Here is a 57105-nt window from a genome sequence, read left to right on the forward strand (position 1 = left end):
TCGACCAGCGGCCGATCACCTCTACCAGCCCGTACAGCCGGGTCTGCTGCCGGATCCGCCAGGTCGAGCGGAAATGCACGGACAGCAGCAGGAAGGTGAGGATCACCATCTTCAGCAGCGGCACGATGATGCTGGCGATCAGCACCAGCCCGGCGAGCATGTGCGAGCCGGACAGCCACAGGTAGATCACGCCGGACAGGATGGTGTCCTGCTGCGTGCCGAGGATGGACTGAGTCACCATCACCGGCAGCACATTGGCCGGAATATAGAGGATAAAGGCGGCGAGCAGGAAGGCCCAGGTACGCGCCAGGCTGTCGGGCTTGCGATGGTGCAGGGTGGCGCCGCAGCGCGGGCAGGGCTCGCCCTCCAGTGTGCGCGGGCTGACCAGGTCACAGGCGTGGCACGACAGCAGGCCCAGCCGGCTGGCGGTCGGGACCTGCGGCAGCGGGTTGCGCTCGTCGTCGTCGGTGAGTTCGGCCACCACCTCGCGCGCCAGCTGGCGCGGGCGGGCCAGGCGGCCGCCCGGCTGGCGGGGACGCTGCGTCGGCCGTTGCGTCTGGTCTGTCATCGGCCTTCCTCGCCCGCGGCCGTGGCATTGTCATCGGGTGTTTCCAGATGGCGCCACAGGTCGCGCGGATCGAACGACAGCATCGCCGCCAGCACGATCACCAGCGCAGCGAACGACCACAGCGCGACGCCGGGCAGCACGCGCGCCATGCTGGACAGCTTCACCAGTGTCACCAGCACGCCGATCATGAAGACTTCGATCATGCCCCAGGGCCGGGTCTGGCGGATGCCGCGCACGATGCGGTCGAAGCCTGCGGGCATGCGGTGCTGCGCCATCGGCACCAGCAGGTAGGCCATCATCAGCATTTCAGCCAGCGGGAACAGGATGGTGGTGGCGAACACCAGTGCCGCCACCAGCCCCATCTTGTCGGTGTACAGGGCCTGCACGGCGCCCAGCAGCGTGGTCTGGGTGCGGACCCCCTGCAGGTCCATCTCGACGATCGGGTAGGCGTTGGAGACCAGGAACAGGATCAGCGCGGTGATCACCAGCGGCAGCAGCCGTTGATACTGGCGGCGGCTTTCGCGGTAGAGCTCGCCGCCGCAGCGCAGGCACAGCGCGCGCTCGCCGGGCGAGATCGGCGTGCGTTCGTAGACCGCGTCACAGTATTCGCACGCCACCAGCCGGTGCAGCATGGCCGGCGACAGGTCGGGGGTGGCGGGCGCGCCGGGCGCGTCGTGTCCTGCCATCAGCCGGGGTGCTTGCCGGTCGTGGCCGGCGGGACGTCGGGGTTGTCGACCACGGCCGGCGCCGGCGGCGGGGCCGCCACTGCCTCGCCCTGCTTCAGGTCCTGCTTTAGCTCTGCCTGCGAGCCGATGGTCCAGTCGCGCAGCAGCGCATAGGCGACGGCCAGCAGCGTCGGGCCGATGAACACGCCCAGGAAGCCGAACGCCAGCGCGCCGCCGAGTACCCCCAGCATGATCCAGATCAGCGGCATGCCGGTGCCCTTGCTGATCAGCAGCGGCTTGACGATGTTGTCAGCCATGCTGACCACGCCCACGCCCCATATCACCAGGAAGACGGCCCAGCCGGTGGCGCCGGTGTGGTACAGCCACAGCGCGGCCGGCAGCCACACCAGCGGCGGGCCGACCGGGATCACCGACAGGAAGAAGGTCACGAAGCCCAGGATGGCCGCGCCCGGCACGCCCGCAATCCACAGGCCGACGCCGGCCAGCACCGCCTGGATGAAGGCCGTGCCCAGCACGCCGTAGACCACGCCCTTGACGGTGCTGCCGGCCAGCTCCAGCAGGTGGTCGGCGCGCTCGCCGGCGATGCGGTGCATGCCCGCGCGCAGCCAGGCAATGGCGAACTCGCCGCCGGTGTAGAAGAAGAACGCCAGGATGATGGACAGCGCCAGCTGGCCCAGCCCGGCGCCGATCGACAGCCCGGCGCCCAGCACCACGTGGCCAACCGGGGCGATCAGCTTGCGCAGGTTGGCGACCATCTCGGAATCGGCATTGATGACGCTGTTCCAGGAATTCTGCAGGTAGGAGCCGACATAGGGCAGGCTGCTCAGCCAGGCGGGTAACTGCGGGATGCCGTGTTCCATATAGCGGTCGACCAGCGCGGACAGCTCGTCCAGGTGCGCCGAGAAGCTGGCGCCGGCGTAGACGAACGGACCCAGCACCACCACGGTGGCGAGCAGCACGCAGATCAGCGCCGCCAGGCTGCGCCGGTTGCCCAGCCAGCGCGACAGTACCGTGTAGGGGTACCACGAGCTGAAGGCCAGGATCGCGCCCCACAGCAGCGCGGTGGTGAACGGCGCCAGCACCAGCAGTGAGCCGCCGATCAGCACGATCAGCGCGAAGACGGCTGCGATTTTCTCAATTAACTGGCCTGAACTCATGGATGGCTCTCCCTTGGACCCGCCGGTGTGACGGGAACGGCGTAAATATAGCTTACGTTGGGTGGGGCGATGCGGAAGGGGGAAGGTGGGTTAGTCGTCACTATGGCGGTGGGCCGCTGGGTGCGGCGTGTTCCCCATGATGGGGGCACAGTGCCATAGGTTTGTGAAGGTGGATAGCGGGTGGGGTGTTTGGCTTTTCGACAGGGGGCGGTATGTGGCGCTTGGTGGGCGTGGGCTGGTTCGCCGGCGTAGCCGGGAGTCACTTCTTGTCCGAGCGACAAAAAGTAACCAAAAAACGCGTCGCCTATGCGGCTGGCAATCAATTCCACGGCGCTGGTGGTTCGAGCGTGGTGCTTGCCGTTTGGGCGTGAGTGCCCGTTCGACCCTGCTACGCCATGTGAGTGTGGGGCAGTGCCTGCGTTAACCCACTATTGAACGATCCCCATGCAGGGCATAGGCCGCCTGCTGCAAACGGCATCGCGGGAACGCCTACGGCTGCTGCGCAGGCTCAAAGTGCGCTGGCGGTCATTGGGTGCTTGCGCGGCAGCCGAAGGCGTTGATGCGATGTCCGTGGAATGCCATCAATCCGGCACCGCCATCACCCCACTCTTGAGCAGTGCAGCAACAAGATCAGACTGCGTCACCATCCCCACCACGCGCCGCTGATCATCGATCACCGGCGCGTGGTGCAACCCGCCGTCGGAAAAGGCCTGTGCCAGTTCCACCATCGGCTGGTCGGCACGGGCTGTCACTACCGCCCGTGTCATCAGGTTGCGCACGGTACCAGCCAGCCGGCGCGCACCGGTATCACGCTGCGCCGCGAAAAAGTCGCTCTGGGTAACGATCCCCACCAGCCGCCGGGTGGCGTCCACCACCGGCAGGGCCTTGATGCGGTGCCGCGCCAGCAGGTGCCCGGCCTCATGCGCAGGCTGGTCCGGGGTCACCATGATCACGTCGCGCGACATGATCTCGCCGCACAGCACGTTGCCGAAGTGGCGCCGGTAGGCGCGCAACTGCGCGGCCACCAGGATCTGTTCGAGGTCGTCTTCTTCGATATCCAGGAATTCGCCGCGCACCTTCAGCGCAGCATCGAGGTCGGCGCGGGTAACGCCCACGCGCTGGGATGGCGGCACGTCCTTGGTCCCATGCTGCATGGCAGGCTCGGGCGGGCGGTGCGGGTAGCGCCGCCGCGACAGGTTGTTGAAGGCAAGCGCCATCATCAGCAGCAGCATCGAATTAAACAGCACCGGCACCGCAACAAAGCCGAAGCCCAGCGCACTGACCGCCGGCCCGCCGAATACGGCGGTGATGGCCACGGCGCCGCTGGGCGGGTGCACGCAGTGGAACTGGAACATCAGGGCGATGGCGATTGCCACGGCGACCGCTGCGGCCAGGCCAGGGTCCGGGATCCAGCGCGCGCACGCCACGCCGATCACCGCGGCAATCAGGTTGCCGCCAATGATCGACCAGGGCTGTGCCAGCGGCGATGACGGCACGGCGAACAGCAGCACCGCGGAGGCACCCATCGGCGCGACAAACCAGGGATTGAAGCCGCCCAGGGTCTGGTGGCTGATCCATTCAGTGCAGATCAGGCCCAGCAGGGCGCCCAGGCAGCTTTTGAAGCGCTCCTTGCGGCTGGCGGGGACGGGCAGCGGAACGAATGTGCGCAGCCATGCACGGGCATTCTGCGCCAGGGCGGAGACGGCGGGGGCGGTTGGCATTCTTGTGACGGGGGCGCTTTGGAATGGTGCGCGTAATATATCACGGGGTGATATATTTGGCCGCCTTTGGTGCGGTGCATCCCAATCGTGGGGCATGGCGCACCGCACAAGAGCGCATAAGAGCAAGGAGCCCCCAATGTCGTCTGTTTTGCCGGTCGAGAAACGCGACTATGCCGTCAATCGTCGCCTGCTGATGCTGTCCGTGATCGCGCTGGGCATCGGTGCGCTCAGCACCGTGGCGGCGGATGTGCTGGTGAACCTGATCCGTTTCTTCACCAACCTGTTTTTCTACCAGACACTGTCGCTGGCCGAGCGCTCGCCTGCCAATCATGCATTGGGTGCGTGGGTGATCGCGATGCCGGTCATCGGGGGGCTGATCGTCGGATTGATGGCGCGCTACGGCAGCGACAAGATCCGTGGCCATGGCATTCCCGAGGCGATCGAGGCGGTGCTGTTCGGCAAGAGCAAGATGTCGCCGCGAGTGGCGGTGCTCAAGCCGCTGTCGTCGGGCATCGTGATCGGCAGCGGCGGGCCGTTTGGCGCCGAGGGGCCGATCATCATGACCGGCGGCTCGCTGGCGTCGCTGCTGGCGCAGTACCTGCACCTGACCGCGGGCGAGCGCAAGGCGCTGCTGGTGGCGGGCGCGTGCGCGGGCATGACCGCGATCTTCGGCACGCCGGTGGCGGCGGTGCTGCTGGCGGTCGAGCTGCTGCTGTTCGAGCTGCGCCCGCGCAGCCTGCTGCCGGTAGCGCTGGCCTGCGCGGTGGCGGGGTTCCTGCGGCCGCTGTTCTTCGAGGCCGGTCCGCTGTTTCCGCTGCAGACGGCCGCGGCGGGCACGCCGGCGCTGCTGTCCTGCGTGCTGGCCGGTCTGCTCTGCGGCGTGCTGGGGGCAGGGCTGACGCTGGCGCTGTACCGCACCGAAGACACGTTCTCGCGCCTGCCGCTGCACTGGATGTGGTGGCCGGCGCTGGGCGGGCTGGTGGTCGGCATCGGCGGCTACTTTGAGCCGCGCGCGCTGGGGGTGGGCTATGACGTGATCGGCGACCTGCTGAACAACCGCATCGCCATCGAGATTGCGCTGGCACTGCTGGCGGTCAAGGCCGTGATCTGGATTGCGGCGCTGGGTTCGGGCACCTCGGGCGGCGTGCTGGCGCCGCTGCTGATGCTGGGCGCGGGCCTGGGCGTGGTGCTGGCGCCGTGGCTGCCGGGCGGCTCGCCGCAGTTGTGGGCGCTGGTGTGCATGGCCGGCGTACTGGGCAGCGTGCTGGGTGCGCCGCTGACGGCGATCGTATTCGCCTTCGGGCTCACGCACGACACGCAGGCGCTGCTGCCGTTGCTGCTGACCACGGCGGTGGCCTACGGCTTTTCGGTGCTGACCATGAAGCGTTCGATCATGACCGAGAAGATCGCCCGGCGCGGCCTGCATATCTATCGCGAATACGGTGTGGATCCGCTCGAGCGCGCCCATGTGGACGAGCTGATGACACGCGAGGTGGTTGCCATCGACGCCGAGCTGCCGGTGGCCGAGGCGATGGTGCGCTACTTTGGCGAGCATGCGGCCCATCGCGCCTACCCGGTGGTAGCCGAAGGGCGCGTGCTGGGCATGCTGGAGCGCGCTGCGATCCGGGGCCTGACCGCTGGTGAGATCCCGCCCGGCATGCGTTGCCGCGACCTGTTGAATGCGCCGGCGCATGTGCTGTTGCCTGGCCAGACCGCACGCGCCGCCGCGGGCCGCATGGCCGCGCTGAGCGTGGCGCGCCTGCCGGTGGTGGAAAGCGCCGAGACCATGCGCCTGGCCGGCATCCTGTCGCTGCGCGACCTGCTGCGTCCCAGCGGCAGCGTGTTCCACGAGGAATCGCGGCGCGAGCGCCTGCGCGGCCGCGCCGCAGCCTGAACGGATTCCTATTTGTAGGTCGACAGCAGGATGCTGGTCTCGGTGGCGCTGATGCCGTCGATCAGCCGGATCCGGTCCAGCGTGCGGTCGAACGCTTCCAGCGTATCGGCGCGCAGCTCGGCAATGATGTCCCAGCGGCCATTGGTGGTGTGCAGCGCCTGCACATTGGGTTCGCCGCGCAGCGCCTGCAGCACGGCGCGGGCCTTGTTGCCTTCCACGGCAATCGTCATCCAGGCGCGGATGCGGTGCGCTTCGGCCTCGGGCCGCAGGCGCACCGTGTAGCCAACGATCACGCCTTCCTGTTCCAGCTTGTCGATGCGGTTCTGCACAGTCGCGCGCGACACGCGCAGCGCCTGCGCCAGCGCCGTGACCGGCATGCGCGCGTTGTCGCGCAGGAGGGAAATCAGCTGGTGATCGGTGGCATCCATGGGGTGGGCAAAAGGCCTTTGCAAAGCGCCAGCATAGGCTGGCATTTTGATAAATGGCTCGCGCAAATTGCGCAAGTTGCTGGCTATTAGTTAACACCAGCTTGCCCGAGAATTCAATCAACCGATTGCTTTCCCAACGCCTGCCATTAAAAAAGGAGCCCCCGTGACCCACACCCCCACGATCCTGCTGGTCGAGCCGACCTTCTACGACGTGTCGTACAGCATCAATCCGTGGATGGATCCGGCTGCCTGGGCGCGCGACCCGCGCGGCATGCACCGCAGCGCCATGCAGTCTTTCGACGCGCTGCGCGAGGCGCTGGGCCGGGCCGGCTTTGCGGTGGAGGTGGCCCCCGGCGCGCCGGGGCTGCCCGACATGGTGTTCCCGGCCAACGCCGCAGTGGTGCTCGATGGACGTGCGCTGCTGGCGCGCTTCCGCTACCCGCAACGCCGTGGTGAAGAGGCGCCGTTCGCCGACATCTTCGGCACGCTGCGCGAGCGCGGCCTGCTCGACGAAGTCGCGCTGCTGCCCGAGGGCTGCTTCCAGGAAGGCGCGGGCGACTGCATCTGGGATGCGGGCCGCGGCCACTTCTGGGCCGGATTTGGTCCGCGCTCGTCGCATGAGGCGGCCGTGGCGGTGTCGGACTACTTCGGCAAGGACGTGGTGGCACTGGAGTTGGCCACCGAGCAGAGCTACCACCTCGATGTCTGCTTCTGCCCGCTATCCGGCGGCGAGGTGCTGTATTACCCGCCCGCCTTTAGCGAAGCGGCGCTGCGCGAGCTGCGCGCGCGCGTGCCGGCGCGGCTGCGTATCGAGGCCAGCGCCGACGACCTGCGCCACTTCAGCGTCAATGCCGTCAACCTCGACGACCAGGTGGTGATGACCCGCACCACGCCGCACCTGCGCACGGAGCTGGGCCGGCGCGGCTACCAACTGCATGAGGTCGACCTGTCGCCCTTCATGCTGTCCGGCGGCGGCGCCTACTGCATGACGCTGCGCCTGGATCGCCGCAGCGGGCCGGGCATCGCCGCTGCGGCGGCCTGAGCGCAGGCACCGCACCGACACAAAGGAGACGGTCATGAAAAGCACCGCCCTATCCCTATCCCTGTTCCTGGACGCCAGTGACGTGGCCCGGCTGGTGGCCGCCATCGGCCCGCAGGTCGCTATCGTAGACTTGGCCGGGCAGGTCCGGCAGGCCTTCCTGCGCTGGCACGATTTCGACAAGTCCGCGCGGCTGGCCAGCCATTCCGCGCGTGGCGTGATCGAGCTGATGCCGGTCAGCGACGGCGTCCAGTATGCATTCAAGTATGTGAACGGCCATCCGCGCAATGCGCTGCACGGCATGCCGACGGTGATGGCCTGCGGCTTGCTGGCCGAAGTGGAAACCGGCTTCCCGCTGATGCTGGCCGACCTGACGCTGGCCACCGCGCTGCGCACCGCGGCCACCTCGGCGCTGGCGGCACGCGCCATGGCGCGGCCCGGTGCGGCGACCATGGCGCTGATCGGCAACGGCGCGCAGGCCGAGTTCCAGGTGCTGGCCTTTCAGGCGATGCTGGGCGTGCGCGAGATCGCCGCCTATGACATCGATCCGGCCGCCACCACCCGGCTGATGCGCAACCTTGCTGGCGTACCCGGTCTTTCGATCCGCCGCGCAGGATCGATCGAGGCCGCCCTGGCCGGGGCGGACATTGTCTCAACGGTCACCGCCGACAAGACTCGCGCCACCATCCTCACGCCGGAAATGGTGCGGCCTGGCATGCACCTTAATGCGGTAGGCGGCGACTGCCCCGGCAAGACTGAACTGCATCCAGATATCCTGCGCCGCGCGCGCATCGTGGTGGAGTACGAAGCCCAGACGCGCATCGAAGGCGAGATCCAGCAGTTGCCCGCCGACGCGCCGGTGACCGAGCTGTGGCAGGTGCTGGCCGGTCACGCGCCCGGCCGCGCGGCGGCGGACGAGGTGACCGTATTCGATTCGGTTGGGTTTGCACTGGAAGACTACGCCGCGCTGCGCTGGCTCTACGCCGCAGCGCAGGCGCACCGGGCGGGCAGGGCGGTTGAACTGGTGGCGATGCCGCCGGATCCGCGCAACCTGTACGGGTGGATGATGGCGCAGGCCGACGGCGACGAAGCCGGGCTGGCAACGCCCCGGCAGGCGGCAGTGGCCTGAGGCCGCAGGCGATACCGGGGCCGGCATGGCCCCGGTATGCAGCCGTGCTCAGGCGGTGCGGCCCATCATCAGCTGGGCGCGCAGGAAGCCCTTGACCTCTTCCAGCGACGGCGTCTTCAGGAACACCATGATGCCCCAGTGCTGCAGGGCATCGGCCACGCCTTCATAGGCCTGGCGGTTGGTGATCACGGCAAAGATCACGTGCTGGCTGGCAAAGAAATTCTGCAGCTTCTCGATGATGGCCGACTCGGCGTCGTTCAGTTCGTCGACGTAGTACAGCACCACGCGCGGATGCTCGCTGACCGAGGTGATGACGGTATCCAGCACATCGTCGACCACCACGCTCTTGAGCGGCAGCCCCCACTTGGCAAGCTGGGCGTGGATGCGCTGTGCTTCCTGGTGGTTGGGGTGGAACACCACCAGGTCCAGGCCGTGCGGCGACGCCGATTCCGGCCCGATGCGCGTCGCCAGCAGGCGGTGCACGGTTTCCTTGTGGATGCGCCGATGGCCGCCGTTGGTCTTCCAGGCGCCAAGTTCGCCGCGTTCGACCATCTTCTGGACGGTGCCCAGAGAGACGTTAAGCAGTTTTGCCGCTGTACGCGTGCTGTAATAAGGCTTTTCAGCCAGTGCCGGATCCAGTTTCATCCCATCACCCGTGGTCCTGAAGGCAGCCGCGCCGGGACGGCGCCCGCGGCGCCAGGCACAAGCGCCGCGCGGTAGTCACTGCCAATGGTTGACTGACCCTGTGTCCTGGCCCGCTCCCCCGCCGGCCGGACGGCTTTCGTTATAAATTTGTTATTTCTTTCATTTCCAGTCGATCAGCGACTTTCTGGACATATTGAATGTCTGGGACTCTGATCTGCTGGAAGCCAATAATATGCCGCAAACGCCAATCGATCTGTAAGAAAAAACATAATTCCATCGCGTATTGGTTGTTTAACGCACATTGGTGCTTGCAGGCAGACACGACAGTAACGCAGACATGGATTTGCAGGGGTGGTTCCCCATGGCTGGACACAGCGTCTGAAGCATCCGCTGAATACAGCGGCCGCTTCAGAGTCCTGTCGTGACGTGACAGATCGCGTGGCATGGCCCGCGCTGCTGCCCTCGGTTCACGGTCCGCGCTTCACCGCGGCACTTCACAGCCCGTGCTTGCGCACCTTGTCGAACAGCGTGGTCTTGGCCACGCCCAGGGCTTCGCTGGCGCGGCTCAGGTTGCCGTCGTGGCGGCGCATGGCATCGGCAATCAGTGCGCGCTCGAATTGCTCGACTGCCTGCGCCAGCGGCAGGGCTTCTGGCGCGGTGGTGCCGTGGCCGGGGATGCAGCCCAGCCCCAGCACGTGGCGCTCGGCCAGGTTGCGCAGCTCGCGCACATTGCCGGGCCATGGGTAGGCTACCAGCGCGGCCAGCTCGGCCGGGGTGGCGGGAACAGCCTCGCGGCTGAAGCGCAACGCGGCCTGCGCGACGAAATGTTCGAACAATGCCGGCACGTCTTCGCGCCGCTCGCGCAGCGGCGGCAGCTCCAGCGTGATCACGTTCAGGCGGTAGTACAGGTCAGCGCGGAACTGGCCGGCATCGGAGAGCGCGCGCAGGTCGGCCTTGGTGGCGGCCACCACGCGCGTGTTGACCGGCACCGGCAGGTTGGAGCCAAGCCGTTCCACCACGCGTTCCTGCAGCACCCGCAGCAGCTTGATCTGCAGCGGCATCGGCATGCTCTCGATCTCGTCGAGAAACAGCGTGCCGCCTTCGGCGTGCTCGATCTTGCCGATGCGGCGGCGCGCGGCACCGGTGAACGAGCCGGCTTCATGGCCGAAGATCTCGCTCTCGAACAACTGCTCTGGCAGGCCCCCGCAGTTGATGGCAACAAAGTTGCGCGCGTGGCGCTGGCTGGCCTCATGCAGGCAGCGCGCCACCAGCTCCTTGCCGGTGCCGGTCTCGCCGTGGATCAGCACATTGGCGTCGGTGCCGGCCAGGTCGGCGATCAGGCGGCGCAGCCGCTCGACCGTGGGCGAATGGCCGATCAGGTGGGCTTCCAGCTTCTGGCGTCCCGCCAGCCGTTCTCGCAGTTCTGACACTTCCAGCGCCAGCCGGCGCTGCTCCAGCGCGCGGCGCGTGGCGTCTACCAGTTGCTCGGGCGAGAACGGCTTTTCCAGGAAGTCGTAGGCGCCTTGCTTCATCGCCTGCACCGCCAGCCCCACGTCGCCGTGGCCGGTGATCATGATCACCGGCAGGGCCGGGTCGCGCTCGCGCAGTTGCGCGAGCAGCGCCATGCCGTCCTGGCCCGGCAGGCGAATGTCGCTGACGACCACGCCCGCATAGCCCGGTCCGGCCTCGCGCAGCGCGGCCTCAGCGCTGCCCACGCCGCGCGTGGCGATGCCCTCCAGGCGCAGCGCCTGCTCGCAGCCCAGGCGCACATCGGCATCGTCCTCGACGATCAGTACGGTCAGGTCAGCCGGCATGCTTTGCATCCTGTGGGTTGGCGTCGTGCCGTGCCAGCGGCAGCACCAGCGTGAAGCAGGCGCCGCCGTCCGGGTGGTTGGCGGCGGACAGGCTGCCGCCGTTTTCATTGAGGATGCCGGCCGACAGCGTGAGGCCGAGCCCCAGGCCTTGCCCGGCGGGCTTGGTGGTGAAGAATGGCTCGAACAGCCGTGCGAAGGCTTCCTCGGACAAGCCGGCGCCGTTGTCGCGCACGGTCAGGTGGACCATGGCGCCCGCCACGTGCGCGTGCAGCGCAATGCGCGGCGCGGACTGGCCGGCGACGGCATCGAGCGCGTTGCCGAGCAGGTTCACCAGCACCTGTTCCAGGCGGTTGGGATCGCACACCACCGCCAGCGTCGGATCGATATCGCGCTGGAGCGCGGGCTGGACCGCGTCCACGCGTGTCTGCAGCAGGAACAGCGCGTTGTCCACCGCTTCGGCCAGCCTGGCCTGGCGGCGGCCGTTGCCGGACTTGCGTGCAAACGACTTGAGCGCGCCGGTGATGCGGCCCATGCGCTCGACCAGCCCGATGATGGTGTCGAGGTTGGTGCGCACGGTGGCGTAGTCGCCGCGCTCGAGGAACTTGCCGGTGTTGCCGGAGATGGTGCGCAGCGCCGCCAGCGGCTGGTTCAGTTCATGCGCGATGCCGGTCGACATCTGGCCTACGGCGGCCAGCTTGCCTGCCTGCAGCAGCCCGTCCTGGGCCTGGCGCAGCACGGTCTCGGCACGGATGCGTTCGGCTACCTCGGCCTGCAGGCGCTGGTTGGAGGTGGACAGGTCGGCGGTGCGATCGGCCACCTTGCGCTCCAGCTCGCTGTTGGCCGCCTCCAGCGCGGCGCGCGCCGCCAGGCGCTCGTTGACGATGCGCCGGCGCACGTTCCACGCCGCCCCCAGCAGCAGCACGAAGGCGCTCAGCACGCCGGCCAGCGCCGCCGTGTTGAGCGCGGCCACGCGCGCCTGCGAGGTATTGGTCAGCAGCGTGAGCTGCCAGTCGGTGCCGGGCAGCGCGGCATGCTGCGCCAGCATCGGCGGGCCGCGGTGCAGGCGCACCAGTTCGTCGCTGCTGCCGCCGTTGCCGTTGTTCAGCTTGCGCACCAGGGTCAGCGGCAGTTGCGGCAGCGGGGCGCGGTTGTACTGCAGGCTGCGCGTGAGCCGCTCGCGCGCCTCGGGTGACAGGGGGCGCAGCGCGGCCAGCTTCCACGACGGGTCCGAGGCCAGGATCACCACGCCGTTCTCGTCGGTCAGCAGCATCTGGCTGTCGGCACCCTGCCAGCGGTTCTCCAGTGGCTCCAGGCCGATCTTGACCACCGCCACGCCGACCGGGTTGTCGCGCTCGCCCAGCGGGGCCGACAGGTAGTAGCCCGATTCGCTGCGGGTGGTGCCCACGCCGTAGAAGCGGCCCAGCTGGCCGTCCATGGCTGACTGGAAGTACGGGCGGAAACTCAGCGCTTCGCCCAGGTAGCTGTCCGGGCGCTGCCAGTTGCTGCTGGCCAGCACCTTGCCGTGCGCATCCAGCACATAGATCACGCGCGTGCCGGCGCGGGTATTGAGGGCGCTCAGGTAGTCATTGGCGCGTGCCGCGCGGGCGGCGTCGTCCGGGCGCAGCAGCAGCGCGGCGATGCGCTCGTCCAGCGACAGCAGGCCGGGCACGTAGTCGTAGTGGGCCAGCTCGCTTTCCAGTGCCTGCGTGTACAGCCGCAACTGCACCTGGCCGCGTTCGGCCTGGCGCGCCAGCGCGGTGTCGTAGCTGTAGCGGTAGCCGAGCGAGCCGGCCAGGCCCACCAGCACGGTCAGCGCCAGCAGTGCGAGCAGCGGCGCAAGGCCGCGCAGGCCGTGGGGCAGGCGCGAGCCGGCGGGTGCGGCGGACGCAGGTGCGGTGGCGCGGGTGGTATCGCCGGGAGGGTGTAGCGGACCGGTCATCAGGTGTTGGGTGAGGCAGGTGGCAAAGCCGCCGCGCGGGCAGGACGGGCGGGGGCCGGCGCGGGTGCCTACTTTTACCACACCAGGGGGGCAGTGCCGCGCCAGAATGCAAAAAGGCCCGGTTGCCGTATCGGCAACCGGGCCCTGGCACGCCTGGCGGACGGTATTACTTGCCCGCGAGGACCTGGGCAGGTGCCAGGCCGGTGGTGGTATCCGCGGCGGGTTCATCCTCCTCGGACGGTACCGGCGCGCCGATGGCGCCTTCGCTTTTGGCGACGACGGCGGTGGCAATCGCATTGCCGAGCACATTGGTCACGGTGCGACCCATGTCGAGTACGTGGTCGATGCCCAGCACCAGCAGGATGCCGGCCTCCGGCAGGCCGAACATCGGCAGCACGGCGGCGACCACCACCAGCGAGGCGCGCGGCACGCCCGCGATGCCCTTGCTGGTGACAAGCAGGACCAGCAGCATGGTGATCTGCTGGGTCAGCGACAGCTGGATGCCGTACACCTGCGCCACGAACAGCGCGGCAAACGAGGTGTACATGATCGAGCCATCCAGGTTGAACGAGTAGCCCAGCGGCAGCACGAAGTTGGTGATGCGCTCCTTGACGCCGAAGTGGGTCAGCTGGTCGATCACCTTCGGGTAGGCCGATTCGCTGCTGGCGGTGGCGAAGCCGATCATCAGCGGCGCGCGCATCATCTTGAGCAGGCGGAACACGTCGCGGCCCAGGAAGAAGTAGCCGCCGGCGATCAGCGCCACCCACAGCAGCGCCAGCGCCAGGTACAGGCTGCCCAGCAGCTTGGCGTACACCACCAGCACGCCCAGGCCCTGCGCGGTGATCACCGCGGCGATCGCGCCGAACACGCCCACCGGGGCAAATGCCATCACGTAGTTGGTGACCTTCAGCATCACCGTGGCGAGGCCTTCGATGCCTTGCAGCACGGGCTTACCCACGCCGTCCTTGACCGTGCCCAGCGCAAAGCCGAAGAACAGCGAGAACACCACGATCTGCAGGATCTCGTTGTTCGCCATGGCCTCGACAAAGCTCTTGGGGAACATGTGGGCGATGAAGTCGCGCAGGTTCAGCGCGCCGGTCTTCAGGTTCGAGGCGGCGTCAGCCGGCGGCAGCGGCAGGTTCATGCCGTGGCCGGGCTCCAGCAGGTTGGCCATCACCAGGCCCAGCAGCAGCGAGGTGATCGAGGCGCCAACGAACCACATCATCGCCTTCAGGCCGATGCGGCCCACGGCGCGGCCATCGCCCATGCTGGCGATGCCGGCCACCAGCGTGGCGAACACCAGCGGGCCGATGATCATCTTGATCATCCGCAGGAATACATCGGTCAGGATGGACAGGTGGTCCGCAATCGATTTGGCGGTGGCGGCGTCCGGCGCCATGTTGTGCGCGGCGGTGCCGACCAGCACGCCTAGCAGCATCGCAATGAAGATCAGGGTGGGCAGTCGATTCAGTTTCATCGTGGATCAGGCCTCTGCGTCCGTCTCCTGTGGCAGGGACGGGCGTCTGTGTATTGCGGGAAGGCTGGGCGGCGATGTCGGGGCGCCGGGCCGGCCTTGTCGTGGTTCAGCGCGGCAACAGGTGCCGGGGGCTCGCCGGGATGGCGAAGGGGGTGGGCAAGGCGGGGTCGGTCATGTGTGTCCTCCTTTGTTTTTGGCATCGGCCGGGACGCCGGGCGGCGTGCCGGCATACCCGTCTGGCGCTGTGGGCGGCGGCCTATATTGCACGCGCCGTGCCAGGCCGAAGGGGCTGCAGGCGTTGCACAACTTATTGAATACAAAGGGAAAAAGGATGTGATTCCGGCGCACGGTTCGGGAATCCGGACCGGAATGCGACAACGCCGTTCGGGAATCCGAACGGCGTTGTAGGTGTTAACCCCCGGTTTTAAGGGGCTGGCAGCAGGCTCCCCGCTCCCGCACGCGGGACAGGGAGAGCAAGGCCCAGACAAGCTTGGGTGGCGTTGGCGCACCCTGCGCGAGCGGTCTGCGCCGGCGCCAGGGAACTCATTTCAGCCGCCGTCCCAACGTTTCCGGCACCATCGCCAGGCCGATCAGCGACACCAGGCCGCAGCCGATCACGTACAGCGCGGGCGCATTGACATTACCGGTGACCTGGATCAGCCGGGTCGAAAAATACTGCGCAAAGCCGCCGAAGATCGCGATCGCCACGCAATAGGCGATCGACAGCCCGGTGGCGCGCAGCCGCTGCGGCAGCACTTCGCTGACCAGCACCATCGAGGCCGGCGCGGTCATCGACATCGGCACCGACAGGCAGCCCACCACCACCAGCAGGCGCGTGAGCGACGGCTCGGCGTTGATCAGCACGAAGGCCGGGTAGACCATTGCCAGCAACGTCACGCGCGACCACAGCACCACGGTCTTGCGGCCGATGCGGTCAGCCAGCCAGCCCGCGAACGGCGACAGCGCCACCTGCACCAGCGCTGCCACGCACGCGGCCCAGATACCCAGCGACAGCGGCATCTTCAGCACGCTGACCGCGTAGTTGCTGAGGTAGTACACGACGATATAGGTCGACGAAGCCAGGCCGATCATCAGCAGGATGCTGGCGATGACCTCGCGGCCATGGCGGCGCAGCAGCGGCCATTGCGCGGCGTGCTCGCCATGGCGCACGGGCGTGGCGGTTTCTTCCAGCCGGCGGCGAATCACCAGCCCGACCGGGATCACCAGGATGCCGATCATGAAGGCGAGGCGCCAGCCCCAGGCTTCCAGGTCTGACGGCGCCAGCACGTTGCTCAGCACCAGGCCGGTGATCGCGCCCAGCAGCGCCGCCAGGCCCTGGCTGAACGGCTGCCATGCGGTATAGAAGCCGCGCGTGCGGTCATCGGCGTATTCCAGCAGCAGCGCGGTCGATGCGCCCATCTCGCCGCCGATGGCAAAGCCCTGCACCAGCCGCGCCACCACCACCAGCACCGGCGCCAGGATGCCGATCTGGGCGTACGGCGGCGTCACCACGAAGATCAGCGAGCTCAGCCCCATCAGCCACAGCGTCAGCGCCACCGCCGGCTTGCGCCCGGCGCGGTCGGCGTACATGCCGATCAGCAGGCCGCCCAGCGGGCGCATCAGGAAGCCGACGCCAAAGGTGGCGAACGACATCAGCAGTTGCCCGGTAGGGTTGTCGACCGGGAAGTAGAGCCGGCCGATCAGCGTGGCAAAGAAGCTGTAGACGACGAAATCGTAGAACTCCAGGCCATTGCCGATGGTGATGGCGGCAATGGCGCGCGTGCGTGACAGCTGCGCCTGGGGCGCAGCGACCGCCACGCCGGCGGTGGTGTCGATGGACATGGGTGTCTCCGTAAAACGATAAGGCGCCGGCCGGGGCGCACGTGGCGGCCCCGGCGGCAGAACGGCTCTTGCTGGCCGCGGGGTTAGTCGCGCGATGCGTGGTTCAGCATCGGCAGGTCCAGGCCCTGCTCGCGCGCGCAGTCGACGGCGATCTGGTAGCCGGCGTCGGCATGGCGCATCACGCCGGTGGCGGGGTCGTTGTGCAGCACGCGGGCGATGCGGGCGGCGGCTTCATCGGTGCCGTCGCACACGATCACCACGCCGGAATGCTGCGAGAAGCCCATGCCCACGCCGCCGCCGTGGTGCAGCGAGACCCAGGTGGCGCCGCTGGCGGTGTTGAGCAGCGCGTTCAGCAGCGGCCAGTCCGACACCGCATCCGAGCCGTCCTGCATGGCTTCGGTCTCGCGGTTGGGGCTGGCGACCGAGCCCGAGTCCAGGTGGTCGCGGCCGATCACGACCGGCGCCGACAGCTCGCCGCTGCGCACCATCTCGTTGAAGGCCAGGCCAAGCTTGGCGCGCAGGCCCAGGCCCACCCAGCAGATCCGCGCCGGCAGGCCCTGGAAGCTGATGCGCTCGCGCGCCATGTCGAGCCAGCGGTGCAGGTGCTCGTCATCGGGGATCAGTTCCTTGACCTTGGCGTCGGTCTTGTAGATGTCCTGCGGGTCGCCCGACAGCGCGGCCCAGCGGAACGGCCCGATGCCGCGGCAGAACAGCGGACGGATATAGGCGGGCACGAAGCCGGGGAAGTCGAAGGCGTTGGCCACGCCTTCTTCCTTGGCCATCTGGCGGATATTGTTGCCGTAGTCGAAGGTCGGCACGCCCATCTGCTGGAACGCCAGCATGGCGCGCACATGCGCGGCCATCGAGGCCTTGGCGGCCTTGACCACCACCGCCGGCTCGCGCTGCGCGCGTTCGCGGTATTCGTCCCAGCTCCAGCCGGCCGGCAGGTAGCCGTTGAGCGGGTCATGCGCGCTGGTCTGGTCGGTGACCATGTCCGGGCGCACGCCGCGGCGCACCAGCTCGGGCAGCACCTCGGCGGCGTTGGCGCACAGCGCGATCGAGATGGCCTTGCCTTGCGAGGTATAGCGGTCGATGCGGGCCAGCGCGTCATCCAGGTCCGTGGCCTGCTCGTCGACATAGCGGGTCTTCAGGCGGAAGTCGATGCGGCTCTGCTGGCATTCGATGTTCAGCGAACAGGCGCCGGCCAGCGTCGCGGCCAGCGGCTGCGCGCCGCCCATGCCGCCGAGGCCAGCGGTCAGCACCCAGCGGCCCTTCAGGTCGCCGCCGAAGTGCTGGCGGCCGGCTTCGACGAAGGTCTCATAGGTGCCCTGCACGATGCCCTGGCTGCCGATATAGATCCAGCTGCCGGCGGTCATCTGGCCGTACATGGCCAGGCCCTTGGCGTCGAGTTCGTTGAAGTGTTCCCAGTTGGCCCAGTGCGGCACCAGGTTGGAGTTGGCGATCAGCACGCGCGGCGCGTCGCGATGGGTGCGGAACACGCCCACGGGTTTGCCCGACTGCACCAGCAGGGTCTGGTCGTCTTCCAGGCGAGTCAGGGCCTCGACGATGCGGTCATAGCATTCCCAGTTCCGGGCGGCGCGGCCGATGCCGCCATAGACCACCAGTTCCTTCGGGTTCTCCGCCACCTCGGGGTCGAGGTTGTTCATCAGCATGCGCAGCGGGGCTTCCGTGAGCCAGCTCTTGGCCGTCAGCGTGGTGCCGCGGGGGGCGCGGATTTCGGTGTCGCGGAAACGCGTGGTGGTGGTGGTCTTGGTCACGGGAACTCCTTCGGTCGTGCTGGTCTGGAACGCTCGCTTTTTCGAGCGACGCATAGGCATGTATATTCCTGTATATACAAGTACGTATAAATCGGGGTAATCCCGTAGAACGACCAGCGTCAGCGCGGCGCTTTAATCACAAATGATGTCGGAGTCCCTTGTGCCCTCGCGGGCGGCCAACTCCGGGCCTAGGACGTGAACCGGCCTTCCAGGCGATGCAGCGAGCCGGGATGCACCAGCCGCACCGACGTCACCACCCGGCCCGCGGACCAGGTGCGGCGCCGGATCAGCAGGCACGGCTCGCCGCGCTGGATGGCCAGCAGCCCGCACTCTTCCGGCAGCGCCAGCACGGCCTCGACCACATGCTCGCCTTCGGTCAGCGGCGCGATGCGGGACAGGTATTGGTAGGGCGTTTCGCTGGTGAAGTCCTGCGTCAGGTAGTCCGGCGCCACCGCGGCATTGACATAGCGGTCCTCAAGCTGGATCGCCACATCGTCCTCGTAATGCACGATCACGGAATGGAAGACCCGTTCCTCCAGCGCCACCTCCAGTGCTGCGGCCTGTGCCGGGCCGGCGCGTTCCGCCTCCAGGCTGATGACCTGCGCGTGATGCCGGTGTCCGCGTGAAGCGATGTCTTCGGCAATATTGTTGACCGCATACAGCGCGGTCCGCCGCTTGGGTTCGGCGACGAAGGTGCCGACGCCCTGCAGCCGCACCAGCATGCCTTCCGCGGTCAGCTCGCGCAGCGCGCGATGCACGGTCATGCGGCTCACGCCCAGAGACTCGACCAGTTCGGTCTCGGACGGCACGCGGTGATGCGGCGGCCAGCTGCCGTCAGCGATCCTGCTGCTGATGTGCTGCTTGACGCGCGCATAGAGCGGCGCCGGCATAGAGTCGGACACGAGCGACAACGGGTTCCCCTTGGGTTTGGCCATTCGGCCATGCGACAGGCGCCGAATTTATCATGGCCCGGCACCCTGGCTACGATGCCTGCGCGTCGCGCTGCTGGCATCCGGCCAGGAACACGTCCAGCGCCACCGGCCGCCCGATCACATACCCCTGTGCATAGTCCACCCCGATCGCGCGCAGCGCGTCGAGGGTGCGTTCATCCTCCACCCACTCCGCCACCGTGCGCACCCCCAGCCGGTGCCCGATGTCGTTGATCGAACTGACGATCTCGCGGTCGACCGCGTTGTCGGCTAGTTGCCGGATAAAGCTGCCGTCAATCTTCAGGAAGTCCACCGGGAACTGCTTCAGGTAGGCGAACGATGACAGGCCCGAGCCAAAGTCGTCCAGCGACACGGTGCAGCCGGCGCGCCGCATCTCCGCCACCAGCCGGTTGGCCGCGGCCATGTTGTTGATCAGCGCGGTTTCCGTGATCTCCAGCCGGATGCGACTGGCGGGCAGGGCGCTGGCCTCCAGCTCCGCATGCAGGAAGGGCAGCAGGAAGGGCTCGCCGAGCGAGTTGGCCGACAGGTTGATCGATACCGACAGCCCGGGCACGGCGCCCAGGCGTTCGCCGTAGCCGCGCAGCACGTTGCGGATGACCCAGCGGTCGACGTGGCCCATCAGGTCGTAGCGCTCGGCGGCGGGAATGAAGGCGCCGGGCATGATCAGCTCGCCGTGCTCATCGACCATGCGCACCAGGATCTCGATATGGCGGTGTTCGGCGCCGTCTTCGTTCTGCTCGGGCTGCAGTGCGCGGATCTCCTGCGCGAACAGGCGGAAGCGGTTGGCTTCAAGCGCCGAATGGATGCCGGCGGCGACTTCCAGTTCGCGGTGGTGGCGGCGGGCATCGCTCTCGTCGCGGCGGTAGACCGAGACGCGGCTGCGGCCGGCGGCCTTGGCGGCGTAGCAGGCCACGTCGGCACGGCTCATCAGTTCGCTGACCGGAGGCACGTCCAGGTCGATGGCGGCGATGCCGATGCTGGCGCCCACGTCGTACACGCGTCCTTCCCACGGGAAGCGGCGGCCGCGGATGGCATCGATCACGCCCTGGCAGACCTGCTCGGCTTGGTCGACGGTGCAGTCCTTGAGCAGCAGCGCGAACTCGTCGCCGCCGAGGCGTGCCAGCACGTCGTCGGGGCGCACGTGGTTGCGGATCATGTAGCCCAGTTCGCGCAGCAGGACGTCGCCGGCGCCGTGGCCGGCGGTGTCGTTGACGATCTTGAAGCGGTCCAGGTCGATAAAGCACAGCGCGGCGCGGTGGCCGTGCAGCCGCGCCGCGTCGCAGGCTTCGCGCAGGCGCTTCTCGAACCAGGTGCGGTTGGGCAGCCCGGTCAGCGCATCGTGCATGGCCGAACGCGCCAGCTCGCGCTGCAGCGCGCGCGCGGTGGTGATGTCCTGGAACACCAGCACCGCGCCCAGCACCTCGCCGCGCGCGGTCAGCACGGGCGCGGCCGAGTCCTGCACGTCGTGGCGCTCGCCGGTCAGGCTCTGCAGCACGGCGCCGACCTGCAGGTAGGCGGGCGCGAGCGTGCGCAGGCAGGCTTCGACCGGGCTGGGAATGGGGTCGCCGGTGGCTTCGTCGACGATGCGGAAGACCCGCGCCAGCGGCAGGCCGTTGGCGCTGGCCATGGTCCAGCCGGTCAGCTGTTCGGCAATCGGGTTCATGAAGGTCACGCGCATGGCCGCATCGGTGCAGATCACCGCATCGCCGATCGAACGCAGCGTGATGTGCAGGCGTTCCTTCTCTTCGAACAGCGCCTCGGTCAGGCGCCACTGCTCGGTGATGTCCCAGTTGGTGCCGACCAGGGCCTGCGCGGTACCATCGTCGGTGCGCGTGACCATGGCCATCGCGCGCACGTGGCGCACATTGCCGTCGGGACGCGCGATGCGGTATTCGGTATCGAACCGCGCCTCGCCGCGGATGGCCTGGCGCATCTCGCCGCTGACGCGGCTGACGTCGTCCGGATGCAGCATCGCGATCCATTGCTCCACCACTGGCGTGCCGCCCGCGGGGTCGGTGCCGTGCAGCGCGTGCATGCGCGCGTCCCAGGTGATGCCGGTGCTGGTGAAGTCCCACTCCCAGATGCCCACGCCGCCGGCTTCAGCCGCCAGCTGGATGCGGCGCGACAGCCGTTCCAGCTCTTGCTGCGCCAGCTTGCGCGCGTGGACGTCTTCCACCTGGGTGATGAAGTGCTGCGGCTCGCCGGTCTGTTCGTCGCGCACCAGCGATACCGCCAGCAGCACCCAGCGGTAATGGCCGTCCTTGTGGCGGTAGCGCTTTTCCAGGCGGTAGGACTCGATCTTGCCGGACAGCAGGTTGTCGACCTGGAGCAGGTCGCCGGTCAGGTCGTCGGGATGGGTCAGCTGCTGGTAGCTCAGCTCGCGCAGCTCGGCCGCGCCGTAGCCCAGCAGCTCGGTCATGGCACGGTTCACCGTCTGCCAGCGGCCGTCCATGCTGACCAGCGCCATGCCGATGGCCGAATGCTCCATGGCCTGGCGAAAGCGCTTGTCGCTGCTGCGCAGGCTGGCGCGGCCATGCCGGTTCTGCTCGGTCAGGTAGGCGATGCAGACCGGGAACACCATGATCACCGCCGCCGACAGCGGCACCGCTTCATGGCGGTGCGCAAGCAGCATCAGCGCCTGCAGGCAGAGCGTGGCAACCAGCGTCAGCAGCGCGGTGGCAAACGGATTGCCGGCCAGTGCCACCAGCACCAGCGGCAGCGACATCGCGGCAAACGGGTCATGGCCCTGCCACTGCGCGAAGGCGCCGATGGCCAGGCACAGCGCCAGCGCGCCCGCCTGCGGCGCCAGCAGCGGCCGCGCGATGGCAGCGCGCACGCGCACCGCCGTCATCGACAACATCATCGGCAGCAACAGCGCCATGCCGAGCGCGTCGGCCTGCCACCACGTCCACCAGACCGAGGCGAAGCTGGTGCCATGGGTCGTGGCGATGGCCATGGCGCCGGCAGTGGCCCCCAGTGCCGGCGCCAGGATGCCGCCCACCGCCAGCATCACCGCGAACGCGGCCAGCGGACCGTGGCGCCCCAGGGCGGCATGCCGGTCCAGCAGGCGCAGCAGTCCGAGCGCGAACAGCATCTCAGCTAGGTTGGCGCCGGTCAGCATCAGCGCGGTGGCGACGCTGTCGCCGGCCGCGTGGTTAGCCAGCACGCTGGCGCCCATCATGCCCGCCAGCAGCCACGGCCCCTCCGCGCGCGGCCGGTGCAGCAGCAGGCCCAGCCCGAAGGCGTTGGGCAGCCACACCGCCGCCACGGTACCGGGCAGCCGCGCCAGCCACAGCGCAGCCGCCGCCAGCACGAAATAGCCGGCGCCGGCCAGCAGCAAGGGCAGCCAGCGGCGCTGCGGGGCGGAAGGGCCTGGAGCGGCCTGGTGGCTCGGCGGGGCCGTGTCGGGCGTCATGGACGAGAACGATGCAAAAAAGGCGGTGCGTCTGGGTGGGAAGGAGGCGGCTTGCCCGGCGCGCCCGGGGCGGCACGGCCCCGGAAGCGCGGACGGACTGCCGCCCAGCGTAGAGGGCACTGTAGGGGGGATGGCGGGCCGGCCATCGGCAGGACAGCGGGCAGGTTCGGGGCCTTGTTGCCACTGGTGTTTGGGGCGATTTTTTGGTAGGAGGTGGAAGCGGAGCCTGGCAGCTGTACGACGCAAGAGGCAGTGCGGGCTACTCGATGAGGGAAGGACAAACGGCCATGCGTGCCAGCATTCAATCAACAGACAAGTCCGCAGAACCTCTTTGGGAACGCGCTTGCGCCAGGCTCGATCCTGGATCTTGCGATCTTCCAATACGAGGTTTCGTCAGCCATGACCTGGAGCAGCTCGCCCCGCTGGCTTATTCGGCCTTTGCAGGTACGGTAGATCGCGCGCCGTTGGAGATATGGGCCCGCAAACTCTCGTCTATCGCCAGCAATCGTTACGGGCCGTTCCTGCCAACGGCTTCCTTCGTTGCTGCATCCGAGCGCTGGCGCTTGAGGGTTTTTCCATTTGCCGGGCCAGGATTTCCCCAGGCAACGATGTCTCGCAGCAGCTATTCCGAAAGCTCGGCTTCGAGCTTTGCTGCAACTGAGCAAAACGCCTCCACCGCGTGCAAGCGATTAGGAGGCACCCTTCGCCTGCTTAGGGGCGGCAGTTCCAGCACAGCCCCGATAACCCCGCCGATAACCTCCCCGGTAATCGCGCCGCGGCCCCGCCGCGCCCATCATGCAGACATGGCCTGACCCCAGGCCCTTCTCGGATTCCCAACCAAGACCAGGAGTACGCCATGTCTGCCGCCATTCAAGCCCAAGTCACTGCCGATCCCGCCGCCCTTGCCGACCGCTACCTCGCCGCCTGGAACGAGACCGACGCCGCGCGCCGGCGCGAGCTGGTCGCGCTGGCGTGGACGGAATCGGCAAGCTATGTCGATCCGCTGATGCGCGGCGACGGCCATGCGGGCATTGACGCGATGATCGCCGCGGTACAGGGGAAATTCCCCGGGTTCCGCTTTACCCGCGTGAGCCCGGTCGATGCGCACGGCGAAAACCTGCGCTTTACCTGGGAACTGGGCCCGGCGGGAGAGCCGGCGCTGGTGGTCGGCACCGACTTCGCCACGATTTCCGCCGATGGCCGGCTCGCGCGCATGACCGGCTTCATCGACCGGGCCCCGGCCGGGCTGGCCTGACCGGGGCGCGCGCCGCCGCTATGTGGCCTGCCCCACCGACAGCCCCCCGCCCACTGGCCGCAAGCTGCTGCATCCAGTGCGGCGGACAGGGGAGAGCAAATGGCGCGATTTCTGCGGGTGGCGGCATGGGGGCTGGCCGGCACGGTTGTTGTCGTGGCCGTGGCGGCCTATGCCGCGGTATGGGTTGGCGAGCGCAAGGCGGCGCGCATTGTCGCGGTCAAGGTTTCACCCATCGCCATCCGTGAAGACGCTGCCGGCATTGCCCACGGCAAGTACCTGTTCGAATCGCGCGGCTGCATGGAGTGCCACGGCGCCGGCGCCGGCGGCAAGCAGGTGATCGACGATCCCGGCGGCCTGCGCGTGCGCGCGCCGGACCTGACGCAAGCCAATCCGGCCATTGCCGCCTACCAGCCGGTTGACTGGGTGCGGAGCATCCGCCATGGCGTGGCGCCCTCGCACCGGCCGCTGCTGATCATGCCCAGCGAGGATTACAACCGCCTGAGCGACGAGGACCTGGGCGCGCTGGTGGGCTACCTGCGCAGCCTGCCGCCGGCGATGGGGGCGCCCGCGGAGATCCGCATGCCATGGCTGGTGCGGGCGTTGTACGGTGTGGGCATCGTGCAGGACGCGGCCGCCAAGATCGACCACAGCTTGCCGGTGCAGCCTGCAATGGTGCCGGCGCCCACGGCCAGCTATGGCGGCTACGTCGCCAATGCCTGCCTGGGGTGTCACGGGCCGGACTTCCGCGGCGGCAAGATCCCGGGCGGGCCGCCCGACTGGCCGCCCGCGGCGGACCTGCGCCCCGTGCCGGGCGGCGCCATGTCGCGCTACGGCCAGGCTTCGGCCTTTATCGCGATGATGCGCAGCGGCAAGCGGCCCGATGGCAGCGCAGTGAGCCGCGTGATGCCGTTCGATTCGTTCGGACGCATGAACGATACCGACCTGACCGCGCTCTATCTGTTCCTGACCGGCATGCCGCAGCGCTGAGCGCGCGCGTCAGCGCCGCGCCAGCCGCCGGCCGGCGGCGATGCCGGGCAGCTCGACCCAGCGGTGCAGCAGCAGGGCCAGCGCCAGCGCCAGGCCGGCATCGATGGCAAAGCGCAGCAGCTGCAGCGCAGTCTGGTCGGGCGCCAGTTCAGGCATCAGGCGCTTGACGCCCTCGATCACGGTGGGGTGCGTCAGGTAGAGCGCATACGACAGCTCGCCCAGCCAGACCAGCGCGCGCGGCACGCGCAGCACGCCGGTGTGCTCGGCCGCCACGGCGCCGGCCAGCAGCAGCGCCGCGGGCAGCCCGCGCCCGGCCAGGCTGAAGTCGGGCCCGACCAGCGGCAGCGACAGCGCGAACGCGGCGCAACCGGTTGCCAGCATGCCCACCGCCATGGCCGGCGTCAGCAGGTGGCGCCAGCGCGCGTAGGCCCACGCCAGCCCGCAACCCAGCAGGAATTCCAGCACCAGTGGATTGCTGGCCATGGCCAGCCACGGCGTGGCGAACGGGTAGCCCTGCGCGGGATCGGCCGCCAGCGCGCCGAAGCGCCACCACGGCAGCACCAGCGTGGTCAACGCAAAGGCCGCCAGCACCACCAGCAGCGCGCGCCGCCCGGCCAGCAGCAGGCCCAGCGCGAAGGCGGCGTAGAACGCCAGCTCATAGTTGAGCGACCAGCCCACGTACAGCGCCGGATAGCCGTAGTACGGCGCGTGGCCGGTGGCAGTCGGCAGGAATGCCAGCGACGCCGCGAACACCGCTGGTGTGACCGGATTGAGCAGCAGTGCATGGATGGCCGACATGGTCCAGTACGGCGGTGCCAGCCGGCAGCAGCGCCGGATCATGAAGCTGAGCGGGCGTTCGGGCTGGGGCCGGGCCAGCACCGCGACCCAGGCGATGATGAAGCCGCTGATGACAAAGAACACGTCCACGCCGACATGGCCGCGCTTGATCACGTTGTCGGTCAGCCAACTGAGCGCCGGCGCATCGGCGCCGCCCAGCGCCAGGCCGGAGTGGTAGACCACCACGAACGCGGCGGCCAGCCCGCGCAGGGCCTGGATGCTGTCGAGCCGCGCGACTGACGGGGACTGGGCCGCCGGCACGCGCGTGGCAGCGGTGGCGTGCGGGACCGGTGCCGCGGAGGCGCCGGGATAAGTGTGATCTGGAATAGTCGATGGCACTGTTTCAGCGACAGGAATCGGAAAGCGAAGGGATTCATGAGGGACAGCCGCCGCATGCCCAAAGTTCGTGCAAAGTCGATCCGGGGGCAGGCTAGTGCGCATGGTGTTCGGCAAGGTGACCGAAATTGCACTATCCTCACTTGTCCCTTGCGCCAGGCTGCGGCGCATGGGCAGTGCCCGCGCGCCGCACGATTGCGCCCGGCGGGGGGGCACTGGAAAGAACCAGCGGGCAACGTACCCAAGGAGTGTCCCCCCATGACCACCCTCAATATCAACGTCAACGGCAAGACCCGTGAAGTCGACGTGGACCCGTCCACGCCGCTGCTGTGGGCGCTGCGTGACAACCTTGAAATGACCGGCACCAAGTTCGGCTGCGGCATGGCCGCATGCGGTGCCTGCACCGTGCACGTCAACGGCCAGGCCACGCGCAGCTGCGTGACGCCGGTATCCGCCGCTGCCGGCGCGCGCATCACCACCATCGAAGGCATCGGCACTGACAAGGTCGGGCGCGCGGTGATGGACGCCTGGCTCAAGCACGACGTGGCGCAATGCGGCTACTGCCAGAACGGCCAGGTGATGAGCGCCATCGGCCTGCTGCGCACCAAGCCGCGGCCTACTGACGCCGACATCGACCAGGCCATGGCCGGCAACCTGTGCCGCTGCGGCACCTACCAGCGCATCCGCGCGGCGATCAAAGACGCCGCCCGCGCGCTGGCCTGAGCGGGAGGAAACCAATATGCGTATCCGAGGCATCGAAGCCCTGGCAGGCGGCCAGGCCGGCAATAGCGGTGAAGCGCGCCCGAACACCGGCGTGGCCACGCTGGACCGCCGCAGTTTCCTGAAGCTGACCGGCCTGGCCGGCGGCGGCCTGGCGCTGGGCGTGGCCCCGCTGGCGCAGGCACAGGAGGGCGCCAAGCCCAAGGCGCCGCCGCCGGCGCCGCAAGCATTCCTGATCATCGCGCCGGACAACACCGTAACCGTGGCCGTGAACCGGCTCGAGTTCGGCCAGGGCGTGCACACCGCGCTGCCGATGGCGCTGGCCGAAGAGCTGGACGCCGACTGGCGCAACGTGCGCGCCACGCTGGCGCCGGCTGGCGACCCGTACAAGGACCCCGCCTTCGGCATGCAGATGACCGGCGGCTCCACGGCGCTGAACCACTCATTCGAGCAATACCGTGAACTGGGCGCGCGCGCCCGCGCGATGCTGGTGGCGGCGGCCGCGCAGCAGTGGAAGGTCGATCCGGCCAGCTGCAAGGTGGAGCAGGGCGTGATCACGTCCGGCAGCCATCGTGCCACCTTCGGCGAACTGGCGCCCGCGGCGATGGAGCTGCCCGTGCCGCAGCGGGTCACGCTGAAAGACCCGTCGCAGTTCCGCATCGTCGGCAAGCCCACGCCGCGGCTGGATGCGCGCGGCAAGATGGAAGCGACCACGCCGTTCGGCATCGACACGCACCTGAAGGGCATGGTGGTGGCCGTGGTGGCGCGCCCGCCGCGCTTTGGCGGCAAGGTCAAGAGCTTCAGCGCCGACAAGGCGCGCGCGGTGCAGGGCGTGCGCGGCGTGCTGCAGGTGCCGGTCGACCGCGGCGGCAGCGGCGTGGCGGTGATTGCCAGCGGCTACTGGCCGGCCAAGATGGGCCGCGATGCGCTCGACATCCAGTGGGAAGATGCGGGCTCGAAGGTGTCGTCGCAGGCGTTGTTCGATGAGTACGCAAAGCTGGCCGGCCAGCCCGGCACGGTGGCGCGCGCGGGGAGCGGGGATATCGGCTCGGCCATCAACGGTGCCGCGCGCAAGATCGAGGCCGACTTCCGCTTCCCGTACCTGGCGCACGCGCCGATGGAGCCGCTGAACTGCACGCTGCAGCCGGAAGTGGCCGGCGGCAAGGTGCAGTCGGTCAAGGTCTGGGTGGGCTCGCAGTTCCAGACCGTGGACCAGGCCGCGGTGGCGCGCACGCTGGGGCTGGCGCCGGACAAGGTGGTGCTCAACACCATGATGGCCGGCGGCGGCTTCGGCCGGCGCGCGGTGCCGACCTCGGACTACATCGTGGAGGCGGCCAACGTGCTCAAGGCCTGGGTGGCCGCCGGCCACACCGAGCCGCTCAAGGTGGTCTGGAGCCGCGAGGACGATATCCGCGGCGGCTACTACCGCCCGCTGCACCTGCACCGCGCCCGCATCGGGCTGGATGCGCAGGACAAGGTGGTGGGCTGGCAGCACACCATCGTCGGCCAGTCGATCCTGAAGGGCACGCCATTCGAGCCCTTCATGGTCAAGAACGGCGTGGACGCTACCATGACCGAGGGCATCGTCGAGAACGACTATGACCTGCCGCTGCAGATGTCTGTGCACCATCCGCAGGTGGACGTGCCGGTGCTGTGGTGGCGCTCGGTGGGCAATACGCATACCGCCTTCGTCAAGGAAACCCTGGCCGATGAAATCGCCGCGGCCGCGAAGCAGGACCCGGTGGCATTCCGCCTGGCCCGGCTCGACGAGAAGAAGCACGCGCGCCACCGCGCCGCGCTGCAGCTGGCGGTGGACAAGTCCGGCTACGGCAAGCGCAAGCTGCCCAAGGGCCATGCCTGGGGCGTGGCCGTGCACGAGTCGTTCAACACCGTGGTGGCGTATGTGGTCGACGTCTCGGTGGTGAAGGGCGAGCCGCGCGTGCATCGCGTCACCGCCGGCGTGCATGCCAACCGCGTGGTCAACCCGATGTCGGCCGAGGCCCAGATCCAGGGCGCGTGCATCTTCGGACTGGCCATGACCAAGCCGGGGTTTGCCATCGAGATCGAGAACGGCGCCGTGAAGAACAGCAACTTCCCGGACTATCCGCCGCCGCGCATCACCGATGCGCCGGTGGTGGACGTGTTCTTCGTGCCCTCGCAGGAGAACCCCACTGGCCTGGGCGAGCCCGGTGTGCCGCCGATCGCGCCGGCGGTGGCCAATGCGCTGTTCACGCTGACCGGCAAGCGCCAGCGGCAGTTGCCGTTCGTGATGGCGTAGACGGGCCTGGCACGATGACCGGCGGCGGCGCGAGCGCTACGGCGTGCCGCCGCTGGCCACGCGCCATGCCTTGCTGAAGCGTTGCAGGTCGGCCGCCGACGCATCGGTCACGGCCCAGTATTCCATGCCGCCTGTCTGCCAGTGCGCAATCTGGTAGCCCTGCCGGGTCAGGGGGCTGTCGAAGTCCGGCGCCGCCATGCGCGCGCCCGCGCCGTGCAGCACGAACACATCGATCGGATGCTGGTTGCGTCGATAGACCAGCACCGCCACGCGCTGCCCGTGGAGGTAGTCGAGCCGTCCGCCAACGAGTGGGAAGCCCTCTGCCGCCAAGTCATGGACCGGCGGCGCGAAATCCAGCCGTCCGTTGAACCATGGCTTGACCGTGTGCCGATCCGTCGATGCCACGTCGATGGCGTGGTCGGCGATCAGCGCGCGCACGTGACTGCTGACCACCTCCCGCGCCATGGCGTCTTGCGGGGAATCCCGCAACATGAACCACGTCAACCCAAACGCCATCGAGGCCACGGTCAGTGCCGCCAGTGCGGCGTTGACGGCCGGGCGCCAGGCAAACCACTCGAGCCAGCGCGGGCGCGATGTCTCGCTACCTGCCGGCACACCGGCCGCGGGCAGCGCGGCAGCGATCCGCGCGCGCAGGGCGGGACTTGCGCGATGATAAGTCGCGCCTTCCCGTACCGCCGTGCGCAGCGCGCGCAGGCGTCCCAGTTCGGCCGTGCACGCGGCACATTGCGCCAGGTGCTGCTCCAGGCGCAGGCTTTCCGCCGCGCCGAGTTCGTCGTCGGCGCAGGCGGGAAGCAGTTCGCAAACCTCATTGCAGTCCATGACCTGTCTCCCCGGCGGGGTGCGGTGCCGGCGCCAGCGCGCCGGATGGCGAGCGAGCGTGTGCCGGCGCTTGCGCCGTGCCCTGCTGCTGCAGCGCCGTCACCACCGCCGCCAGCATGCGCCGCCCGCGCGCGAGCCGCGACATGACCGTGCCGATGGCGATATCCGCGACACGGGCAATGTCGCGGTAGGGCAGTTCCTCCAGTTCACGCAGCACCAGCACTTCCCGATAGGCCACCGGAAGCTGCTCCAGCGCACGGTGCACCAGACGCACGTCTTCCTGCCGCAGCAACCACTGCTCGGGGCTGTCCTGGCCATCGTGCCAGGCCGGCAGGGGCTGGTTTTCGTGCAAGTCGTCATAGCTGCACACCTCGCCGGCCGATTTGCGCTTCTGGCAGGTGGTGAACCACGTATTGCGCACGATGGCGAGCAGCCACGGCCGCGGCTGCTCGCCGCGGAAGCTGCCAAAGAGCCGGTAAGCGCGCAGGAAGGCTTCCTGGACCACGTCGTCGGCCTCGCTGGCGCTGCCCGACAACCAGCGCGCGAGGTTGTAGGCGGCGTCCAGTTGCGGGAGCACCAGCTCCTCGAAGCGGCGGCGATCGTCGGATGCGTGATCCATGCGTGCCTTGGTCGGTTTGTGCGCCGGCGCCGCGCCGGTGGCGCACGTCCCGGGTATACCGGGGTTCCACTCAGTTTATTCCCAGTACGGGCGGATTTTTTGCGGTTCCGCATTGCCGGGAATAAAGCCTCCCGCAAGCCGGTATGACAGGCACATCCCTGCAACCAGACGGAGCCACCATGGACACACTGAAGCGACGCGATTTCCTCAGGCTGGCGGGTGCCGCAGGTGGCGCGGTGTTTGCCTCCGGGCTGCCGGGCTGGGCCTTCGGGCGCGATGAGGACTTCTATTTTGTGCAGTTGTCGGACGCACACTGGGGCTTCCAGGGGCCGGCCAATCCCGATGCGCGCGGCACGCTGCCCAAGGCCATCGCCGCCGTCAATGCGCTGCGGCAGCCGCCCGATTTCATCATGTTCACCGGCGATCTCACCCACACCACCGACGATCCGCAGGAGCGCCGCCGGCGCCTGCGCGAGTTCCAGTCCGTGATTGCCGGCCTGGGGGTCAGGACGATCCACCTGATGCCGGGCGAGCACGACGCCAGCCTCGATGCGGGCGCGGCCTACCAGGAGCTGTTCGGGCCGACGCACTACACCTTCGATCACAAGGGCGTGCATTTTGTCGTGCTCGACAACGTGTCCGATCCGGCGGGGCGGGTCGGGGATGCGCAGCGCGCATGGCTGGCGGCGGACCTCGCGCGGCAACCAAAGGGCGGGCGCATCGTGGTGTTCACGCACCGCCCGCTGTTCGATCTGTATCCGCAATGGGACTGGGCCACGCGCGACGGCGCGCAGGTGATCGACACCCTGATGCCCTATCCGAACGTGACCGTGTTCTACGGCCACATCCATCAGGAGCATCACCACACGACGGGCCACATTGCGCATCACGCCGCACGCTCGCTGATGTTCCCGCTGCCGCCGCCGGGCTCACAGCCGCAGCGCCTGCCGGTGCCGTGGGATGCCGCGCAGCCCTATCGCGGGCTGGGCTGGCGCGAGGTCGAAGCGAAACCGGCGCCCGGCGCGTTCGCGCTGGCCGAGCAGCCGATCGCGACCTGACCGGAGCCAGCCATGAGAATGTCATCGATGGTCGGGCGGCGCACGGCGCTAGCCTGGATGCTTGGCCTCGGGGCGGCGGTGCTGGCCGGCACCGGCCGGGGCGATGCGGCGGCGCCGCGCGTCATTCGCGTCCACGCGCGCAAGTTCGTCTTTACCCCGAATCACATCCCGCTGCGTGCCGGCGAGTCGGTCGTATTCGAACTGACGGCACAGGACGTGATCATGGGCTTCAGCGTGCCGGATTTCGGCGTGCGTGCCGACGTGCCGCCAGGCGCGACCGTGCGTTTGCCTGCAACGGCGCGCGGCAGCGGCAACTACGGCTTCCTGTGCGACATCTTCTGCGGATCGGGGCACGAGACCATGAACGGCGTGATCGAGGTCATGTAGGCGCCGCCCGCCGGATCCCTGGCGAGCCCGCGGGCGTGACGGCTGGTGTTGTAATCGCGCAGCCCGTGGGCGGCCCTATTGCCTTTGCCCTGCGAGCCGCGTAGAACGTTGGAAAACGGCACCCGGAGAGGGCCGGCAGCCGCTCGTGGTGGGCGGCGGAGCACAACGCCAGAGGATCGAGGTGTGGCCATGGAGACCCAAGAGAGCGCGCTGACGCTTGCCCTGATGACCGAACCCGCGCGGGCCAGGATCTGCCGCGCGCTGCTGGAAGCCGGCGAGGACGGGCTGCCCGCCCCCGCTCTGGCGCAACTGGCCGGGCTGAGCCTGCCGCGTGCCGCACACATGTTCCAGGAACTGCTGCAGGCGGAAGTGGTGGCACTGTCCATCCGCGAGCGCCAGGTCTGCTATGTGCTCAAGGCCCGGCGCGCGGTGCGTGATGCGCTGGGCTATATCGACAGCAGCGGCCTGGCCGACTGATCCTTGCTGTGTGGCCGGGCGCAGGTCGGCGCGGCCCGGTTCCACCGCCGTCCCGCCAGCGCGGGCGCCGGCGGCAGGCTACTTCCGGACTTCCTTCAGTGCCCGCTCACGCGCGGCTTCCCGGTCCTCCATGAGCCGGTAGGCCGCGTAGTACTTGAAGATGTTGCGCACATAAGTGGTGGTTTCGATGCCGATCTTCTCCGCCACCACGATCTCGACATTGTTGAACCACTTGTCGGGGTCCAGCCCGCGCGCCGCAGCCTCCTTGCGCATCTTGGCGATATTGCCGGGCCCGGCGTTGTAGCTGGCGAAGGCGAACAGCGGCCGGTTCGATTCCGAGAAGTGCGCGTCGGGGAAGTACTTGGTCATCAGCCGGTCCATGTACTTGGCGCCGGCGTGGATGTTGGACTCGACCATCTTGATATTGCCCACATTCAGTTCCTTGCCGGTGGCGGGCATGATCTGCATGATGCCGACGGCGCCCACGCGGCTGCGCGCCTGCTGGTTGAGCTGCGACTCCTGGAAGCCCTGTGCCGCCAGCATCAGCGGGTCGAAGCCATAGTCCTTGCCGTACTTCTCGAAGAAGGCAACGGTCTGCTGGAAGCGCTTGTATTCGGCGTCCTCGGTGTTGTTCTTGATCTGCTTGACCCGGCGCATGGATTGCTTGATCAGGTATTCCGCCACGCCCTGCCTCTTGACGTGGTTGATATAGAAATCGTCGATTGCCTGCCGCAACTGCGGGCTGTTCTTGCGGAAGGCCCAACCGATATAGCCGCCTTCGCGCACCGCCAGGTCCTGCCGCACCTTGATGTCAGGCAGGATCTGCGCCCACATCGCCGCCTTCCAGTCATCGACCACCACGATTGCCAGCAGGCCCGCATTGACCATCTCGAGCACGTCTTCGTCTTCGAGGGCATCGGGCAGCAGCACCAGGTGCATCGGCGCCTTGCCGGACTGGCGCAGGCGCTCGTTCAGCGCGGTCAGGCTTTCGTAGTAGCTGCTTGCGCGGCGCACGTGGACGGTCTTGCCTGCCAGGTCGTCCAGGCTCTTCAGCGCCGGCGACTTGGGGCCGGTCACGATCAGCTCGCGCACTGGCTTGCGGTCGCGCGGCGCGGCAAAGTCGACCATCTTCAGCCGTGCCTCGGTCTCGGTCAGGTTGCCGGCGGCGATATCGCCCAGGCCCGCCGCCAGGTCGGGCAGCAGGCGGTCGCGCGTGGTGGGGATGATGATGATGGTGAGCGGGCGCTTGCCAAGTCGACTGGTGTAGGTCTTGTTCAGGTAGCGCTCGAATTCCCGCACCAGTTCCGCGGTAATTCCGCGCTCGTGGCCCTTGTCGCTGAAGTAGAGGGTGCGGCTGTAAGGCACCAGCACGCGGATGACGCGACTGTTGACCATCACGTCGAAGTCGCCGGTGCGCGGCTTGTTGGCCAGGTTCAGCCCGCGCGGCTTCGCGGGCGCTGCCGTGCCGGCCGCGGCTTTCGCAGCCGGCGCCGCCGCGGGTGCCGACGCCGGCGCCGGCTTCTGCTGTGCTACGGCAAACGTGCTGCCCGGGCTGAACGCGGCCATCAGGCCTGACAGGAGCAGGCCTGTAAACCAGTGGTGCGGACGGAGAGCGGGCATGGCGCAGATGGCAAGCCGGGCGAAAAAGCCCGCGACTTGCTCTTATCGAGTCTAGGCGCGATCCGGCTTGTTACAAGCCGCCAACCCCCGATGTTCCCGCGGGCAAAAGGAGGGAAGACGACAGGCAAAAAAATGAAGGTGGCCGGCTGATCCCGGCCACCTCGTTCTGCGCCGGCTGGCGCTATTGCTTAGGCGCGGCCATCTGGTCCTTGGCCACTGCGTCCGCAGCCTTGTTCTCGACCTTGCGCTCCTGCTTGGCAGCGCCGACGTCCTGCTTGTACTCGCCCTTGGCCGCCTTCTTCTTGGCCTTGTACTCGGCCGAGGCCTTCTGGCGTGCCTCTCGGCGCTCGACCAGTGGATCCTTGGGTGGTTGAACCTGGGTCATGCCAGGCGATGCGCTTTGGGAGCCTGCCGCGGCGGCGGGGACGGCTGAGGTTGCCGGGGTGGCCGGCATGCCCTCGGCGGCCGGAGTTGCCGGCGTGGCCGGGCTGGCCGGTGTCTGGGCAATCGCCGTGGCGCAAGTGAGGCCTGCCAGTCCTGCGGCAATCGCGCCGACGATCTTGGGAAGGCGAGCGGGCTGTTTCAGATCCATGGAGAACCTCCGGAGTCGTTGTCCGAGACGCCGGCGACGGATGCGCCGACGTGGCGTAGGCCGCACATCCCTGCCGAAACGGGAATGCAACGGTGCCCTCAGTCTAGGCAGCGAGGCGGTGTTGCGCTGTCGGGCAAGCGCCGAAGCGGGGGCGGAATACTCCTACAAGCGCGCAGTGACGAAGATGTTGCGCACTTGCGACAGCGGAGCCAACGCCGCACGCCATCCGTCGCCACGGTTCGCGCTCGGCGATGTCGCCTTGCGCCAGTACGATGGCTGGCCCAGCGCCATCGCGCTTCAGGTGGGCGTAGCGGTCTGGTTTGCAAGGTAGTGGTCGACCGCAAGATCCATGCTTTGGAACAAGCGCTCGCGCCCGAGTGTGTCCCCAAGGGACGACCGCCGAACCATCTCCAGCACATTGGGATTCAGTTCCACCAGCCAGAGCATCACGCCGCCTTCGCGCATCTTCTTTTCGGCTTCCGTCAGCATCCGCAGCGCCGTGTACTCGAGGTCAAAGACGCCGACAAGGTCGAGCACCACCACCCGGGGATTCGCTGCAGCAATGATGGGCCGCATCTTGTGCCCGATGTGTCTCGCATTGGCGAAGTAAACGCGGCCCTCCGGCCTCAGCATCACCATGCCAGGATAGGTCACGTCGGCGGGATGCTCGGCGGACTGCGGCCGGAATACATTGGTGCCGGGCTTGCGTGCCAGGACATAGACTGGCGGATCGGAAGTCTGGTAGGCCAGCGCCAGCAGCGAAACAATGATGGCGGCGGCAATGCCGTTCAACGTCCCTAGCAGCACGACGCCGGCACAGGCTACCACTGCCCAGAGGAACTCCGTGCGCCGGATGCCAAGGATGGCGCGAAACTCCGCCGGCTGGATCAGTCCCACCGAATAGGCGATGACCACTGCCGCCAGCGCGGCCTCCGGCATCAGGCCGATCAGCGGTGCCAGCACCAGCATCGCGCCCAGCGCGACGGCCGCGGTGATCAGTCCCGCCAGCTGCGATCTGGCGCCGCAGCGGCGGTTCACCGCGGTCTGCGTGGTTCCGCCGCCGGCAGCCATCGCGCCGAGGAATGCGCCACCCAGGCAGGCGAACCCCGTGGCCAGCAGCTCGCGGTTCGGGTCCGGCGCGGGTTCGCCGCTCTGCACGAAGGCGCGTCCGGCTGCGATGGTTTCCGTAAAGCTCATCAGGGCAATGCCCATGGCCGGCACCAGGAGCTGCATGACCAGATCGGGATCCGGCAGCGTGAGGGGCGGCAGGCCAGTCGGGACATGGCCAACGGTTTCAACGCCATGGGACTGCAACCCGAGCAGGCCGACTGCCGCAATCCCGATCCCCACCGCGATCAGCGGTGCCGGCGCGCGCGGCACCAGGCGTTCCATGCCGATCAGCAGCGCCAGGACCGTGACCCCAACGGCCATGGTTGCCAGCGAAGCGTGGGGAACGCCCTGGACCATGGCTGCGAGGTTGTGGAAAAACGCGCCCTTCTGGAAATGGATGCCGAGCAGCTTCGGAAGCTGGTCCACCACGATCACCAGCCCGATCCCGGCCTTGAAGCCGACCAGGACGGGCTCGGAGATGAAATCGGCAACAAAGCCCAGGCGCAGCAAGCGCGCGGCGACCAGGATGATGCCCACGAGGCAGGTGAGCGTGGCCGAAGCCGTCAGCAAGCTCCCGGTACCGCCTGCCGTCGTCGTATCGCTAAGCGCGGCTGCTGCCAGGATCGCCAGCGTGGTCGTGGTGCTGACGCTGAGCGGGCGCGAGGTTCCCAGCATGGCGTAGATCAGCATCGGCGCGAATACCGTATAGAGTCCGACCTCGACCGGCAGGCCCGCGATGGTGGCGTAGGCGAGAGCCTTCGGGATGACGACTGCCGCAACGGTCAGCCCGGCCATGACATCGGGCTTCAGCCAGTCGCGGTGGTAGTGACGCAGCCACTCGGGCCACGGCAATGCAAGCACGCCGGCCGAGTTGCGCAAGGTGCGGCAGGGATCGCCACCGGCGCGGTTGCGGCGACGGGAGTGGGATTCCACGTTCATGGAGGGTGATCCGGGCGGCGGGCTTGATGTTTGTCGTTGTCGTGCGGCGACCCATGTACAGTTTGGTCGAAATTACACGGAGCGGCAAATGCACATTAAGTGGCTAAAGCTCCTCTTTCAGTGGCTCTCCAAGGCCATTTCCCACGAGAATTTCACGTCCAAGGGAAAACCCGTATTAAGTCCCTGTCTTGAAATGGCCATACCCCGTCCCTATAATTAGCACTCGCCGGGGGTGAGTGCTAACAGCATGAAAGCGCCCCTTGCGGCACCTGAACATTTCAGACGGCCGTCGCCTCGGTAGCCGGCCGAATTGTGATTAAAAACTCACTTTGTATCTAGGAGTCCGTATGAATCTGCGTCCTTTGCACGACCGCGTGATCGTGAAGCGTCTGGACAACGAAACCAAGACCGCGTCCGGTATCGTGATTCCCGACAACGCTGCCGAGAAGCCCGATCAAGGCGAAGTGCTGGCAATCGGTCCTGGCAAGAAGGATGACAAGGGCAACAACATCGCCCTCGACGTCAAGGTCGGTGACCGCGTGCTGTTCGGCAAGTACGCCGGCCAGGCCGTGAAGGTGGAAGGCCAGGAACTGCTGGTCATGCGCGAAGAAGACATCATGGCCGTGGTGAACAAGTAATTCACCGACTGACCGCCACCCGTACAGATTTCAGGAGATTCAAGAATGGCAGCTAAAGACGTAGTGTTCGGCGACGCCGCACGTGCCAAGATGGTTGAAGGCGTGAACATCCTCGCCAACGCAGTTAAGGTGACTCTGGGCCCGAAGGGCCGCAATGTGGTGCTGGAGCGCAGCTTCGGCGGCCCGACCGTGACCAAGGACGGCGTGTCCGTGGCCAAGGAAATCGAGCTGAAGGACAAGCTGCAGAACATGGGCGCCCAGATGGTCAAGGAAGTCGCTTCCAAGACCAGCGACAACGCCGGTGACGGTACCACCACCGCAACCGTGCTGGCCCAGTCGATCGTGCGCGAAGGCATGAAGTTCGTTGCCGCCGGCATGAACCCGATGGACCTGAAGCGCGGCATCGACAAGGCTGTTGCCGCCGCCGTGGAAGAGCTGAAGAAGGTCAGCAAGCCCACCACCACCAGCAAGGAAATCGCCCAGGTTGGCGCGATCTCGGCCAACAGCGACACCTCGATCGGTGAGCGCATTGCCGAAGCCATGGACAAGGTCGGCAAGGAAGGCGTGATCACGGTTGAAGACGGCAAGTCGCTGGCCGACGAGCTGGAAGTCGTGGAAGGCATGCAGTTCGACCGCGGCTACCTGTCGCCGTACTTCATCAACAACCCGGAAAAGCAGGTTGTCCAGCTGGACAACCCGTTCGTGCTGCTGTTCGACAAGAAGGTCTCGAACATCCGCGACCTGCTGCCGGTGCTGGAGCAAGTGGCCAAGGCCGGCCGCCCGCTGCTGATCATCGCTGAAGACGTCGAGGGCGAAGCCCTGGCGACCCTGGTGGTGAACAACATCCGTGGCATCCTGAAGACCGCCGCCGTCAAGGCCCCGGGCTTCGGCGACCGCCGCAAGGCCATGCTGGAAGACATCGCCATCCTGACCGGCGGCACCGTCATCGCTGAAGAAATCGGCCTGACGCTGGAAAAGGCTGGCCTGAACGACCTGGGCCAGGCCAAGCGCATCGAGATCGGCAAGGAAAACACCATCATCATCGACGGCGCCGGCGACGCAGGTGCGATCGAAGGCCGCGTCAAGCAAATCCGCGCCCAGATCGAAGAAGCGACCTCGGACTACGACCGTGAGAAGCTGCAAGAGCGCGTGGCCAAGCTGGCCGGCGGTGTTGCCGTGATCAAGGTTGGCGCTGCCACCGAAGTCGAAATGAAGGAAAAGAAGGCCCGCGTGGAAGACGCCCTGCACGCCACTCGCGCTGCGGTGGAAGAAGGCATCGTCCCCGGCGGTGGTGTGGCCCTGCTGCGTGCCCGCGCTGCGATCTCGGCACTGACCGGCGAAAACGCCGACCAGAACGCCGGTATCAAGATCGTGCTGCGTGCCATGGAAGAGCCGCTGCGCCAGATCGTGCTGAACGCCGGTGAAGAAGCTTCGGTGGTCGTTGCCAAGGTTATCGAAGGCAAGGGCAACTACGGCTACAACGCGGCTTCGGGCGAGTACGGCGACCTGGTGGAAATGGGCGTGCTGGACCCGACCAAGGTCACCCGCACCGCACTGCAGAACGCCGCTTCGGTGGCTTCGCTGATGCTGACCACGGACTGCGCAGTTGCCGAATCGCCGAAGGAAGAGTCGGCTCCGGCAATGCCGGGCGGCATGGGCGGCATGGGCGGCATGGAAGGCATGATGTAAATCATTGCCGACCGACTGCCCTCACGGGCAGGCTGTCTTGAAAAACCCCCGCGGGCGCGAGCCCGCGGGGGTTTTTCTTTGGGGCGCCGCAGCGGTCTCGCGCTCGAGCCGCCAGGTCAGACCTCGACCACGCAGCACCAGTCGAAGCGCTTGTTTTCCAGCTCGCCGGTGCGGCGGCTGACGTAGCCGCGGGGGTTGCAGACCACGCGCGAATCGTCGATGCAGTAGTCGAAGCTGGTGTGGGTATGTCCGTGGATCCACAGGTCCGCCTTTGCTACCAGGTCGGGCCGGCGCGACAGGAAGCCGCCGGAGACCAGGTCGTGCGAGTAGCGCGGGTCCAGGCTGCCCAGGTCAGGGCCGTGGTGCGTAACCACCACGGTCTTGCCATCGTAGGGCAGCGCCAGCTGCGCCGCCAGCCAGGCCGACGCGGCCTGGTGGCGCGCCAGCGCGTCCTGGGGTGTGAAATGGCGCGCACGGCCGTCGTCGCCGTGGAGTTCGATCAGCCGGTGGTCCAGCATCACCGCCGCGCAAGCCTGCATCGCGTCATCGCGCCGGTCAGTCCCGAACAGGGTGTAGTCAGTCCACCAGGTGGTGCCGATGATGCGTACCCGTCCGTGGGCGCCGTTGAATTCGGCCACTGTGCCATTGAGCACCTGTATGCCTGGGTGCGCCTCGGTGGCTTCGGCCATCAGGCGATCCACGGTATCGAAGTTGCTTTCGTAGTATTCGTGATTGCCGGGCACGTAGATCACCGGCTGGCTGAAGGTGCGCGCGGCCCAGTCGATGCCGTCGCGCCCGTTGGCGATGTCGCCGGCTAGCACCACGACGTCGGCATCGCAGGCGGGCACGGCCTGCGGCATGTTGTGCTCGATGTGGAGGTCGCTCAGGATGCGTAGCTTCATGGAGACTCCGGAGGCGCATGGGGCTCGCTGTATGGGCCGCTACGGCGGCGGGCGGTTGCCTGCATTCTTAAGAAGCCAGCCCGTCTGGTCAAGTCCCGCGGATCCCGCCGAAAAGCAAAAAAGCCCGGAACCAGGTCCGGGCAAGTGACTGTCTAGCCGGCATTGCACCGGGAGACAGCCGGGGGAAACGATCGCGGTTTCCCGGAAGTATTACCCTCCTTGTCCGGCCATGGTCGGCAGGAGAACGCGATAGATCTGGATAAAGGCTGGCCCGAGCAGCACCAGCAGCAGCGACGGGAAGATGGTGAAGATCAGCGGGAACAGCAGCTTGAGCGCGATCTTGGCGGCTTGCTCCTCGGCCCGCATGCGGCGCTTGGTGCGCAGCATGTCGGACAGCACGCGCAGGGACTCGCCCAGGCTGGTGCCGAAGCGGTCGGCCTGGATCAGCATGGAGGCGAACTTGTCCACGTCGTCCACGCCGGTGCGCAGCGACAGGTTCGACAGCGCCTTTTCCTTCGAGAAGCCCGAGCGCAGCTCCAGCAGCATCAGCTGGAGCTCATCGGCCAGCACGGGGCAGCGCAGCGCCAGCTCGTCGGCCACACGCATCAATGCCGCATCGAGCCCGAGGCCGGCTTCCACGCAGACGGTCAGCAGGTCGATCACGTCCGGGAACTCTTCAAACACCGTACGCTGGCGTTGCGCGACCTTGCGTGCGAGAACGACGTTGGGCAGGTAGTAGCCGATTGCACCAAGTACTGCCAACAACGCGAACATGATGTTCCGGTCTTGCAGCCCCGACTGGCCGGCGGCTGCCAGCAGCCCGATCATCGGCAGGGCGACCGCCAGAGCGGTCTTGGCCGCAAAGTACAGCGGTGCGGCACTGGCATTGCGCCAGCCGGCGTTCATGAAGCGCACGCGCAGCTGCGAGCCCTCCCAGCCTTCCTTGGGCAGTGACAGTCGCGATACCGGTTGCGCCCATTGCACCAGCTTTTCGAGTAGCGCATTCCGCTTGCCAGGATCAGCCCCGAGCTGGCCCGCCTGGCCTGCGATCTGCTCCGCCCGCCCGCGCAGGCGGTTGGGCGAGAAGACGTAGAGCACCCCGAACACCGTGCCGAACGCCGCCACGAAGATCAGCGCGAGCACGACAAACTGGTCTGCCTGAAACCCCTGGATAATGCCTTGCATGATGGACTCCCGTCAGGATGGCTGTCCAAGCCCTGCTTCTTCGAGCACTGCATGTACCGGTACCGTGCGTTGCGCCTTCAGACCCGGATTCGGATGATCTTGCGCATCCACAGCACGCCGAAGGTCATCGATACCACTGCGCCGCCGATCATGCGCAAGCCGAGCGGGTCCTCCCACAGCACGTTCATGAAGCCCGGATTGACCACCAGGATCAGTCCGGCAGTGCAGAAGGGCAGCAGGCCCAGCACCCACGCGGACAGCTTGCCTTCCGCCGAAAGCACGCGGATCTTGTCGAACAGCTTCAGCCGTTCGCGCACCATTGTGCCGATGGTGTCGAGGATCTCCGCCAGGTTGCCGCCGCTTTCACGCTGGATCAGCACCGCGATGACGAAATAGCGCAGGTCGCCCACCGGTACCCGGATGGCAAGGTTGGTCATGGCCTCGTCCAGCGCCACGCCGTAATTGATTTCCTCGAAGGTGGTGCGGAACTCCGGCCCGATCGGGGCCTTCATTTCCTGCCCGACCATGCCGAGCGCGCCACTGAACGAGTGCCCGGCGCGCAGGGCACGGCTGATCATGTCGACGGCATCAGCCAGCTGTGCCTCCATCTGCTTGATCCGCTTGCCGCGCAGGCGCATCACATGAAGCACCGGCAGCATGGCGGCCAGCGCCGCGCCGGCGAGCACCAGCGGTACCGGTATCGGCAGCAGCGGAATCAGTGCCACCGTGCACAGCGCCACCATCGCGCAGTAGCCCAGCAGCTGCGCCACCGACCAGGTGCTGCCGGATTGCTCCAGCCACCGGTCCAGCCTGCCCACGCGGGGCACGCTCATCAGCCACTTCTGCAAGCGCGGCGAGCCCGCCAGCATGCGCTTCTTCAGGATCGACAGCTGTTCCGCGCTGACATGTCCGCCTGCCGACAGCGCCCGCAGCCGCGCCTCGATGCGCCTGGCCGCGGGGCCATGGGCGTTGCTCCACCACAGGTAGATGCCCTCGACGCAGAGCACCACGGCCACGAACAGCAGGATGCCGAAGGCGTAGAAGATCGTGCTCATGTGTAGCTCCCCGGGATTGCTTGTTGTTGTATCGCGCCAGGCGGATCAGACTTCGAAGCGTTTGGCCGGGTCATAGGTCTCGTCCGGCAGCCCCACGCCGAACACGCGCAGCCGCTCGGCGAACTTGGGATACACCCCGGTGGCCCGGAAATTGCCGCGGACCGTGCCATCCTTGTCCACGCCCGTGCGCTGGAAGGTGAAGATCTCCTGCATGTTGATGATGTCGCCCTCCATGCCGGTGATCTCCTGGATGCTGATGATCTTGCGCCGGCCGTCGGTCATGCGCGCCGCCTGCACGATCACCGTGATGGCCGAGGAGATCTGCTGGCGCATGGCCTTGGCCGGCATGGTCAGGCCGGCCATGCTGACCATGTTCTCCAGGCGCGTCAGCGCGTCGCGCGGGGTGTTGGCGTGGATGGTGGTGAGCGAGCCCTCGTGGCCGGTGTTCATCGCGTTGAGCATGTCCAGCGCCTCGCCGCCGCGCACTTCGCCCAGGATGATGCGGTCGGGGCGCATGCGCAGCGCGTTGCGCACTAGGGCGCGCTGGGTGATCTCGCCCTTGCCTTCGATATTGGGCGGGCGCGTTTCCAGCCGCAGCACATGGGGCTGGCGCAGCTGCAGTTCGGCCGCATCCTCGATGGTGACCACGCGCTCGTCTTCCGGGATAAAGCCCGACAGGATGTTCAGCAGCGTGGTCTTGCCGCTGCCGGTGCCGCCCGACACCAGCACGTTGACCTTGGCCTGCGAGAGCGCCTGCAACAGCTGCGCCATCGGCGGCGTCAGGCTGCGCAGGTTCACCAGGTCGGACACCTGCAGCGGATTCACGGAAAAGCGGCGGATCGACAGCAGCGGCCCGTCGATGGCAGAGGGCGGGATGATGGCGTTGACGCGCGAGCCGTCGGGCAGGCGTGCGTCGACCATCGGGCTGGTCTCGTCGATACGGCGCCCCACGCGCGACACGATCTTCTCGATCACCTTCATCAGGTGTGCGTCGTCGTAGAACACCACGTCGGTCAGTTCCAGCTTGCCGCGCCGCTCCACATAAGTCTGGCGTGCGGTGTTGACCAGGATGTCCGACACGGTGGGGTCCTGCAGCAGGGGCTCGAGCGGGCCGAAACCGAACATCTCGTCGTAGATTTCTACCGTCAGCTGGCGCCGCTCGTTGTCGTTGAGCAACACCTTCTGTTCGTCGATGATCAGGTTGACCAGCGCGGCGATCTCCTGCCGCACCTGCTCCTGCGGATAGCGCGCCAGCCGCTCCAGCTCCACACGGTCCAGCACGGTCTCGTGCACGTCGCGCTTGAGCTGGTGGTAGCCACCCGACACGGAGGCTGCCGAGGTCGCAAACTGGATTGCGGCGTGGCCGTTGGCAGTGAAGGCGGGCCCGGCATTGGCCAGCTGTTCGCGAATGGACATGATCAACTCCTCGTTATCGGCTTCGGTTGGCCGCCGCCCTGGCTGGCCGTCGTCAGGGTATTCAGGTGCTCCGCGCGCGCAGCATCAGCCTGCGCAGCGGTGATACCGCTTCGACGCGGTTGCGCCGCTCGGCTTCCGGTGTGGTGCACAACTGCGTGGCCATGGCCTGCAGCGCGCGCGCCATGGCGCTGCGCCGGCTCAGCTTGGCGACTGGCTCGCCGTGGCTGACGGCCTCATCCACGGCGGCGGAGTCGTCGGGCAGGGTAAAGGCGACCTTCATGCCGAAGATCTCCTCCATCGTTGCGCGCGGCATCTCGTTCTTGCGGCCGGTGCGGTTCAGCACCAGGCGGACCTTGTCGGTGGGGTAGTGCAGCGCACGCAGGATATCGAGCAGCCGACGGCCCGGCCGCCCGAAGGAGATTGCTGGTTCGGCCACCACGCAGATGCGGTCGCTGTGGTCCAGCATGCCGATCGACAAGGGGTCGATGCTCTGGCCCAGGTCGAAGATCACGAAGTCATAGGCCGGCTGCACCACCGACAGGATCCACTCCAGCTTGTCCTTCTGGATCTGGCTGGCCTTGATGGGATCGGCCGCACCCGCCAGCACGTCGAAGCCGTTGTCCACATGCACCAGGCAGGCTTCCAGGAAGGCGGCATCCATACGGTCGATCTGGCTGCAGATATCGGGCAGCGTGGAGGGCGGGGTCTTGTCGCTGACGATATAGGTCAGGTCGCCGAAGTGCCGGTTCAGGTCCACCACCAGCACGCGCTTGTCAAGGTGCCGGGCCAGCGCATCGCCCAGGTTGGCCGCCACGAAGCTGGTGCCCGCGCCGCCCTTGCACGAGATCACCGAAATTACCTGTGCGGTCTCTTGCGCACGCGGCACGTGGCCGGATTCCACGCGCTTGAGCGCCTCGGCCAGTTGCCCCTTGTCCAGCGGCCACGACAGCACATCGCGGATGCCGGCACGCATGGCCTTGATCAGCACCTCGGAACTGGGCGCCTGCGTGATCAGGATGCAGGGCAGTTCAGGGTGCTGCTGGCGCAGGCTCTCGATGGCCTGCATCTGCGGGGCATTGATGGCAGGCAGTTCCAGGATGAGCAGGTCGGCCATGCGCAGCCGGCTGGCATGGAACGGGAAACGCGCCAGGCCCTCCTGCAGCGTCATGGCCTGGAAGTTGCCGACCACGGTGCTGAGCCGGTTGATCTCGGCCAGCCGCTCGGCGTCTTCGGAAACGATCAGAATTCTGAGCATGGTGTGCTCCTGGTTCATGCGCGCTAGTTGCAGATCGGGCCGCTGGTGGAAGAGTCCAGGCTCTCCCGCGGCAGCGTGGTGGAGAACGAAGGCATCGACACCGTTATCGGAACGACCGGAATAAAGGTCTTGACCGAGACGTTGGCCACGCTGACGGTGACCGAGCGGCAGGAATTGCGCGCGCTGTCGGGGTCGGCGTCGCAGCCGCTTGGTTCATAGGCGACCTGGATATTGGTGGCCTGCAGCAGGGGCATCAGTTTGGTCATCTTGGTCTTGATGGTGGTGTCCGTGGTGTCGCACACCACCGCGATGCGTGCACCCAGCCGGGTGGCCTCACCGGCGGTGTTCCAGTAAAACAGCACGCGGGAGAACTCGGCAATGCCGATCAGCAGCATGAAGAAGATGCTGGCAACCAGGGCGAATTCGACGGCGGTTGCGCCGGCCTGGCGTGAACGCGGGCGCATGGCACGGATCGGAGTCATAGCACCTGCCTCATTACCGTTGCGATATCGGAGAACGCCAGGGCTCCCACATTGAGGTAGGACTGCATTGGCGAGTAGGTAAAGCCCGAGATCTTCACCTCAACCAGATTGATGGTGCCTGCCGGCGGGTTTGAACTGTTGCCGCCCTCGTAGATGGCAACGTTGGCAAACTGCTTGCTGCCGCAGCCGCTCGAGTCAACGCGGTCACAGACGACTACCATTGACGGGCTGAGGCCGTTCACAAGTGCCGCGCCGCCGCAGGTGGTCTTGCCATAGACGGCGATGCATTTGGCCTGATCCACTGGGTAATTCGGCTCGCTGGGCGCGTATTGCGACAGGAAGCGTGCCGCATCGCGCGTGGCCTTTGTCAGGGCGTTGTACTGGTAGATGGCGCGCCCGTACTCGGCCACCCCGGTCACCAGCATCAGCAAGGGCACCAGGACCAGTGCGAACTCCACCGCGACCGCCCCGCGCGCCCTGCTCCTGCGCTGCCTGCATTGCGCCATGATTCGCTCCTATTGCACCAGCACCGGCACACGAGGGCCCACACCCGTACTGGACCCGGGCACACCCTGGGTCGCGCACGGACTGGTGGGGTCCTTCGAGTCCCCCAGGTATTCGAGACTGGTTGCAGCCTTTGCGCTCTGTTCCTGCATTGGCTCGACCATCAGCATGCAGGCCCAGGAGACCACCGCAGCTTGTTTGGCCGTGGCGAGCTCAGTGCAGTCCACTATCGGCACCTGTACCAGCCTGCGGTCGGCGCCGGCCTGATGCACTGGCTTGGTTGAGGGCGTGCCCTTGGTTTGCAAGCCACTGTTCGCATCCGTCTGGTAGGGATCGTTGGTGCCCCGCTTCTGAATGAAGTCAGCGTAGGCGTTGCCACCATTTGGCGCATTCCATGTGGTCAGGGTGTAGGCATAACCAGTAAAGTCGGGTGCCCCATCGTTCGGTCCCTTGTAAGAGCCGGTATAGATCCCGAAGCGGGTATTCCACGCTGCGATCAGCGATGCGATGCTGCCTGGCTCGCCCACCTTGGAGCCCACTACCGGCAGATCGCACTGTCCGCTGCCGGCAAGCAGGTCGGCCAGTTCGGAAGCGCCGCCTGCCGGAGGCGAAAGGTCGGCCCAGCCAAAACTGCCGGGACCGTATGGGTCGCTGCTCGGATCGACCCTGGACTTGATCCAGTCGCCCCGGTTGTACGCGGTTTTCGGCGGATTCGCCGTTGACGGCGTGCAGACATAGACCGGGATGGCACAGGCGGTCTGCGCGCTGGTGGTGGTGGCGACGGCCATGGCATTGACGGTACTGGCCTTGATATCGATCCCTGGCAGCAGGTTGAGCATCTGGATGAACCAGTGGGCGATATCCTTGCGCTCGGCGGTGCATTTCACGTACTTCACTTTGTCGAGCGAGAACGGAATGTTGTTCTTGGTGTAGAAGGTGCTGCCAGATGTATCGCTATATGAGACGTTGAGGTTCTCGAACATTTCCACTGGCTTGCCCTGGAACAGGGCAGCGTTGCTCGTGCCGGTGGCCAGGCCGGCCGCCTCGGACACGAGCAGCGGCGTGGCCCCGGTGACATCGCGCGCGGCAGCCAGCGCGCAGGCATCGACGCTGTTCTGCAGCTCGCTCTTGGTGACATAGAGCTTGCCCAGATCGAGCGCCAGCCCGACAAAGCCGATCAGCACAGCCAGCGACAGTCCCACGATGATGGCAACCGCGCCACGCTGATGCGCGCGCCGCGTCAGCCTGGATCGTGTGAAGCCCGATGTAGACATGATGGTCTCCCGCGGTTCTGGTGCTCAGCGGCCGTTGCCACCCATGCCCACGCCGCCATAGCCGCCGGCGCCGAAGTCGATCGTCATGGAGGGTGCGCCGCCTTGCTGGCTCCCTGACAGCGAACGGTCGAAGTTCTTCATCGCTGCCACAGCCGTCTTGCCATCGGTACCGGTGACAGTGGGCAGCCCGGCAGGCGCGTCGGGATTGATGATCTGCAGCTGCGTGACGGTGGCCAGCGCCACGCCGCGCTGGCCGTCCCACACCGGCGTCGAGGTCATGCAGGCCGATAGTCCCAGGCAGGCCAGGCTGCCGAGCACCAGGACGGCGGCGCCGCGCGAAAGCTTCAGTGTCTTGTTCATGGTCGTTCTCCGGTTCTGCTGGTGGCGCGGCGGATCAGTTGCCGCCCGATACGGTGCGGCCGGCCGTAGCCGCGGCCCTGGCCTGGGCCAGGCGGGCGGCGGTGGCTTCGATGCGGGCGATGCGCGCGGTGGTGTCCTCGGCCGGCGGCGCGGCTGCCGTGTTGCGGGCGGGCGCAGGGGCTGGCAGGGCAGGGCGCTTGCTGGCGCCGGCAACTGGTTCCCGCGTACCCGGCGCAGGCTCATCCAGCGGTTTGCCATTCGGCACGGCCGAGACCGAGGTGTTGGGCGTGCCTTCGCTGCGCGGTGCCGTGGGCGGCGTGGCGGGCGCCGCGGCCGGTGCGGCGGGCTGCGACGGTGCCGGCGCGGGTTGCGGCACACGCTTGCCGTCGCCTTCCATATTGCCCATGAAGTACAGCGACAGCGGGTTGGGCGTGGAGAAGCTGTCGGTCGGCAGCGGGTAGTTGTTGGTCTGCATCGGCTTGACCAGGCGCGGCGTGATGATGAACACCAGTTCGGTCAGGTCCTGCTGGTACTGCGTGCTGCGGAACAGCGTGCCCAGCACCGGCACCTCGCCGGCACCCGGCACCGCCTTGAGCGAGCCGCGCGCGCTGTCCGTCAGCAGGCCGCCGATGGCAAAGCTCTCGCCGTCACGCATCTGCACGGTGGTGGAGGCGCGGCGGGTGGTGATCACCGGCAGCACGGTCTGGCCTGCCAGGGAGCCGCCGCGCACGGTGGCACCCGTGGGCGACAGTTCGGACACTTCCGGCGCTACCTTCAGGTGGATGCGGCCGTTGGCCAACACTGTGGGCGTGAACTTCAGACCCACGCCGAACTCTTCTTCCTGCAGCGTGACGGTGCCGGCACCGTTCAGCACATTGGCCTGCGCCACCGGGATATAGATCTTGCCGCCGGCGAGGAAGCTGGCTTCCTGGCCGCTGATGGTGACCAAGTTCGGCTCGGCCAGGATCTTGACCAGGCTGTCGTTCTTCTGGGCATCGATGGCGATGTCGAACGGCCGGTTGTTGGCCTTGCTGCCGAAGAACGCCGCCGAGGCGCCGGTCAGCAGCGATGTCACCAGTCCGCCGGTCCAGGAGCCGAAGCCGCCCTGCAGGTTCACCGCTGAGCCGAGCTGGTTCAGCAGCGTCTTGGAAACTTCTGCCACCTTCACTTCCAGCATGACCTGCTGCGGTGTATCCACCGACAGCATGTTCAGCACACCGCCCTTCTTGGCGGCGTCGCCCTGTGCGGCGTTGGCGTATGCCTGGGCGATATCCATGGCCTGCTGCGCCGCCTGGGCGTTGGTGACGCTGCCGGTTAGCACCAGGTTGTCCGCCGCCGTCATCACGCGGATGCCGGGCTCGCCGGGCAACAGCTGCCCCAGCGAAGTCTGCAGCCCGCCAGCGTCGGCATTCACCACCACGTTGATGATGCTGCAAGAGCCGCTGCGGCCCTGCACGATCATGTTGGTGGTGCCCACCGCGCGGCCCAGTACGTAGAGCGTCTGCGGCGACACCATGGTGGCCTGCACGACGTTGGGATTGCCCAGCGTGCGGTTGCGCACCGGCTCCTGCAGCGTGATCAGCTGAGACTTGCCGACTGCCACCATCACGCTGGATTCGCTGCGGATCGCGCCGGTGCAGTTGGGCCCGCGCGCGTCCCCGGACGTCAAGGGCGGCGCCGACGGGGCCGGCGCGGCGGCTCCGGGCGTCATGCTGATGGTCATCTGCATCGGACCCTGCGGGGCCTTGGCGGCAGCCGGTGCGGTCGCCTTGGTCAGGTTGCCCGCCTCGATGGCGGCCTGTGCTGCGGCGGCCAGCGGTGTGCAGAGGATGGTGGCAAGCACCAGGATGCGGGTGCCGCCAGCAGCGTCGGATCGTTTCTGGTTCATTTTGAATCTCCCCCCGGAGAGGCTGTGTTGCAGCTCAGAATTCGTTGGATGCCTGGCGTAGGTTCTCAGAAGCACTCGACGCCGCCCTGCATGCCTGCCAGCACGCCGATGCAGTTGCCCGAGCGTGCGGGCGCCGCCGCCACCGTGCGAGTCTTGACTACGGTGCGCGTCTCGGTCTTGGTCACCACCTTGGCCGGTGCCTCCGGTGTCTTGCCAAGCAGTGTTCCCTTGGTGGCGCCGCCGGTGTTGATGTCGGCCACATCCAGCTGGTTGCGCAGCACCAGCGACAGGGTGCCCACGCTGCGTGCCACGTCGAGCTTCTCGGCCTGTTCGGGCGTGACTTCCAGCGTCACCGCATTGACCACCTTGGGTTGGGTGTCGTCGCGGCTGACCTGTTGCGCTACCGCCAGCACCAGGATCTTCTCGAGCACGATCTTCGAGATGCTGCCGCTCTGCGCGGTCTTGGCTTCTTCGTTGGTATTGACGATCACGTCGACGTAGTTGCCCGGCAGCGCAAAGCCGGCCACGCCCACCACGTCGTTGACGCGGACCGTGATGGCGCGCTTGCCGTCATTGATCACGGCGGACAAGCCACCCTTGGTGCCCACCGGCGCCAGCTTGGCGTCGATGACGGGCTCGCCGCGCTGGAGGCTGGTGCGGACCACGCGGCCCTCCAGCGCCTTCATGTCTTCAAACGCGCCGGGCGGCACGCTGCCGGTCGGCCAGCTGACCATGCGCAGCTGGCTGCCGTTGAGCGGCTGGCCGAGGTTGAGGTCGTTGGCGGCGACGACCACCTGCCTGACCGAGCTGGACGACTGCTGGACCAGCCATCGCGACGCCGATACCACTGCCGCCACGCCGGCGACGAGGGCAATCAGCAGCATCAGGATTGCGCGTGTGTTTTTCATGATGATTCTCCCCCTACAGTGGTCCGATGGTGTGGTGCAGTTCAGCTTGCGGCGCGACGGTCATCCGACCATCGATGGCCAGCGCCCAGCGATGGCATCGCGTCGGCCGAAGCGCGCAGCCCGTAGTAGCCTTGCCATGCAGACAGCAGGCCTGCCTCGGTAACCTGTGCGGCATGGCCGTGGTAGCGCACGCCCGAGTCCACCAGGCGCAGCAGGTCGCGCGGGATGCAGGCCAGCAGCGGTGTATCGCTGGCATAGTGCAGGCTGTCGACTAGGAAATCGAACATCGCATCCGTGCTGGCCAGCCCGAAGTCAGCGGCGGTGCGCTGGTAGACCTCGCGGTAGTCGTCGACCGACAGCGGGCCCACATAGAGCTTGCTGCCAAGCCGGCGCAGGAAGGCGTCGTCGCCCAGCTCCGACGGTTCGAGGTTGGTCGAGAACACTGGCCAGACATCGAACGGCACCGAGAAGCGCACGCCGGTCTGCAGCGTGAACATGTCAATGCTGCGATCCAGCGGCACGATCCAGCGGTTCAGCAGGTCGCTGACGCCGACCAGCTGGCGGCCCAGGTCATCGATGATGTAGATGCCGTTGTTGGCCTTCATGTGAGGGGGCGCCTGGTAGAAGCCGGAGATGCGGTCATAGCGCAGGTCCAGCATGGACAGCGTCAGCTCGCCGCCAGACAGCACTACCGGGCGATGGCACAGGACCCAGCGGCGGTCCAGCGAGCGGTGCGCCAGCGACGCTTCGCTGTCGTCGAACGGCACATGGACCAGCGGATCGAACACCTGGATGATTTCACCGGCCACGGTGATGGCATGCGGCACCGGCACAGCACCGGGCAACAGCGTGCCTAGCCGTTGCGCCAGGTAGGTCTTGCCGCTGCCGGCCGGGCCGTAGATCATCAGCGCGCGGCAGGTGTTCAACGCCATGCCGATGGCGTCGAGCAGATGGACCGGGATCACCAGGTCATGGAAGGCGGCGGTAACGTCCGCCTTGGTCACGGAAGCGTGGTTGACCGAGTGGCGCTTGACGGCATCGAGGTACGCATCCAGCGTGACCGGCGCCGTGCCGACATAGCTGCAGCGTGCCGAGGCTTCCGCCGCGCGGGTATAGCCGGCGTCAGTGAGCCGGAAGCGCACGTCCAGGTCGCTGGCGCCGCGGTGCGCGATCTCCAGCAGGCGCTCGCGCACGGCGACGGCCGCAATGTCATTGACTACCAGCGCCGGCAGCTTGAGCGTTTCGGTCAGTACTGCCAGCGTGACGGTGCGGTGCTGGTAAGCGGCCTTCATCAGAAGCCCGAGCAACTGTGCGATCTCCAGGCCGGTATCGGCAATCGTGCGCGGCAGCACGTGCCAGGGCGGCATCGGCAGCGTGCCATGCTCGGCATGGCCATTCCTGCCGGTCGCGACGGGCTCAAGGAGCCGTGGTGCGTGGCCTGAGTCGTGATGCTCGTTCATTGCCGTCCCCTGTTCGCTGTTCAGTGTGTTCTCGTTCCTGCAGGCGCCCGTGACTGGTCGGCGCGTTGTGTCGCTTGTGGCTGGTGTCATGTGCTGGCAAAAAGCATGGTCAGCGTTCCGGCGGCAATCGCTACGCCGTAAGGCATGGAGCCGGCGGAGGCCCCGGCTTCAGGTTGTACCGGCCGTGAACCAGGCACCAGGGCGGCGATCAGCATGTGGCCCACTCGGGCGAGGGTCGAGCGCCCCTGCCCTGTGATAAGCACCTGTATCAGTGCCCAGACCCCGCCAATCACGCAGGTTGCCAGCGCGATCTTCAGCACCATGCTGACGCCGAGCCAGGCGCCCACCGCTGCCATCAGCTTGACGTCGCCGGCCGCCATGCCGCGCATCAGGTAGAAGGGCAGAAACAGCGCCAGGCCCATCGTCCAGCCATAGAGCCACGCCAGCGAGCCGGCGGCCAGGCCATGAATGGCAGCCATTGCAGGCAGCGCAGCGATCCACGCACCAAAGGTCAGCCAGTTGGGAATGCGGCGCTGCTCCAGGTCGATGGCCGCGGCTGTCAGCACGATGCCGATCGTGGCGGGGCCGACGAGGGGGGCGAGGGCGGTGGCGGCTTGCATGGCGTTAGTGGCTGGTGGCTTGGGTGGTGTCTGGGGCGTGCGCTGGCCGGATGGATCAAGGCAACTTGGAGGCGATCAACTCGTACATGGCTTCCACGGCATCGCCGAGCGTGGCCACGGAAAGGACAATTGCCATGGCGATCAGACTGCCAAGCAAGGCGTATTCGATAGCGGAAACACCCTGGTCGTCGCGCAGAAAATCTCTTGACCTGGCGAAGAACTTTGGCATTTGGCGTCTCCGGTGTCTGTGTTTGTTTGTCGGGCGGGAGTGCGTGCCGCATGGCCGCCCCGGAACAGGGCGGCCATGCGTGCGGGTCGACTATCAGGCCGGTGCGGCGTTGGTGAGGGTGTCGCCGATGTACTTGAAGATGATGTTCAGCTTCGTGCCGATCGTCTGAACCGACACGATGATGACAACTGCGATGAGTGCGGCAATGAGGCCGTATTCAATGGCGGTCACACCGTCTTCATCACGGATGAATTGCTTCAGCATGGTGGTCAGGTTTTGCATGACTAACTCCTTGGGTTGGGAACAGGCACTGCAGGACTACGAACTGCGGATAAGGCAACACTGGCACCGGATATCAATGCCTGGAAGTCCGGAAGCAGGGCGGTGCGCAGATAGCGCATGCATGGAACGGCCACAGGCCGGGACCGCCGTGCACACCGTGCGGGTTGCGTGACTGCAGCCGGCGTTGTGCCGACGCATGCATGCACCGCGCGGCGTGCTGCACATGGCCTGCGCGAGCCATGCAACGGAACGGCGCGCTGCTGGTGCCTCTGGCAGCAGCAGCGTGGCCGATATTCCGGTGTGGCATCGCAGGTTGATGTGCGACTGGCATGGTGAGGCTCCCCGTATTTTTGAATCTGATGCCGGCGAACGTTGCGCCAGCATCGCGGCAGTCAGGACTGCGGTGCCGCGTGCCTGACATAGGCAAACGCCAGGCCAGGCCAGCGCAAACCGTTGTGCCACAAGGGTTTGCGGGTAGCGATGCGCGCTGGCCACAGACTCGGCGGGCCTGCAGGCGGCTTTTCGGCCACGCTTCGTTGCTGGGTGGAAACGCGGGTCTTGCAAGCCATTCCAGACCCCGCTACGGATGTTCTAGATCGCGTGACGTGCTCACGTGGGCCGCGCTGGTGAAACAGGGCAAAAACTTCATCCAAAAGCATGAGGCAGCGTTCGCGCCGAGGTTCGGCATTCGTCGCAGTCGGTAGTCCTCCTGGCTGCTTCGCTCCCTTTTTCCGGTGACGGCCAGACTGACGGATGAGAGCGTCTTCTGCCGAGGCAACGTTTCCGGATCGAAACATTGCGAAGTACGCCAGGGCCGCTGGAGTGCCGGCAGGTTCCACAGGCAGTCCCTGCAAACTCTTGTGTGCAGGGGGCTGCAGGCCCGCGCGGCCGCGTGATTCACCTTCGAAACATGGCATGTGGGATGGCTGTTCTTCGCTGCATTCGCAGGCGTGCGCGCGCAACCGACTTGCGAAGGGGAGCTGCGCGACAAGGCTTGCGGTTCACGCAGGCTTCGCGTCTTGTCGACGGCCTGCCGGGGGGGCGACGCTGCGGGGATTGGGTGTGCATCGCGATTGGAGTTCGCGAGGATGAGAGCCGTGGCAGGTATGGGGGGATCAGGGCAGCTCTCGCTGCCGATGGCCGCTGGGGCTGCGCTATAGGTTGTGTAGCGACGCGCCCTGCGGACCGGGGCATTGCATGAGCACGGAAGTTCAGGCCAACGCTGCCTGCGGCCATGCAGCGCGCCATGGCGTGGCCCGCCACGGCCAGGCAGGGCACCGGGACGCCTGCCATGCCGCAAGGTGCGGCGCGCGCTGCCTGCTAGCCGGGCACGGGCACGGGCACGGGCGTGCGGGTGACGGCCCTATTGTTCGCGGACGTAGGCGACGGCATTTGCATCCTCATGCACTTTTCGCCAGCCCGGTAAGCCATGGATCAGCTTCGATGCAGGGCTTGTGGGCTCCAGAACGGCCCATCGGACCTTGTATTCCTGCATCAGGGCCTGCAGGATCCTGGCATCGCCGGAATAGGCTGCCATATACCTTCGCACGAAATCGTCGCCGTAGAGGTCGGCACGGCCGTCGATGAGCGGCGCAATGCCGGAGAATATGAGGTAGCCCCCGAAGTTGTAGCTATTGAAGACCGGCCCGGCGGCACCTGCCGCCATGGCCGCGTCGACGGCCTCACGGGGCTGTATCCGGCCCTGGTCGTGCTGGATGCCTTTGGCAAGGAAGGCGATGCTGGCCATGAACAGTGCCATGCACAACGCGGTAATGATTCGAATACTTCGTGATGACAGGCGCGGCTTGATTTCCGGACGGATGGCTGCGCGTAGCTGGGGGCCGACGCTGGGCATCAGCAACAGCGGGGCCAGCAGCCCCGGCAGTTCGGCATAGCGCGCGAAGGCCAGGGCAAGGTGAACCAGCCCGAAGCACATCAGGATCCGGGTCGCAGGCAGGCGGAACCCGAAGTAGAGCGCGCCGAACAGCACAAAGCCAAGCCACAGCTCGATTGGCTGGATCAGGCGGAAGTCCGGTGCCTTCCATTCGCTGATGATGCTGAGCGAAAAGCCCATGCCGGAAACGTGGAAGGGGAAGAGCAGGCCGTCCACGCCGTTCGGTGTCAGCAGGCCCGCGAGCACGGTCAGTGCCAGGAACGGTGCCCATGCCTGCGCGCTCCGGCGTGGATGCCCTTCAGCCAGGATGGCCTCGACGGCCAGTGCGCCGGCCAGCCCGATACCGAGCAGGAAGCTGCCATGCAGGTTGGCCCAGGCCAGCATGACGACCGGCAGCCACAGGCTGGGTCGCTTGCCTTGCTCACGCGCCAGCACAAGCTGGGCGGCCCAGATCACCATCAGCGGCCAGGCCAGCGCATGCGGGCGGGCGAGCAGATGCTGGGCCAGCGTCAGGAAGGCCAGGGCGGTCCCGGCGAACGCATGCAGCGGCTCGATATAGCGCAGCAGGAACCGCAACAGCATGGTCAGCGCGACGGCGGTCGCCAGCGCGGTGACCAGCACCGGCCCGGTCCAGCCGAGCCAGGCATGGGATGCGCCAAGGATGACTTCGGCCAGCCACTCATGCGGAACCCATTTCGCGCCATGAAAAGAGAACGAGAAGGGATCGGTCGCTGGCACTGCATGGTTGGCAAGGATCCATTTGCCGGCGGCGATGTGCCAGAACGTGTCGGCATCCACCAGCAACCGCCCACCGATAAATGAGAGGATCGAGAACAGGCTGAGTCCGAAGAGGGCGAGCCAGAACCACTGCTTCGTAGCGAGTTGCTGGAGCAGGCTTTCCCTGCTGTTCGTCTCCACCCAGGTCGTAATGGTTTTCATGGCGTCTCGCGGTGGCTGTAGTGGTTACCCATCCGGATCAGGTAGGAAAGGCGCGCGGCTGGCCTGCCGCCGCCGGGGGCGCAGTTGACGGGCAATCGCAATAACCGCGCCATTGCCGAAAATGCCCTTGTTTCCCGGGGAGATGGCGCCGGCTGGGTGCGCGCCTTGCTGGGCTGGCGACAACGTGCCCGTGCTCCCGTTTCCACGACGAATCGTGCTTAATTCTTTGAAGCCCGGGCTTGCATGCGAGGCAGCGCGCACGTGCGGCCATCCTTGCGCCAAAAGTATGAGTCGGAGCGCGCGGCACACAGTGCATTTGGCTGAGACCGACACGCAATGCCGCCGCCGGGCCTCCGCGCGCGAGGCGTCGCAGGGAGTAAGCCATCCGATGGCCAACGTTTCAGCGGGGAAACGCGCGCCGTCGCCGCGGACCAGCTGCGCCGGTGTCAATGCAGGGAGAACCGGAATGGCTCGCGGGATTGCGGTCGAAGCGGGTCGTGATTCAGTTTGGAAACGCTTGCACAAGCCAGATTCCAGCGCCTCGCCCTGGGCCGTGGTTCTGCTTGTACATCGGTGGGCGCCTGACCAGAATGGAGCCAGTACATCGATGCATCGCCGCTGCATTGCCAAGAAGAACACAGGCCGGCGCTGCCACAGAATATCAGGGGGTTGGGGAGCGATGAGCCTGGACCATAGCCCGGTAGCAACGCCGGGGTCAGTGATGTCGCGGCATTGGCTGGACCTGGAGCGTCTCAGGGCCTACAGCGTTGCCATGCTGATCGTATACGGCGCGCTGATCGTGATATGGGCCTTCAGGACGCACGGCTTCACCACGGATGCGATGGGCCGCCCCGGCGTGGATTTCTCGGCGTTCTGGAGTGCGTCGTACCTGGCCATCAAGGGGCAGGCCGCCGCGGTCTATGACTACCACAAGCTGGCACCTGTCATTGCGGCTTTCGGCGCAGTTGAGAGAGAGGGGCAGTTCTTCCTGCCATGGGTCTATCCCCCGACTTTTCTGTTGTTTGTGATGCCACTGTCCTTGCTGCCGTTTGCAGCGAGCTATCTGCTCTTCATCGGCGGCACGGCCGTCATGTATATCGCCGCGGTGCTCAGGATCCTGTCCTTGCCAGGCGTGCCGCGCCATGTGGTGTGGCTGCCCGTGCTGGCTTTTCCGGGAATCCACGAGGCTGCCATGATCGGGCAGAACTCATTGCTGACCGCGGGCGTGGCGGCGTGGGCGCTGATCCAGTTGAAAACCCGGCCAGTCCTGTCTGGCCTGCTGATCGGCTTGCTGTGCATCAAGCCGCAGCTGGCGCTGATGCTGCCGCTGGCATTGGTGGCAGACCGTGCATGGAAGACCTTCTTTACCGCTGCCGCGACCGCTGCGGCAATGGCTACCTGCAGCATCGCCCTATGGGGATGGCAGATCGTACCCACGTTCCTGGATATCGGCACGCACTTCAGGCAGACGGTGCTGGAGCAGGGGGAGTTTGGATGGCGCTATTGCCCGACGCTCTTTGCCATGATGCGCCGCGCCGGGGCGCCGGTGGCGATTGCGTACCTGGCCCACGGCCTGGGCGCGGGCTTC

At 67.0% G+C, this 57105-nt stretch carries 49 protein-coding genes (2 of these 49 running past the window's edge); 14 read left to right on the forward strand and 35 right to left on the reverse strand.

Annotated elements, in window-relative coordinates; all coding sequences use genetic code 11:
* The 4 genes from KB879_RS03625 to KB879_RS03640 all read right to left on the reverse strand — a co-directional run.
* Positions 1–568, reverse strand: partial view of a paraquat-inducible protein A gene (locus tag KB879_RS03625; protein ID WP_013955724.1) — the 5' portion only. Its footprint begins 185 nt before the window's first position; only the first 568 of its 753 coding nucleotides appear in the window; its start codon is at positions 566–568; its stop codon lies off the left edge, out of view.
* On the reverse strand, positions 565–1254 hold the full coding sequence (locus tag KB879_RS03630; RefSeq protein ID WP_153956884.1) for a paraquat-inducible protein A: 690 nt from the start codon (positions 1252–1254) through the stop codon (positions 565–567). The genes KB879_RS03625 and KB879_RS03630 overlap by 4 nt, the downstream gene beginning before the upstream one ends.
* Positions 1254–2411, reverse strand: a complete 1158-nt coding sequence (locus KB879_RS03635; RefSeq protein WP_153956885.1) for an AI-2E family transporter — start codon at positions 2409–2411, stop codon at positions 1254–1256. Before KB879_RS03635 ends, KB879_RS03630 begins: the two co-directional genes overlap by 1 nt.
* Before the next feature lie 581 nt (positions 2412–2992).
* Complete coding sequence (locus KB879_RS03640; protein ID WP_211980770.1) at positions 2993–4132, reverse strand: HPP family protein; 1140 nt, start codon at positions 4130–4132, stop codon at positions 2993–2995.
* Positions 4133–4268: 136 nt separating this feature from the next.
* Between KB879_RS03640 and KB879_RS03645 the strand changes: the two genes are divergently transcribed.
* Positions 4269–6026, forward strand: coding sequence for a chloride channel protein (locus KB879_RS03645; RefSeq protein WP_211980771.1), 1758 nt, complete (start codon positions 4269–4271; stop codon positions 6024–6026).
* A gap of 8 nt (positions 6027–6034) precedes the next feature.
* Here KB879_RS03645 and KB879_RS03650 read toward each other — a convergent pair whose 3' ends face one another.
* Positions 6035–6454, reverse strand: coding sequence for an Lrp/AsnC family transcriptional regulator (locus KB879_RS03650; protein ID WP_013955729.1), 420 nt, complete (start codon positions 6452–6454; stop codon positions 6035–6037).
* Positions 6455–6617: 163 nt separating this feature from the next.
* Between KB879_RS03650 and KB879_RS03655 the strand changes: the two genes are divergently transcribed.
* Together KB879_RS03655 and KB879_RS03660 are read left to right on the forward strand one after the other, a co-directional pair.
* Positions 6618–7496 (forward strand): dimethylarginine dimethylaminohydrolase family protein, encoded by an 879-nt coding sequence (locus KB879_RS03655; protein WP_211980772.1) that lies wholly within the window; start codon positions 6618–6620, stop codon positions 7494–7496.
* A gap of 34 nt (positions 7497–7530) precedes the next feature.
* Positions 7531–8622, forward strand: a complete 1092-nt coding sequence (locus tag KB879_RS03660) for an ornithine cyclodeaminase (protein ID WP_153954885.1) — start codon at positions 7531–7533, stop codon at positions 8620–8622.
* Between the two features lie 48 nt (positions 8623–8670).
* On the opposite strand, the gene KB879_RS03665 is transcribed toward KB879_RS03660, so the two are convergent.
* From KB879_RS03665 to KB879_RS03700, 8 genes are all read right to left on the reverse strand, one after another.
* Positions 8671–9267 (reverse strand): helix-turn-helix domain-containing protein, encoded by a 597-nt coding sequence (locus KB879_RS03665; RefSeq protein WP_211980773.1) that lies wholly within the window; start codon positions 9265–9267, stop codon positions 8671–8673.
* Positions 9268–9761: 494 nt separating this feature from the next.
* Positions 9762–11081: a sigma-54 dependent transcriptional regulator gene (locus tag KB879_RS03670; protein WP_211980774.1), complete on the reverse strand. Its 1320-nt coding sequence runs from the start codon at positions 11079–11081 to the stop codon at positions 9762–9764.
* Positions 11071–13020 (reverse strand): ATP-binding protein, encoded by a 1950-nt coding sequence (locus KB879_RS03675; protein ID WP_211980775.1) that lies wholly within the window; start codon positions 13018–13020, stop codon positions 11071–11073. Before KB879_RS03675 ends, KB879_RS03670 begins: the two co-directional genes overlap by 11 nt.
* Before the next feature lie 166 nt (positions 13021–13186).
* Positions 13187–14497 (reverse strand): dicarboxylate/amino acid:cation symporter, encoded by a 1311-nt coding sequence (locus tag KB879_RS03680; protein WP_211980776.1) that lies wholly within the window; start codon positions 14495–14497, stop codon positions 13187–13189.
* A 543-nt stretch (positions 14498–15040) separates the two neighbouring features.
* Positions 15041–16339 (reverse strand): MFS transporter, encoded by a 1299-nt coding sequence (locus KB879_RS03685; RefSeq protein ID WP_211980777.1) that lies wholly within the window; start codon positions 16337–16339, stop codon positions 15041–15043.
* 83 nt (positions 16340–16422) lie between these two features.
* Entirely contained in the window at positions 16423–18117 is a 1695-nt protein-coding gene (gene hutU / locus KB879_RS03690; RefSeq protein WP_211980778.1) for a urocanate hydratase, read from the reverse strand.
* 188 nt (positions 18118–18305) lie between these two features.
* Entirely contained in the window at positions 18306–19052 is a 747-nt protein-coding gene (gene hutC, locus KB879_RS03695) for a histidine utilization repressor (RefSeq protein WP_211980779.1), read from the reverse strand.
* A 46-nt stretch (positions 19053–19098) separates the two neighbouring features.
* Positions 19099–22482 carry a diguanylate cyclase gene (locus KB879_RS03700; protein WP_211980780.1) on the reverse strand — a complete coding sequence of 1128 codons (3384 nt, stop codon included), beginning with the start codon at positions 22480–22482 and terminating at the stop codon, positions 19099–19101.
* 287 nt (positions 22483–22769) lie between these two features.
* Here KB879_RS03700 and KB879_RS03705 point away from each other — a divergent pair, with 287 nt between their 5' ends.
* From KB879_RS03705 to KB879_RS03715, 3 genes are all read left to right on the forward strand, one after another.
* Positions 22770–23294 carry a hypothetical protein gene (locus KB879_RS03705; RefSeq protein ID WP_211980781.1) on the forward strand — a complete coding sequence of 175 codons (525 nt, stop codon included), beginning with the start codon at positions 22770–22772 and terminating at the stop codon, positions 23292–23294.
* A 44-nt stretch (positions 23295–23338) separates the two neighbouring features.
* Positions 23339–23737 (forward strand): nuclear transport factor 2 family protein, encoded by a 399-nt coding sequence (locus KB879_RS03710; protein WP_211980782.1) that lies wholly within the window; start codon positions 23339–23341, stop codon positions 23735–23737.
* Positions 23738–23836: 99 nt separating this feature from the next.
* Positions 23837–24724: a c-type cytochrome gene (locus KB879_RS03715; protein ID WP_013955744.1), complete on the forward strand. Its 888-nt coding sequence runs from the start codon at positions 23837–23839 to the stop codon at positions 24722–24724.
* Between the two features lie 9 nt (positions 24725–24733).
* Here KB879_RS03715 and KB879_RS03720 read toward each other — a convergent pair whose 3' ends face one another.
* Positions 24734–25822, reverse strand: a complete 1089-nt coding sequence (locus KB879_RS03720; RefSeq protein WP_211982112.1) for an acyltransferase — start codon at positions 25820–25822, stop codon at positions 24734–24736.
* Between the two features lie 333 nt (positions 25823–26155).
* Here KB879_RS03720 and KB879_RS03725 point away from each other — a divergent pair, with 333 nt between their 5' ends.
* Both KB879_RS03725 and KB879_RS03730 read left to right on the forward strand, forming a co-directional pair.
* Entirely contained in the window at positions 26156–26620 is a 465-nt protein-coding gene (locus KB879_RS03725) for a (2Fe-2S)-binding protein (protein ID WP_010813052.1), read from the forward strand.
* A gap of 16 nt (positions 26621–26636) precedes the next feature.
* Positions 26637–28895 carry a xanthine dehydrogenase family protein molybdopterin-binding subunit gene (locus tag KB879_RS03730; RefSeq protein ID WP_211980783.1) on the forward strand — a complete coding sequence of 753 codons (2259 nt, stop codon included), beginning with the start codon at positions 26637–26639 and terminating at the stop codon, positions 28893–28895.
* A gap of 36 nt (positions 28896–28931) precedes the next feature.
* Here KB879_RS03730 and KB879_RS03735 read toward each other — a convergent pair whose 3' ends face one another.
* Positions 28932–29735, reverse strand: coding sequence for an anti-sigma factor (locus KB879_RS03735; protein WP_153954879.1), 804 nt, complete (start codon positions 29733–29735; stop codon positions 28932–28934).
* Entirely contained in the window at positions 29722–30354 is a 633-nt protein-coding gene (locus KB879_RS03740) for an RNA polymerase sigma factor (protein WP_211980784.1), read from the reverse strand. Before KB879_RS03740 ends, KB879_RS03735 begins: the two co-directional genes overlap by 14 nt.
* Positions 30355–30533: 179 nt before the next feature.
* Here KB879_RS03740 and KB879_RS03745 point away from each other — a divergent pair, with 179 nt between their 5' ends.
* The 3 genes from KB879_RS03745 (at position 30534) to KB879_RS03755 (ending at position 32276) form a co-directional block, all read left to right on the forward strand.
* Positions 30534–31412, forward strand: coding sequence for a metallophosphoesterase (locus KB879_RS03745; RefSeq protein WP_211980785.1), 879 nt, complete (start codon positions 30534–30536; stop codon positions 31410–31412).
* Positions 31413–31424: 12 nt separating this feature from the next.
* Positions 31425–31799, forward strand: a complete 375-nt coding sequence (locus KB879_RS03750; protein WP_013955750.1) for a cupredoxin domain-containing protein — start codon at positions 31425–31427, stop codon at positions 31797–31799.
* 189 nt (positions 31800–31988) lie between these two features.
* Positions 31989–32276, forward strand: coding sequence for a hypothetical protein (locus KB879_RS03755; RefSeq protein WP_013955751.1), 288 nt, complete (start codon positions 31989–31991; stop codon positions 32274–32276).
* Positions 32277–32354: 78 nt separating this feature from the next.
* On the opposite strand, the gene KB879_RS03760 is transcribed toward KB879_RS03755, so the two are convergent.
* The 3 genes from KB879_RS03760 to KB879_RS03770 form a co-directional block, all read right to left on the reverse strand.
* Positions 32355–33896, reverse strand: a complete 1542-nt coding sequence (locus KB879_RS03760) for a lytic transglycosylase F (protein ID WP_211980786.1) — start codon at positions 33894–33896, stop codon at positions 32355–32357.
* Between the two features lie 181 nt (positions 33897–34077).
* A complete protein-coding gene (locus tag KB879_RS03765; protein WP_211980787.1) occupies positions 34078–34488 on the reverse strand; it encodes a hypothetical protein in 411 nt (136 codons plus the stop codon).
* A gap of 297 nt (positions 34489–34785) precedes the next feature.
* Positions 34786–36537 (reverse strand): SulP family inorganic anion transporter, encoded by a 1752-nt coding sequence (locus KB879_RS03770; protein WP_211980788.1) that lies wholly within the window; start codon positions 36535–36537, stop codon positions 34786–34788.
* Positions 36538–36884: 347 nt separating this feature from the next.
* On the opposite strand from KB879_RS03770, the gene groES reads away from it, so the two are divergent.
* A complete protein-coding gene (groES, locus tag KB879_RS03775; RefSeq protein WP_010813047.1) occupies positions 36885–37175 on the forward strand; it encodes a co-chaperone GroES in 291 nt (96 codons plus the stop codon).
* 45 nt (positions 37176–37220) lie between these two features.
* Positions 37221–38864: a chaperonin GroEL gene (groL, locus tag KB879_RS03780; RefSeq protein WP_013955756.1), complete on the forward strand. Its 1644-nt coding sequence runs from the start codon at positions 37221–37223 to the stop codon at positions 38862–38864.
* 116 nt (positions 38865–38980) lie between these two features.
* On the opposite strand, the gene KB879_RS03785 is transcribed toward groL, so the two are convergent.
* The 16 genes from KB879_RS03785 to KB879_RS03860 all read right to left on the reverse strand — a co-directional run bounded on the left by KB879_RS03785 (position 38981) and on the right by KB879_RS03860 (position 55517).
* On the reverse strand, positions 38981–39766 hold the full coding sequence (locus KB879_RS03785) for a metallophosphoesterase (RefSeq protein WP_211980789.1): 786 nt from the start codon (positions 39764–39766) through the stop codon (positions 38981–38983).
* 210 nt (positions 39767–39976) lie between these two features.
* Positions 39977–40951 carry a type II secretion system F family protein gene (locus KB879_RS03790; protein ID WP_013955758.1) on the reverse strand — a complete coding sequence of 325 codons (975 nt, stop codon included), beginning with the start codon at positions 40949–40951 and terminating at the stop codon, positions 39977–39979.
* A 77-nt stretch (positions 40952–41028) separates the two neighbouring features.
* Positions 41029–42006: a type II secretion system F family protein gene (locus tag KB879_RS03795; RefSeq protein WP_013955759.1), complete on the reverse strand. Its 978-nt coding sequence runs from the start codon at positions 42004–42006 to the stop codon at positions 41029–41031.
* 45 nt (positions 42007–42051) lie between these two features.
* Positions 42052–43422, reverse strand: coding sequence for a CpaF family protein (locus KB879_RS03800; RefSeq protein WP_013955760.1), 1371 nt, complete (start codon positions 43420–43422; stop codon positions 42052–42054).
* Between the two features lie 61 nt (positions 43423–43483).
* On the reverse strand, positions 43484–44677 hold the full coding sequence (locus KB879_RS03805; protein WP_211980790.1) for an AAA family ATPase: 1194 nt from the start codon (positions 44675–44677) through the stop codon (positions 43484–43486).
* Positions 44678–44700: 23 nt separating this feature from the next.
* Positions 44701–45159: a TadE/TadG family type IV pilus assembly protein gene (locus KB879_RS03810; RefSeq protein ID WP_211980791.1), complete on the reverse strand. Its 459-nt coding sequence runs from the start codon at positions 45157–45159 to the stop codon at positions 44701–44703.
* Positions 45156–45665: a TadE/TadG family type IV pilus assembly protein gene (locus tag KB879_RS03815; protein WP_211980792.1), complete on the reverse strand. Its 510-nt coding sequence runs from the start codon at positions 45663–45665 to the stop codon at positions 45156–45158. Before KB879_RS03815 ends, KB879_RS03810 begins: the two co-directional genes overlap by 4 nt.
* Positions 45666–45674: 9 nt before the next feature.
* A complete protein-coding gene (locus tag KB879_RS03820) occupies positions 45675–46937 on the reverse strand; it encodes a pilus assembly protein TadG-related protein (RefSeq protein WP_211980793.1) in 1263 nt (420 codons plus the stop codon).
* 24 nt (positions 46938–46961) lie between these two features.
* On the reverse strand, positions 46962–47297 hold the full coding sequence (locus KB879_RS03825; RefSeq protein ID WP_211980794.1) for a hypothetical protein: 336 nt from the start codon (positions 47295–47297) through the stop codon (positions 46962–46964).
* 34 nt (positions 47298–47331) lie between these two features.
* Positions 47332–49185 carry a type II and III secretion system protein family protein gene (locus KB879_RS03830; protein WP_211980795.1) on the reverse strand — a complete coding sequence of 618 codons (1854 nt, stop codon included), beginning with the start codon at positions 49183–49185 and terminating at the stop codon, positions 47332–47334.
* Positions 49186–49250: 65 nt separating this feature from the next.
* A complete protein-coding gene (cpaB, locus tag KB879_RS03835; RefSeq protein WP_013955767.1) occupies positions 49251–50093 on the reverse strand; it encodes a Flp pilus assembly protein CpaB in 843 nt (280 codons plus the stop codon).
* Positions 50094–50134: 41 nt separating this feature from the next.
* Positions 50135–51553: an ATP-binding protein gene (locus tag KB879_RS03840; RefSeq protein ID WP_211980796.1), complete on the reverse strand. Its 1419-nt coding sequence runs from the start codon at positions 51551–51553 to the stop codon at positions 50135–50137.
* An 86-nt stretch (positions 51554–51639) separates the two neighbouring features.
* A complete protein-coding gene (locus KB879_RS03845; RefSeq protein ID WP_211980797.1) occupies positions 51640–52173 on the reverse strand; it encodes a prepilin peptidase in 534 nt (177 codons plus the stop codon).
* Between the two features lie 55 nt (positions 52174–52228).
* Positions 52229–52402, reverse strand: coding sequence for a Flp family type IVb pilin (locus KB879_RS03850; protein ID WP_211980798.1), 174 nt, complete (start codon positions 52400–52402; stop codon positions 52229–52231).
* Positions 52403–52495: 93 nt separating this feature from the next.
* Positions 52496–52684: a Flp family type IVb pilin gene (locus tag KB879_RS03855; protein ID WP_013955771.1), complete on the reverse strand. Its 189-nt coding sequence runs from the start codon at positions 52682–52684 to the stop codon at positions 52496–52498.
* A 1363-nt stretch (positions 52685–54047) separates the two neighbouring features.
* On the reverse strand, positions 54048–55517 hold the full coding sequence (locus KB879_RS03860; RefSeq protein WP_211980799.1) for a hypothetical protein: 1470 nt from the start codon (positions 55515–55517) through the stop codon (positions 54048–54050).
* Between the two features lie 388 nt (positions 55518–55905).
* Between KB879_RS03860 and KB879_RS03865 the strand changes: the two genes are divergently transcribed.
* Positions 55906–57105: the 5' portion of a glycosyltransferase family 87 protein gene (locus KB879_RS03865; RefSeq protein WP_249221248.1), read on the forward strand. Its footprint extends 339 nt past the window's final position; only the first 1200 of its 1539 coding nucleotides appear in the window; its start codon is at positions 55906–55908; its stop codon lies off the right edge, out of view.

The organism is Cupriavidus sp. KK10, assembly GCF_018223725.1.
Classification (GTDB): domain Bacteria; phylum Pseudomonadota; class Gammaproteobacteria; order Burkholderiales; family Burkholderiaceae; genus Cupriavidus; species Cupriavidus necator.

Excerpts from the sequence above, each read along its gene's own strand:
- KB879_RS03670 (WP_211980774.1), bottom strand. The coding sequence starts at position 11,081 with ATGCCGGCTGACCTGACCGTACTGATCGTCGAGGACGATGCCGATGTG.
- KB879_RS03680 (WP_211980776.1), bottom strand. The coding sequence starts at position 14,497 with ATGAAACTGAATCGACTGCCCACCCTGATCTTCATTGCGATGCTGCTA.
- KB879_RS03660 (WP_153954885.1), top strand. The coding sequence starts at position 7,531 with ATGAAAAGCACCGCCCTATCCCTATCCCTGTTCCTGGACGCCAGTGAC.
- KB879_RS03745 (WP_211980785.1), top strand. The coding sequence starts at position 30,534 with ATGGACACACTGAAGCGACGCGATTTCCTCAGGCTGGCGGGTGCCGCA.
- KB879_RS03755 (WP_013955751.1), top strand. The coding sequence starts at position 31,989 with ATGGAGACCCAAGAGAGCGCGCTGACGCTTGCCCTGATGACCGAACCC.
- KB879_RS03640 (WP_211980770.1), bottom strand. The coding sequence starts at position 4,132 with ATGCCAACCGCCCCCGCCGTCTCCGCCCTGGCGCAGAATGCCCGTGCA.
- KB879_RS03800 (WP_013955760.1), bottom strand. The coding sequence starts at position 43,422 with ATGTCCATTCGCGAACAGCTGGCCAATGCCGGGCCCGCCTTCACTGCC.
- KB879_RS03790 (WP_013955758.1), bottom strand. The coding sequence starts at position 40,951 with ATGCAAGGCATTATCCAGGGGTTTCAGGCAGACCAGTTTGTCGTGCTC.
- KB879_RS03705 (WP_211980781.1), top strand. The coding sequence starts at position 22,770 with ATGCGTGCCAGCATTCAATCAACAGACAAGTCCGCAGAACCTCTTTGG.
- KB879_RS03785 (WP_211980789.1), bottom strand. The coding sequence starts at position 39,766 with ATGAAGCTACGCATCCTGAGCGACCTCCACATCGAGCACAACATGCCG.
- KB879_RS03805 (WP_211980790.1), bottom strand. The coding sequence starts at position 44,677 with ATGCTCAGAATTCTGATCGTTTCCGAAGACGCCGAGCGGCTGGCCGAG.
- KB879_RS03825 (WP_211980794.1), bottom strand. The coding sequence starts at position 47,297 with ATGAACAAGACACTGAAGCTTTCGCGCGGCGCCGCCGTCCTGGTGCTC.
- KB879_RS03760 (WP_211980786.1), bottom strand. The coding sequence starts at position 33,896 with ATGCCCGCTCTCCGTCCGCACCACTGGTTTACAGGCCTGCTCCTGTCA.
- KB879_RS03725 (WP_010813052.1), top strand. The coding sequence starts at position 26,156 with ATGACCACCCTCAATATCAACGTCAACGGCAAGACCCGTGAAGTCGAC.
- KB879_RS03715 (WP_013955744.1), top strand. The coding sequence starts at position 23,837 with ATGGCGCGATTTCTGCGGGTGGCGGCATGGGGGCTGGCCGGCACGGTT.
- KB879_RS03845 (WP_211980797.1), bottom strand. The coding sequence starts at position 52,173 with ATGCAAGCCGCCACCGCCCTCGCCCCCCTCGTCGGCCCCGCCACGATC.
- KB879_RS03815 (WP_211980792.1), bottom strand. The coding sequence starts at position 45,665 with ATGGCGCAATGCAGGCAGCGCAGGAGCAGGGCGCGCGGGGCGGTCGCG.
- KB879_RS03740 (WP_211980784.1), bottom strand. The coding sequence starts at position 30,354 with ATGGATCACGCATCCGACGATCGCCGCCGCTTCGAGGAGCTGGTGCTC.
- groL (WP_013955756.1), top strand. The coding sequence starts at position 37,221 with ATGGCAGCTAAAGACGTAGTGTTCGGCGACGCCGCACGTGCCAAGATG.
- KB879_RS03710 (WP_211980782.1), top strand. The coding sequence starts at position 23,339 with ATGTCTGCCGCCATTCAAGCCCAAGTCACTGCCGATCCCGCCGCCCTT.
- KB879_RS03830 (WP_211980795.1), bottom strand. The coding sequence starts at position 49,185 with ATGAACCAGAAACGATCCGACGCTGCTGGCGGCACCCGCATCCTGGTG.
- KB879_RS03730 (WP_211980783.1), top strand. The coding sequence starts at position 26,637 with ATGCGTATCCGAGGCATCGAAGCCCTGGCAGGCGGCCAGGCCGGCAAT.
- KB879_RS03750 (WP_013955750.1), top strand. The coding sequence starts at position 31,425 with ATGAGAATGTCATCGATGGTCGGGCGGCGCACGGCGCTAGCCTGGATG.
- KB879_RS03735 (WP_153954879.1), bottom strand. The coding sequence starts at position 29,735 with ATGGACTGCAATGAGGTTTGCGAACTGCTTCCCGCCTGCGCCGACGAC.
- KB879_RS03675 (WP_211980775.1), bottom strand. The coding sequence starts at position 13,020 with ATGACCGGTCCGCTACACCCTCCCGGCGATACCACCCGCGCCACCGCA.
- KB879_RS03635 (WP_153956885.1), bottom strand. The coding sequence starts at position 2,411 with ATGAGTTCAGGCCAGTTAATTGAGAAAATCGCAGCCGTCTTCGCGCTG.
- KB879_RS03685 (WP_211980777.1), bottom strand. The coding sequence starts at position 16,339 with ATGTCCATCGACACCACCGCCGGCGTGGCGGTCGCTGCGCCCCAGGCG.
- KB879_RS03770 (WP_211980788.1), bottom strand. The coding sequence starts at position 36,537 with ATGAACGTGGAATCCCACTCCCGTCGCCGCAACCGCGCCGGTGGCGAT.
- KB879_RS03795 (WP_013955759.1), bottom strand. The coding sequence starts at position 42,006 with ATGAGCACGATCTTCTACGCCTTCGGCATCCTGCTGTTCGTGGCCGTG.
- KB879_RS03700 (WP_211980780.1), bottom strand. The coding sequence starts at position 22,482 with ATGACGCCCGACACGGCCCCGCCGAGCCACCAGGCCGCTCCAGGCCCT.
- KB879_RS03820 (WP_211980793.1), bottom strand. The coding sequence starts at position 46,937 with ATGTCTACATCGGGCTTCACACGATCCAGGCTGACGCGGCGCGCGCAT.
- KB879_RS03765 (WP_211980787.1), bottom strand. The coding sequence starts at position 34,488 with ATGGATCTGAAACAGCCCGCTCGCCTTCCCAAGATCGTCGGCGCGATT.
- KB879_RS03630 (WP_153956884.1), bottom strand. The coding sequence starts at position 1,254 with ATGGCAGGACACGACGCGCCCGGCGCGCCCGCCACCCCCGACCTGTCG.
- KB879_RS03665 (WP_211980773.1), bottom strand. The coding sequence starts at position 9,267 with ATGAAACTGGATCCGGCACTGGCTGAAAAGCCTTATTACAGCACGCGT.
- groES (WP_010813047.1), top strand. The coding sequence starts at position 36,885 with ATGAATCTGCGTCCTTTGCACGACCGCGTGATCGTGAAGCGTCTGGAC.
- KB879_RS03650 (WP_013955729.1), bottom strand. The coding sequence starts at position 6,454 with ATGGATGCCACCGATCACCAGCTGATTTCCCTCCTGCGCGACAACGCG.
- KB879_RS03850 (WP_211980798.1), bottom strand. The coding sequence starts at position 52,402 with ATGCCAAAGTTCTTCGCCAGGTCAAGAGATTTTCTGCGCGACGACCAG.
- KB879_RS03860 (WP_211980799.1), bottom strand. The coding sequence starts at position 55,517 with ATGAAAACCATTACGACCTGGGTGGAGACGAACAGCAGGGAAAGCCTG.
- hutC (WP_211980779.1), bottom strand. The coding sequence starts at position 19,052 with ATGGCCAAACCCAAGGGGAACCCGTTGTCGCTCGTGTCCGACTCTATG.
- KB879_RS03645 (WP_211980771.1), top strand. The coding sequence starts at position 4,269 with ATGTCGTCTGTTTTGCCGGTCGAGAAACGCGACTATGCCGTCAATCGT.
- cpaB (WP_013955767.1), bottom strand. The coding sequence starts at position 50,093 with ATGAAAAACACACGCGCAATCCTGATGCTGCTGATTGCCCTCGTCGCC.
- KB879_RS03840 (WP_211980796.1), bottom strand. The coding sequence starts at position 51,553 with ATGAACGAGCATCACGACTCAGGCCACGCACCACGGCTCCTTGAGCCC.
- KB879_RS03855 (WP_013955771.1), bottom strand. The coding sequence starts at position 52,684 with ATGCAAAACCTGACCACCATGCTGAAGCAATTCATCCGTGATGAAGAC.
- KB879_RS03810 (WP_211980791.1), bottom strand. The coding sequence starts at position 45,159 with ATGACTCCGATCCGTGCCATGCGCCCGCGTTCACGCCAGGCCGGCGCA.